This is a genomic window from Spiroplasma endosymbiont of Polydrusus cervinus, from assembly GCF_964019755.1.
In the GTDB taxonomy this organism is placed as follows: domain Bacteria; phylum Bacillota_I; class Bacilli_A; order Mycoplasmatales; family Mycoplasmataceae; genus Spiroplasma.
Window position 1 is genome coordinate 922,744 of record NZ_OZ026469.1, and the last position, 57,671, is coordinate 980,414.

Consider the following 57,671-nt stretch of genomic DNA (forward strand, 5'->3'; position numbering starts at 1 on the left):
CCCTATTGTTTTTTTCGGTTTAACAGCAATCTTATTATGAAAACAAGCAAAAAACACGCACTCTGACATTTCATAAGGGATTAATCTTGCCGAGAATTAAAGAAATAAATAGGAGTAAAATCCAATCGCTTTCATACTTTCTTTAAGGCTTCGCGCCATAGATGAGTTATTCATCTTTAAGCATCAAAATATCAAAATATTAAGTTTTAAAGATTGAATTTTGAATTAATCGTTAGATAGTATCTTTATTATTTTTTATCTCATCATCTTTTTTTAATTATTTGTTTATTAAATGTATTTTTTAGTAATATATTTAACAATTAACTAATAACTAAGTAAAACAACTACTTAAAAATTTTTAAGAAAAGAAAGGATGGAATTTTTCAGAAAAAACCTATTTTATTAAGTGTGAAAGATACTATCTAACGATTAATTAATTTTATCTCTAATTATGTTATTTATAATTTTTATAAAAACTTAACTTTTTTCTTACTATCACTTTTTATTTAGTTTTACAGTATACAACATCAGGATAAATTGTTCCTTGCCCTAACCATTTAACATTTTGTATTTTCCCTACTTCTTCATTAAAAATTTCAATAAATAAACTACCAATAATTTTACGCTTTTGTTCAGGATTAGTAGCCCCTTTTACAGTATACAGTTGTTTTCATTTACTCACCTCTCCATATATATACATCTGGTAATTGTCGAAACTGATCATCATAATCAAATCCATATCCAACAAGAAACTCATTCGGAACTGAAAATAATGCATCATAAGAATGCTTAAATTCTGTATGCATTGCACCCTTATCTGCTAAACAAACTACACGTAAACTATTTGGTTTTTTTGCTTGAATTTGGTCAATTACAACCGATAAGGTGTTACCAGTATCAATTAAATCTTCAATTAATAACACATCTTGGCAAGTAATATCTTTTGAGATATCTTTATGAACCGTAACCTTATTTTTCGACTGTGTTTTTAAATAACTTGAAACACTCATTGTATCAATCACAATTTTCATTTTAAGTTGTTTTAATAAATCACTCATAAAAAATAAGGCGCCGTTTAATAAACCAATACAATATAATTTTTTCCCTGCGTATAACTTATTTATTTTTTCTGCATAAATGCTAATTTCTTGTTGAATCTTATCCTCTGATAGATATAATTCTAATTTGTCCATTTGCACAATTGTTAATCTCCTTTACAAATAAAAAGGCATCGTGTAGATACAAGCTCCAAATTTGTATCTCTTATTAAATTGATAATAGCATGATTTAAAATAAATACAACGATTTTGTATACTGTAAAACTAAATCATAAAAAGTTAATAAAATTATAACAAATTAAAAATAAAAAACAATAATCACAAAAAATATTGCCCAATATTTTTTGTGATTATTGTTTTTTATTTTTAATTTGTTATAATTTTATTAACTTTTTATGATTTAGTTTTACAGTATACAAAATCCCAATTGGTGGTTCCTTAGATTACATTGACGAGGTAACTTTAAAACAAGCACTAGAAGGACGTAAAGATGTTTAAGAATAGGGAGTGTAGTGATGCTATTTATAACATTGGAAGGAGTTGATGGTTCTGGAAAAACAACAATTTCAAAATTATTAAAAGAAAAATTACGGTCAGAAGGATACCAAGTTGTTTTAACACGCGAGCCGGGAGGCAATGAAATTGCTGAACAAATTAGAAGTGTTATTTTAAGTAAACATAACTTAGGAATGGATCTTTGGACAGAAGCTTTACTATATATAGCTGCGCGAAGACAACATGTTGTAGAAGATATTTTACCAGCTTTAAAAGAAGGAGCAATTGTCATTTGTGATCGCTTTATGGATTCAATTTCAGCCTATCAAGGATATGCGCGGGGATTAGGAATTCGCACATTAGATGAAGTTCAATCAATTGTTTTAGGGGCAATAAAACCCGATTTAACACTTTTTTTTGATATTGAACCAACAATGGCAAATGAAAGAATGAAGGTTAGAAATGAAGGTGAAATGAATCGCCTTGATTTAGAAAAGAATTCGTTTCATGAGAAAGTATATGAAGGGTACCAAGTTTTAATTAGTGAAAATGCTGACCGAATTAAAGTTGTTGATGCTCATAAAACGGTAAGTGAAGTATTAGAACAAGTATATTATTATGTTGAGGAGATTATTCAAAAAATAAAGGACAAAGCAAATGGATAATTTATTTACAAAAAATGATGATGAAAAAGTTACCTTATTTAAAAATTTAATTTTAAAAAACAATTTATCAAATCAACTTTTAATTTCTTGCAATAATAAGGTTAAATTAGCAACATTTGCAACAGAAATTATTAAATTTTTATTATGTTCAGAAAAAAAAGTTCAGAATTATCAATGCGATATTTGTCAACGCGTTAATAATCAAACTTATTATGATTTAAAAATTAAAGGTGATTTTGAAACAACAATCAAAAAAGAAGCAATTCAAGAAATTATTCAAACCTTTAATTATTCAGCTTTAGAAGAAACGGGTATTAAAGTATATGTTATTAAGGGGGTTGATTTATTAACTTTAGAAGCAGCGAATTCCTTATTAAAATTCTTAGAAGAACCTAGTCAAAATACTTATGCTTTTTTGTTAACAACTAATAAGACAAAAGTAATTGAGACGATTAAATCCCGCTGTTTAAATATAATTTTAGAGAATAGTACTAATTCCGAAGAAGTTGATGATTTTAAAAATAATTTTATTCAAACTTTTTTTAAAAATTTTGAAAATAATGCAGCAAATAACTTTATTCATCTTCGCCAGTTAAATAGTTATGATAATGCTGAATGTCGCAAATATTTTTTAGCAATTGCTAATGTTCTCAAAAAGAAAGAATGAAATAAATATCAAATTACTGATCAAACTTTAATTGAAAAATTAAATCGTAAAAATAGTAAGTTAATTGAGATTTGCTATGCTACGGCTAATTTATTATTGGAGAATTTAAATAAGGAATTAATTTTGGAAAAAGGATTGATTGATTGATATAATGAGGTGTAAAATGGAAATTTTAAATGATTTATTAGATTATGATGGGATTAAAATTAAACAACGAACTGATATGTTTAATTTTTCCTTGGATACTGTTTTATTAGCTCGTTTTGCAACCTTAAATACGCGAGTAAAAATATTTTAGATATTGATACTAAATCTAAATAATGCTACAATTCCATTAATTTTATCAACTTTAACATCAGCAAAAATTATGTGGGTTGAATTGCAAAACGAGGCGGTACAATTAGCGGAAGAAAATGTTTTATTAAATTGTAAATTGAATCACTATCAGTGAAGGGACCTTCTGCAACAATTAAATCGCATCAGAATGCTGGAGGATTACCAAAATATTTACCATTTCAATTAATTGAACCATTACGTGAATTATTTAAAGACGAAGTACGACGAACTGGTGAAGCCTTAGGAATTAATCATAAATTTGTTTATAAACATCCTTTCCCAGGACCAGGTTTAGCAGTTCGCATTATTGATTGGCAAAATTACGGCTGAAAAAGTAGCTTTATTACAAAGTGCTAATCAAATTTTTTCAGTTGGGGTGATGGGGGATGTTCGGACATATGGTTATATGGTGGCTGTTGGTAGTAGTGTTGATAAAACTGATTTTATGACAGTCAATTGAAGTCGATTACCATTCAAATTATTAGAAAAAGTATCATCGCGAATTGTCAGTGAGGTGCATGGAATTAATCGGGTTACTTATGATATTACATCAAAACCCCCTGGCACAATTGAATGAGAATAGAAATAAAAAAAGATTATTCATTCCTTTACATTAATGTAAAGGAATATTATTATTAATGGCAGGAATGTTGAGGTATAAAATGAAAATTATTGATTTGATGAAAGAATTTAAAATTTGTTTACAAAGAAATAAGATTCTTTTTGATATCTTTAATATTCTACAAAATAAAACAATAATTAATATTAATAATGCAATTTACTAGTTTGTAATATTACCAACTAGTTTTTTTATGCAATTTTAAGAAAAGAGGGAGGAACAAAATTATGGAAAAAGAACAAACTGGTTTAGTTGACAATAATATTAAATTATTATTAGGGCCACATGATCGGCCAAAAATTTTTTTACAATGATCAATCTTATCATTACAGCATGTTTTTGCAATGTTTGGTTCAACAGTATTAGTGCCATTAATTATTAATCAAACGGCTGGCGTTGAAGTTATGAACATTGCAATGGCATTATTTTGTTCAGGGGTTGGAACTTTAATTTATATCGCAATTACTGCCGCAAAAGTTCCAATGTATTTAGGGAGTTCTTTTGCATATATGGGAGCAATGGGTGTATGCTATCCATTATATGGAGATGCTGTTTTTATTGCCGTAACGATGGTTGGAGTTATTTATATTGCCTTTGGTGTATTAGTGTATTTTATTGGTAATAAATTTTTAGAACGAATTCTTCCAGCAGTAATTGTGGGCCCGTTAATCATTATTATTGGAATGTCTGTTGCCCCAAGTGCAATTAATAATGCCGGTTTTAATCCAACGGCTTGAAAACAGCCTTATTTTCATTGAATTGGCATTGGTATTGCTGTCTTTACCTTTTTAGTAACAGCAATTATTGCATTAAAATGTAAAGGTTTTGTAAAAGTCGTACCAGTTATTATTGGTGTTGTCGCGGGATACTTACTGTGTGTAATTCTGCATTTTTCAATTGGATCGGAATATTAAATTTTAGATACATCAAAAATTACTGATTCAAGTCAATGACAATGATATCCATCTTTTAAAAAGATTTGAGATTTAAAAGGAAGTAATATTGGACCAGCTATTTTAGCAATTAGTCCCTTAGCAATTATTACAATTGCCGAACATATTGGTGATCATATTAGTATGAGGCAAATGACCAGCAAAAATTTTGTAAAAGATCCAGGGATGGATAGAACATTAATTGCGGATGGAGTGTCAATTATTTTCGATGGGTTCGTTGGGGGGCTACAACATATGGGGAGAATGCTTCTGTTGTTGGAATGACCCGAATTGCTTCGGTCTGAGTAACCGGATTAGCTGCTTTGTTTGCAATTGGCTTATCATTTATTGCTCCAGTTAATCAATTAGTTCAAATGTTGCCTTCTCCAGTAATGGGTGGCATTAGTATGATTATGTTTGGTTTAATTGCGACAAACGGGATTCGGGTGTTAATTAATAATCAAATTGATTATACTAATATGAAAAATGTTTTTGTCACAGCGATTATGTTAGTGTTAGGATTAGGAGGCGCAATTTTTAATTTTAATGTCGGCAGTGGTAATTTACAATTTACGGGCGTAGCCTTAGCGGCTTTTGCCGGGATTTTCTTAAATTTACTATTACCAGATCATCAAAATAATGGTTTTCAATGATGAGAGAAATTAAAATTATTAATTAAAACGCGAAAAGAAGAAAAACAAAAACGGAAATCAACAAACAATAAAAAAATTAAAAATAATCCTAAAAAGGAAATTAAAAAAAGAAGAAATTCGTAAGAAATTTCTTCTTTTTAATGATTTTGTTGATTTTAGTTGCAAATAATGGACTTTTATAGAATAATTAATAAAGAATAATTTGATTTGTTAATTTGGAAATTTAAGGAAGTGAAGATTAGTGTTATTTTTGAAAAAATTGGAAGCATTTGGATTTAAGTCATTTGCTTATCCACTGATAGTTAATTTTGATCATGAAATGATTGGAATTGTTGGACCAAATGGAAGTGGAAAATCAAATATTAATGATGCTCTTCGTTGATGTTTAGGTGAACAATCAATTAAATCGCTTCGCGGAAGTAACAGCGAAGATGTTATTTTTAATGGTTCGGAAACAAAACCACCATTAAATATGGCGGAGGTTAAATTGATTTTTGATAATACCCAACGAATTTTTGCCATGGATTATGATGAAATTGAAATTATACGTCGTGTTTTTCGAGGAACTGGTGAAAATGAATATTTTATTAATAAGCAACGTGTTCGTTTAAAAGATATTCAGGATTTTGCCATGGATAGTGGCTTAACAAAATCATCGCTTGCAATTATTTCCCAAGGAAATATTAATGCTTTTGCGGAGGCAAAGCCATTAGATCGTCGTGCCTTATTTGAAGAAGCAGCGGGCGTAGCAAAGTATAAACTCCGTAAATTAGAAACTTTGAAAAAGTTAGAGCGTTCAAATGAAAATTTAGCACGTTTAAAAGATATTTTAAATGAAATTGAACGAAAATTACCAAGTTTAAAACGACAAAGTGAGAAAGCATTAAAATATACCACCTTAAAAGATAAATTAAATCAAATTGAATTAGCTGTCTTAGTGAAAGATATTACTTTTTTTAATGACAAATTATTAGAATTACGTTCACAACAGAAAAAAATTGTTAGTACAAAACAAGAAGCTGATCGAAAATTAAAGAATCAAGAAATTGAGTATAATGAATTAAACAAAGAAAACTTCAATTTGGATACTAAAATTAATGTTTTGAGTAAAGAGTTTCAAACTTTAATTTCAGCAATTAGTGATTTAAAAGTTCACAAAATTGAATTAGATAATAAAGAGGCCGCGTTAAAAATGTTGCATAATGATATTACCATTACTAATATGGTTAATGACTATAATGAATTGACAGTTAATTTGCAAAATGAACAAGAGAAATTAACAAGTTTAGAAACCCAACAACAAGAGTATCGTATGCAACGCGAAGCTTTTAATACCAAACAGGCCGGATTGAATGAACAATTAGGGGCAATTAATAAAATAGTTATTCGCTTAGAAAGTGAATTAGAACGTGCCCAACATAATTTTGAGAACCAAGATAATTTACATGAAGGGGTTAAAAATATTGTTAATAATAAAAACGTTTTACCTGGAATTATGGTATTAGTTCAAGATATTATTAATGTTGATGAAAAATATGAACAAGCAATTGTAACTGCTTTAAGTGGTCGTTTACAAGATATTTTAGTTAAAAATGTTGATAGTGCGAAACGAGCAATTTCATATTTAAAACAAAACCGGGCTGGCCGGGCAACTTTTATTCCCTTAGATGTAATTACTCCTCGTTATCTTAGCAGTGATGAAGAATTTGTTATTAAATCAGTGCGGGGATATTTAGGATTAGGAAATAATTTAGTTAAAGCGAAGAAAGAGTTCCAGGTTGCCATTGATTATCTTTTAAGTCGTTATTTGATTTGTGTTGATTTTGATAGTGCCCAAGAAATTGGAAAATTAACAAAGTATCGTTATAATATTGTAACGTTAGATGGTGAAATAGTGCGTCCGCAAGGAGCTGTTACGGGGGGGTCACGGCGAACAAGAATGACAATTATTAATCCAGAAAAAGAACTTAACATTCTTAATGAAAAAATAGCAATGAGAACAGAAGAACAACATCATGTTATAAAACAATCAAGCCTTCTTTGCCGTCAATTAGATGAGATTAACGAAGTTATTGCCGAAAATCAAGCTTCAATTGGGGCTGGTAAACGCCAAATTGAAATTATCATGCATGATCAAATGAAATTACAGAATGAATACCAATTGTTAACATCAAAAAATATTGATGAAACAAAAATTGAAGAAAATGAAGCAGTCCTTAATATTGTGGATCAAATCAAACAAAAAGAGCTTCTAAAAACTAAAATTGAACAACAATTAAATGTTGCTCGCAGTTTAAAAGATAAACAATCGTTGATGATTAATGATCTTAATAATCAGATTGGAGAGAAACATTATTATATCTCTGCTTTACAAGACCAAATTAGTAAAATTAATACTGATTTATCAATTATTAATGTTAAAATTCAACAAAATTTAACAAGGTTAACAGAAGAATATCAAATGACATATGACCATGCTAAAACATTAGAGCTGAAGGTTATTGATAATGAAGATTTAATTCGGGATGAAATTAAACAGTTACGCAGTGACTTAGCACAAATTGGGAATGTTAATTTAGAGGCAATTGCCGAATATAAAGAAGAAAATGATCGTTTTCAATTTATGAGTAATGAATATAATGATGCCAATGATGCCGTTAAAAATTTATTAAAATCAATTGATGAAATGGACCGCATTATGGAAGAGAAATTTGATAAGACAATTAAAGAGGTTAATGAAAACTTGCCATCAACTTTTGAAGTATTATTTGGTGGTGGAACAGCAAAAATCATTTATACTGAACCAGATAATTTATTAGAAACCGGCGTTGATATTAAAGTATCTCCACCCGGGAAGAACATTACTAATTTAAATTTATTATCTGGAGGGGAAAAATCATTAGTTGCCTTATCAGTTTTATTTGCAATTTTAAAAGTTCGACCAATTCCATTAGTAATTTTAGATGAAGCTGAAGCACCCTTAGATCCAGCGAATGTTGAACGTTTTGCTAAATATATTCAAACTTTTGTTGAAACAACGCAATTTATTGTTATTACGCATCGAGTGGGAATAATGGAACATTGTGATGTATTATATGGAGCAACAATGCAACAGAAAGGTGTTACAAAAATTGTTGGAATTAAATTACAACAGGCAGCGGAAATGATTCAAGAGTTTGAAAATAAACTTGAAGATAAAAAAGCATAAGGACTAGACTGCACCCAAAAAAGTTTAGCAAAGACTTTTTTTCTTTACTTACTTTTTTGGGTGCAGTCTAAGAATTTATGATTTTTTATCTTTTTTGATACAATTAATGTAAACAAGTTGAATAGGGTAAAAACATATATTACAATAGGAGGAAACTTAACGAATGAAGCCAAGCGAATCTACTAAAGTTGTTGATGAAAAAAAGAATTTTTTTAAGCGTTTAGTAGGAGAGATTAGTCACCATAAAATGATTACTTTAATTTGTTTAGTTTTAGTCTTAGTAATATCAATTATTATTTGAACAATTGCGGCTGCGAGTAATGTAATTGTTGCTGGTGGAAGTACATCAATAGCCCAAGTAATGGCAAGTGTTACGGAACAATATAAACGTGATCATAAAGAAGATATCTTATATAATTCATTAGGGAGTGCTGCTGCGCGGGTTAGTGTTACAAATCGTAGTTATGCTTTTGGTTTTTTATCAAAAGATATTCCTTCAAGCCCACAACGAGGCGATAATCGGGGTAATGCTCGACAATTATGAGAAGATGAACGGATTGGACGGTTCGTTATTGCTCGTGATTATATTATTTTGATTTATCATTTACCAGTTGATTGTGAAATTAAACCAGAACAAGAATCACTACAGTTTAAAAGTTTTGATGGTGGAGAAGGAACAAAATTGATTCATCAAATTTATACTAACCACAATTTTACTTGACAAGATGTTTTTGGCGAGCAATTAGTTTGTTCTACTGGTAAGAAAAATAAATTCTATACTTTAACTCGTGAATCTGGTAGTGGAACAAGAGATTTCTTTGAATCAAAAGTAATTCAAAGCAAAAACTACGAGACAAACCAAGTTGTATCATCAAATGGTTCAATGTACCAAGCAATTGCAACAGTTCCAGGTTCAATTGGTTATATTTCTTTTTCATATATTCGTGAAATCATTAATAATAAAAATTTAGGAAAAAAAGCAATTGCTAGTATTATTGGTAATAAAACAACAAAACCAGAACTACCGTATCAAATTATTGATAATAATTATGAATTTAATCCTGCTTATTCGTTAACAAGACCTTTTACTGGAATTATTAATTATCAAGGCAATCAATTTGGTAGAGTCTTAGCTTTTATTGCTTGAATGTTAGATCCATTGCCGTATTCAAAAACAAAACCAAAATTACGGAATGGTGATAATAATCCATACTATGTTCCAACATTTAAATTAACGGAACATGATACCGCATATTGATATATAAAAGAAGGGGAAGAACCATTAACATTTGATGATATTTTATTCCGAAAGTACAATAATAATAAAAATTTTGCTAAAAGTGGGCAAAAAATTGATGATGAAAAAGTACCTTGAAATTTTAATCCAGATTATAAAAGTCTTTGAGATATTATTGTCGAAAGATTTCCTGAAAAATATCAGTTATATTGTGGATATGAATATAATGGAATGGAGAATTAATAATGGAGAAGAAAGAAGCCGCAAAAAAGGACAAACAATCTCTTTCAAAAAAATTACAAATGTGTAAAGTTCGTTTTACCAATAATTTTGGGGGACGAAAACAAATTATTGATTTTATTTCAAAAATTATGATTTATTGTTTTGCCCTTTTAACAATCTTAATTTTATTAATGTTAGTTGGCTTTATTATTTATAAATCAGTTTATTTTTTTCAAAACTATCCAGGGGGGTTTTGAGGATTTTTATCTGGACAAACTTGAAATTCTAATAATAGTCAATTTGGGATTTGACGGATTGTTATTGCAACATTTTTTGTGATGTTAATTGCCTTATTATTTGCAATTCCCTTAACAATTTTTTCTTCATTATATATTTCAGAATATTTAAGACCAAACATTAAACTTAAGGTTATTGGGATTATTCAATTATTAACGGGGATTCCTTCGATTGTTTTTGGGTTATTTGCCTTAGCAATTTTAGGGCCATTATTTATGTGAATGGGAGCACCAGCGACCTCAAACTTATTGGTAACCTCAATTACGTTAGTTTTTATGGCATTACCAATTATGATTTCATTATCAATTAATGCGCTAGAAAATGTCCCGGATTCTTATCGCTTTGGTTCATTAGCCTTAGGATTAAGTAAAACGCACACTACTTATCGAATTGTTTTACGCTCAGCTTGATTTAAAATTATTACTGCGATTATGATGGGAGTCGCTCGTATTATAGGGGAAACAATGGCTGTTATGATGATTGCCGGAAATGCGCCAGATGGGTTAAAACTTGGTAATGGTTTTATTAATTTTATTTTTTCTTCAATTGCAACATTAGCCTCAACAATTGGATTAGAAATGTTAGAAAATTCTGGACCAATGCATGAATCAGCTTTATATGCGATTGGGTTAGTATTATTTATTATTGTTTGTGTCATTAATATTTTTATTATTTCTTCCCAAGCATTTCATAATCGAAAACGAAATTATCATACTCATAAGGCAACAAAAGGTTTACGATTAAGTAAATCATATAATGCCAATAAAATTAATAAATTATTTTATCAACGAATTGAAAAAACAAGAGGAATTAAAAAGTTTAAGGATGGAATTGGAATGTTCTTTTTAATTTCTTCAACGGTAATTGTGGTATCCTTTACATTAGTTATTTTGGCCACAATTATTTGAAAAGGATTATTTGGCATGGTATGAAGTGATTTAATTTCCACTTCAACATTTGATGGCGGGGCTGGAATTCTTGCTACTTTTCTAGTTACCTTATTGTTAGTAATTTGTGCGATGATCTTTGCAATTCCATTATCCTTAATGGTTTCAATTTATTTAAATGAATATGCGCGACCACGTAGTGTTTTTGCTAGAATAGTACGTTTTGCAATTGATGTTTTATCATCAACACCAAGTATTATTTATGGAACATTTGGCTTAGCCTTCTTTATTGGTGTTTGTCATTTACCCTTATCCATCCTAAGTTCTGGTTTAACATTAACGATTGTTATTTTACCAATTATGATTCGTAGTATTGAAGATACTTTAACCGGCGTGGAAGATTCGCTTCGGAATGCTTCATTAGCCCTAGGAGCTAATAAAACATCAACAACAATTAAAGTTGTGTTACCAAATGCAATGCCAGGAATTATTACCGCTATTATTTTAGCACTTGGTCGGGTTATTGGTGAATCAGCCCCAGTTTATTTAACCTTAGGAACAGCGGTTCGTTTACCAATTGCTGGCTTTATGTCACCAGGAGCAAGTTTGACAACACAAATCTTAATGTTGTCAAAAGAAGGATCGACAGCCGGGGCAATACGAATTATGTTTGAATTAGCATTTGCAATTATCGTTTTAATTTGATTATCAAATACGTTAGCTTATATTCTTGGCAAGAAATTTGCGCCAAATTATGTTACAATAGGATTTAAGCAAAAGTGAAAAATTCGAATCAATAATTTAAAATTTTTCTTTTCAAAAGAAAAATTCTTGCAGCAAAAGCAGCATTGACATAATTTTTGAAAGAAATTTGTGCCAAAGAAAAAGAAATGTCATCCGAAAAATAAAGTAGATAAGAAGGGAGAAAAATAATGGATCCAAAAGTAATTATTAAAAATCCGACATTTGACTCATCAGATAATAATCCTGATTTAATTAAAGTAAAACATGTTGACTTTTTTTACAAAGGAAAGAAACAAGCCCTTTTTAATATCTCAATGAAAATTAAAGAACATACGGTGACGGCTTTTATTGGTTCATCAGGATCGGGAAAATCAACATTGTTACGATTATTTAATCGAATGAACGATGTTGAACCAAAGTCTATTATTAGAGGTGAGATTTTAATTAATGAAAAAAATATTTATAGTCCTGAAACAGATGTTGTTAAATTACGAACTGATATTGGGATGGTGTTTCAGAAACCGTCGCCATTTCCAATGTCAATTTATGACAATGTTGCCTATGGTCCTCGTAATCAAGGAATTCGTGACCGTAAATTAGTTAATAGCCTTGTTGTAGAAAGTTTAAAGCGCGCAGCATTATGAGATGAAGTAAAAGATAATTTACGTGATTCAGCGTTTGCCTTGTCCGGGGGACAACAACAACGATTATGTATTGCCCGAGCAATTGCGATGAAACCAAAAATTTTATTAATGGATGAGCCAACCAGTGCTTTAGATCCTATTTCAACATCAAAGATTGAAGAATTAATTACGCATTTAAAAAAAGATTTTACGATTATTTTAGTGACCCACCATATGCAACAAGCAGCACGGGTTGCTGATTATACTGCTTTTTTTGTAAAAGGAAAGTTAATTGAATATAATAAAACTAAGATTATTTTTTCCCGTCCGGCTAATAAAAAAACAGAAGATTATATTACTGGTCGGTTTGAATAATAATGAGCGGAAGGAGGCAAAGTATGAGCGTTAAAATTGAAAATGATTTAGCACAAACAAAGCAAATGATTATTGATATGATTGCAATGACAAAAAATCAATATGATGATATGGTTAAATGTTTAGAAACAAATGACATTGAACTTGGTAAAAGTGTTATTTCAGCTGATGAAACAATTAACAAAATGCAAGAAGCTTTCATTGAGGTTTCATTATGAAAAATTGCAAAGCAGCAAATGGTAGCAAGGGACTTACGTCGAATAGTTGGTTTTATTTTGATTGTTAAGGAAGTTGAACGAATTGCGGATTATGTAAAAAGTATTTGTCGTTATTATATTAAATATAAACCTTCAAACAAATTAATTAGTTTTTTAAAAAAATTAGTTGCCAAAGTGATTGAAATGTTAACCGAAGTATCAAATATTTTTGAAGAGGAACGAATTGAGTCGGCCTATAATATTTTAAAATATGATGCGGAATTAGATAAAATTTATAGAGTTGAGAATGATGCATTAATTGAAAAAATTCGGGAAGCAAAAACAAAAGAAGAGATTAAAGTTATTACTTTAACAATGCAGCAGTTACGCTCAATTGAACGAGCAGGGACGCATATTATTAATATTGCCGAAACATTAATTTATATTATTGAAGGAAAAATCTATGATTTTGAATTACCAATCTAATATGGTCTTCATTAAGAAGATCATATTAGATGCAAGATTATGTAAAATAATTAGGATTTACTCGTAATTTATTAGTAAAATATTATAAAATAAAATTATTAAAAGGTTATTTTAAAGGATGTAAATTGAAATACCAAATCATAAAAAGTTAACTATTAATTTAGTTAACTTTTTTAAGTTAATTTTTAAGTTAATTATAGGGGGTTGAAATTATGCAAATAAAGCAATATTTAATCTTGCGGTTGTTAGTGAAAAAGTATGGTAAAGATATTGTTATTAATACTGTCAATAAGATTGCAAATGATATTGAAATTAAAAAGTAAAGAATAAATTATCCCGCGTAATTTACAATTTTCAATTAACTTTCAATTACTTCCAACTGGTGGTTGTTGTGGTTTGGGTTCTGGTTTATTACTCCCCGTTTTCACTATTATTTGGTTTTTCGCAACTAATTAATGATGTTGTACTTGTTGCTGTTAATCCGATTGCTCCTAAAATATTTAAAATGTTATAATTTATGTACAATAATTATAACATTTTAAATATTTTAGGAGGTAAAGTATGAAAAAATATGAAAGATTAGATTTTAATGAAAGAGTAAATTTGGAAAAATTAAAAAATAATGAATTATTTAAAAAGAAAAATGAAACAATTAATATTCAAAAAATTGCTAAACAAATGAATAGAGACTATAGAACTATTTGGCAAGAGTTAAATATGTTTGATAATATTAATGATTATAATGCTGCAAAAGCACAAAAAATACATAATAAAAATAAAAAACAATGTCGTAAATATTCAACGTTAAATTCACAAGAATTAAGTTATTTTTCTAATGAATATAATAATTTTGGTCGTTCGCCACAAAATATTATTACTTCGTATGAATTACAATATAATGTAAAATTTGGTGTATGTTTTAAAAAAATGTATAAATATATTAAATTAGGTTATTTTAATTTAAAAAAAGAAATGTTATATATTAAAAATAAAAAATGGGAAACAAAATGATAATCGTGGAAAATTACTTAATATTAGAGATTATAAGCAATTTTTAAATGATTATGGAAATGATTTAAGTTTTAGTGGAATTTGAGAAATGGATACTCTTGATTGTGGTAATTTTCATTTGTTAGTTTTAGTAAATCGTAAATCAAAATAGACTGCACCCAAAAGAGTAAGTAAAGAAAAAAAGTCTTTGCTAAACTTTAAAGGAGGTGTATTTTTATATGGCAAGAAAAGGACAAAAATTTAATAAATATACAGCATATTTTCGAAAAATGATAGTATAAGAGGTTAAAAATAATAGTATAAGTTTTATTGCAAAAAAATATCAAATTAATAAAAAAACCGTTGCTTCATGGTATGAAAATTTTAAGAAAGGAATTTTAAACACCAATAAAGGTCCAAAAGAATCATTTGAAAAAAGAGATTTAAACTATTACAAAGTTAGGTATGAATTACTAAAAAAGCTTCATGACTTTTACAATTAAATAAAAGAAAAATTGTATCTTTTATCAAAGAAAACATTAATAAATATCCACTAAATTTATTACTTGATATAACAGATTTAAAGCGTAGTTATTGAGATAAATATAAAAATTATTCAAGTAATGGTAAGGATAGCGAATCATTAAAAAATATTGTAAAAGTCTATGAAGAAAATTTAAAACAATTTGGTTATCGTCGAATTACCAAATATTTAAAAGAAGATTATGGCATTGTTTATAATGCTAAAAAAGTATTGCGAATTATGAAAGAAAATAATATTCAAGCTGAATATGTAAAGCGTATACGTAGAAAAATATTAATAAAACAAAATAGAAATAAAAATATAATTAAATATCCTGATTTAGTAAATCGTAATTTTAATGATATTAAAGAAAGATTTTCAATTTTATTTACTGATGTAACTTATTTAATTTGAAATGGTAAAAAACATTATCAATCAACAATACTTGATGGATATACTAAAGAAATTATTGATGTAAAATGATCAAAATTTAATAATAACAAACTTGTAATTGATAATTTAAATGATGCAATTAATAAAATTAAAAAAATAAAAAAAAAGATTTAAATAAAATAATAATTCATTCAGATCACGGATATCAATATACATCTAAAGATTACAATAGTAAATGTTTAGATAACAAAATTATAATTTCAATGGGTAAAAATTATCATTGTGCAGACAACATTATTATTGAAAGTTTTCATTCATTACTTAAAAAAAGAACAATCCATAATAAAAATTATAAATCTCATAATGAATATATTAATGATGTTAAAAAATGAAATAAATGATATTCAAACCAAAAAGAAAAATATATAATAAATGAAAGTTTGTAAACCTTTTTATTAATACTTACTAAACAGGGTGAAGTCTAGTATTTTAACCTATAGAGAAAAAGAATTTTATAGATAAAAAACAATAGAAAAATATTTTAAAATAAGAGTTTATTTTTGTGATCCTGGTAAACCTCGTCAGAAAGCATTAGTAGACAGAATAAATAAAGATATAAGGCGTTGATTGGGTCAAAATGAGCCATTAATTAATATTCGTAGTAGATTAAAATCTATTTTAGATATATTAAATACCACAATTAGACCTTGCTTGGAAAATTTTACATCAAGACAATAATTTAAAAAAATTTTTTTAAATTAAATTAGTGTTTGTTAAGATTAGTAAAATTTATTTTTTGTTGTGTTTAATTTTATAATTTTAAAAATAAATATTAAAAACAATATTTTTAATTTAATATTTTTTGTAATTATTGTTTTTTATTTTTAATTTGTTATAATCTTATTAAATTTTTATGATTTAGTTTTACAGTATACAGGAGAATAAAAATGTCATATTTAGATAATTTAAATTTATGAAAAAATGCTAAAAATTTAGACCCAATTTTAGCAACTGAATTTCAGAAAATGTCGGAACCAGAATTACTTGCTGCTTTTTCAGATGATTTAGAATTTGGAACAGCAGGTTTACGGGGATTACTTGGACCAGGAACGGGAAAAATTAATTTATATACAATTCGAAGAGCAACATTAGCCTTTATGGCTTATTTAAAAACAATTTATGCTGCAGATGATTTAAAAACAAAAGGAGTTGTAATTGGTCATGATAATCGGCATTTTTCAACTGAATTTGCCCAAGAAGCTGCCGATATTTTTGTAAGTAATAATATTAAAGCAATTTTATTTGCCAATAATGAACTTCGGCCAACTCCTCTTGTTTCATATACAATTCGGAAAATAAAAGCCGTCGCAGGACTTATTATTACAGCAAGCCATAATTCACGAGAATATAATGGTTATAAAATTTATGATCATAATGGGTCGCAATTTTTACCAGTGGCAACAGATGTTATTGGCGAAAATTATTTGAAAATTAAGGAAGAAGCTTTTACTTTGGTTTTACATCCTGATGCAAGTTTAATTACTTATGTTGACAAAGTAATTGAGGAAAATTATGTTACTGATGTTAAAGCGATGCAGTTTTATCCAGAACAAAAACGCAATATTAAAATTGTTTTTTCTAATTTGCATGGGACAAGTAAAGAGTGGACTCCACGAATTTTAGAAGAGTGTGGTTATGAAGTTATTATTGTGGAGGAACAATTTGCTAATGATCCGAATTTTACCTTTGCTCCAAATCCAAATCCAGAATTAACAGAATGCTATGATTTAGCATTAAAATATGCCAAAAAAGTAAAGGCTGATATTATTATTTTGAATGACCCTGATGCTGATCGCTTAGGGATTGGCGTTAAGATTAAGGATGATAAATATTATTTAATGACTGGAAATGAAACAGCCCCAGTTTTAAATGAATATTTGTTTTCGCATTATCAAAAGCAAAAAACATTACCTCCAAATGGTGTTATGTATAATACTTTTGTTACTGGTAATTTATCAGATAAAGTTGCGGAAAGTTATGGCGTGCAAGTAGTTAAAACATTAACTGGTTTTAAATGAATTGGTGATCAAATGAGCAAAGCGCCAGCGAAAGGGTTACAATTTTTATTTGGCTTTGAAGAAGCATATGGTTATGTTTTAAAAGACATTACCCGTGATAAAGATGGGATTCAATCATCATTAGTATTAGTAGAGGCTTGCTGATATTATCATCAACAAGGAAAAACATTATATGATGTCTTAGTTGAACAATATAATAAGTTTGGTTATTTTTATTGTAAAACAGTTAACTTAGTTCGTGATGGAATTGATGGTAAAAAAATCATTAATAATATGTTAAAGAAACTACGCCAAGAAACAATTACTAGTTTATCTCAAATTAAATGTACAAAGAAAGAAGATTATTTGACAGGATTATATGAAATGCCAGGACAAGATTTACTGAAATTTTATTTTGAAGATGGTAGTTGATTTGCCGTTCGTGCCAGTGGAACAGAGCCGAAAATAAAATTTTATTTTGTTTGTGTCGATAAAACAAGTGACCAAGCAGCAGCAAAGATGACGGCAATGTACCAAGAATTGGAAACTAATTATTTAAATGTGTAAATTGTAAATACTAAATCATAAAAAGTTAACTAAATTAATAGTTAACTTTTTATGATTTAGTATTTACAATTTACACTCTGCTACGCAAACAAAAGAAACTTGCAACAAAGTATTAAGAACAATTAAAACTGATAAATTACTAATAAAAGTAAAAATAAAACCGATAATCTCAAATTTATTAAAACTGTTATTGATATTTTTAATAGCTTTTGTTTTTAAAAACTAACACGAGTAAGAATACTAATAATAAAGAAAATAAAAATTCAAAGAAAATCGATGAAAAAATATTCTCTATAAAGTTAATAAATTCATTAAATTTACTATCAGACAAAAAATTTTTAATAGACTGCACCCTGTTTAGTAAGTATTAATAAAAAGGTTTACAAACTTTCATTTATTATATATTTTTCTTTTTGGTTTGAATATCATTTATTTCATTTTTTAACATCATTAATATATTCATTATGAGATTTATAATTTTTATTATGGATTGTTCCTTTTTTAAGTAATGAATGAAAACTTTCAATAATAATGTTGTCTGCACAATGATAATTTTTACCCATTGAAATTATAATTTTGTTATCTAAACATTTACTATTGTAATCTTTAGATGTATATTGATATCCGTGATCTGAATGAATTATTATTTTATTTAAATCTTTTTTTATTTTTTTAATTTTATTAATTGCATAATTTAAATTATCAATTACAAGTTTGTTATTATTAAATTTTGATCATTTTACATCAATAATTTCTTTAGTATATCCATCAAGTATTGTTGATTGATAATGTTTTTTACCATTTCAAATTAAATAAGTTACATCAGTAAATAAAATTGAAAATCTTTCTTTAATATCATTAAAATTACGATTTACTAAATCAGGATATTTAATTATATTTTTATTTCTATTTTGTTTTATTAATATTTTTCTATGCATACGCTTTACATATTCAGCTTGAATATTATTTTCTTTCATAATTCGCAATACTTTCTTAGCATTATAAACAATGCCATAATCTTCTTTTAAATATTTGGTAATTCGACGATAACCAAATTGTTTTAAATTTTCTTCATAGACTTTTACAATATTTTTTAATGATTCGCTATCCTTACCATTACTTGAATAATTTTTATATTTATCTCAATAACTACGCTTTAAATCTGTTATATCAAGTAATAAATTTAGTGGATATTTATTAATGTTTTCTTTGATAAAAGATACAATTTTTCTTTTATTTAATTGTAAAAGTCATGAAGCTTTTTTAGTAATTCATACCTAACTTTGTAATAGTTTAAATCTCTTTTTTCAAATGATTCTTTTGGACCTTTATTGGTGTTTAAAATTCCTTTATTAAAATTTTCATACCATGAAGCAACAGTTTTTTTATTAATTTGATATTTTTTTGCAATAAAACTTATACTATTATTTTTAACCTCTTGTACTATCATTTTTCGAAAATATGCTGTATATTTATTAAATTTTTGTCCTTTTCTTGCCATATAAAAATGCACCTCCTTTAAAGTTTAGCAAAGACTTTTTTTCTTTACTTACTTTTTTGGGTGCAGTCTAAAAATAGCAAAGACTTTTTTCTTTACTTACTTTTTTGGGTGCAGTCTATCATTTTTCCTCCCCCGCTCCTATTTTTTACATAAAATTATTTTACAAAAAAAAGAAAAGGGGTATCCTTGCTTTATTTTAAAAAAATTAAATTATTTAAGCTCAACTGTAGCACCTGCTGCTACTAATTGTCCTTTAATTTCTTCTGCTTCTTCAACTTTTACTTTTACTTTAATTACTGCTGGTAATTTATCAACAATAGCTTTTGCTGCCATTAATTCTTTTCCAGTAATTTCTTTAACTAATTTAATAATTGCAACTTTACTTGGCCCTGAATCTGTTAATACAATATTAACTTCTGAAGGTCCTGCATCTGTTACACCATCTGCTGGTGCTACTGCAACTGCTGCCGCAGTAATAATTCCAAAATGATCTTCAATTGCTTTTACTAATTCATTTAGTTCTGCTAATTTCATTCCTTCTAATGCTTTAATAATATCATCTTTTGATAATGCCATAATATTTTCCTCCTCAATAAGAATTATTTTCTTATAAAATATTTGAATAAATTAATTATTCACTTCTTGTTTTAGCAATTTCTTTAACTGCTATTGCAAACATATATAATGGGTATAATAAACTTGATGCAAAGATTGAAAGTAACTCGTCTTTTGTTGGTAACGCCGCAATTTCAATAATTGCTTTGGTATCCAAGACTTTACCCTCATAAATTCCAGCTTTTAATTTTATTGCTGGATGTGTTTTTGCAAATTTTGCTAAATTTTTTGCGGCAGCCATCTGTTCGCCCATACCAAACGCAAAAGCATTAGGACCTGTTAAAAATTGATCTAACTCAACAAATCCGGCCTCTTTAGCAGCCAAGTTCACTAAGTTATTTTTATATACTTTAATTTTTATTTCTTTTTTTGTAAGCATTCTTCTTAGTTCTGTAAATTCAGCAACCGTTAATTTTTGATATTCAACAACAACTGATGAATTAGAAGTTTTAAAGTTATTAATAATTTCATTAACAACTGCCGTTTTAATTTTCATTGCTGGCTTCATTCTTCGCCTCCCTAATATTTTAAAAAGCAAAGGCAATTAACCAAATTGATTAATTGCCTGAAACATTATTTAAAAAATATAAAAACATGTCATTGTTCTATATCACAATAATGCCTCGGCAACATAATTAAGATTTAATAAAATCCGTTGCTATCTATGGTATTTTGATGACTATGGTACAATACCAAAGATTATATTATTATAATTTTCCCTAAAAGTCAAATAAATAAGATTAAAAAATAATAAAAACGACTATGTATACTGTAAAACTAAATCATAAAAAGTTAACAAAATTATAACAAATTAAAAATAAAAAACAATAATCACAAAAAATATTAAATTAAAAATATTGTTTTTAATATTTATTTTTAAAATTATAAAATTAAAATTTGCAAACTCGCTCCGCTCCACTTAAAAAACATTGTTGAATAAATTATCCGCTAATAAATTACGCGGGATAATTTATTAGCGGATAATTTATTCTTTACTTTTTAATTTCAATATCATTTACAATCTTATTGACAGTATTAATAACAATATCTTTACCATACTTTTTCACTAACGACCGAAAAATTAAATATTGCTTTATTTGCATAATTTCAACCTCCTATAATTAACTTAAAAAAGTTAACTATTAATTTAGTTAACTTTTTATGATTTAGTTTTACAGTATACATATTATAAATATTAAGTAATTTTTGTTATAATGGTATCAACTAGAAAATAGGGGCGAACTTGATGCAAAAAAAAGCAAAGTTTTTAGAATTAAATAGTATTGTTAGTAAGCAACTTAATTTAGCAACTAATATTCGAAAAAAATGCAAGAAGTTTTTAATATTTATCAAAAGAGTTTTCAAAAATTAGGTTATCAAACAGTTTCCTTAGGTGAATATGGTTTTAAAACATTAACAAAATATGATAAGTTAGAGCTAGAAATAGCGGTCATTAAATATCACCCTAAAAATAAAACTGGGTTACGAGAATGAATGTTTCAAACAATTTTAAATGAAATCCAAAAGAATATTAAAAAAGGAACAGCAATTAAAGATAGTCAAAATGAGGGTTATTTGGAATATCAAGTTAATGATGAAATTAATTTTATTGTCCGGATTATTCCTTTTTATTATAATAAAAATTCTGAAGGTGAAGTAGCATGTATTTTTTGACGAAATGGCATTGAAAAAAATGATAATGTTATTCAAGTTATGCAAGCTTTTAATAAAGCAAATAAAATTTCGAATAATTTATTACGGACATTAATCAAGATGATTAAGTATGTTCTTAAAGTTTATTTTACATATTATTATATTTTATATACTTTAACTTTACGGTGGTTTTATGAATATTTTACGAAAAAATATGATAATTATTTGCAAAAAATTTATGCAAGTAAACGAATTGAAAAGCAGGATTTAATTAAATATCGTGATATTAATTTTCAAAAAAATTGGTTTTTAAATAATATTGTTGGGGAAGAATTAATTTTTTATATTTTAGAATGGTTCTGAAAAACAGAAACATATTATTTCCGTGAATTTGAATTTATTGAAGAAGAAATTTTTGAATCAATTTCTCGTTATAGTTGGTATACCAATAATTTTTTTAACACCGTATGATTATTATATTGATTTTAAAATTTATAATATTAAGGAATTTAATGATTTAAATTATGTTCAATCAGAGTTTAAAAATGCTAATTTTTCGTGAATTCAATATGATTATTGTCGTAATCATGACTTAGGAATTTATGTAACACCATTTAAAATTTCAGGGGTAGTTAGTTTTATTGATTATGCGATTAATTTTAAACAAAAAGCAACAAATTTATTTAAAAAATTAGATCCAGAGAAGCAAAAAGATGCGATAAGTGTTAATCAACGTGAAATTATAGAAGAGTTAAATTTAATTGCCCATAAATGATTAACAACTTATCGTGAAAAATTAACCTATATTAAGGTTTATTTTGATAAAAAATATCCAATTATTTCATCGTCAAACTACTATATGCGCTTGCAAGCAATTATGACTTCTGTTGATAATTTAAAAAATGATGATTATATTATTGGAAATGATTGTAAATTGTAAATACCAAATATAAATCAAACTGAAAGTTAAAATAAAAAAGAGGGTAATAGACTGCACCCTGTTTAGTAAGTATTAATAAAAGGTTTACAAACTTTCATTTATTATATATTTTTCTTTTTGGTTTGAATATCATTTATTTCATTTTTTAACATCATTAATATATTCATTATGAGATTTATAATTTTTATTATGGATTGTTCCTTTTTTAAGTAATGAATGAAAACTTTCAATAATAATGTTGTCTGCACAATGATAATTTTTACCCATTGAAATTATAATTTTGTTATCTAAACATTTACTATTGTAATCTTTAGATGTATATTGATATCCGTGATCTGAATGAATTATTGTTTTATTTAAATCTTGGCATCGTGTACGATGAACCTCCAAAAAACAACTCTTGTTAAATAAAAAGGGTTGTTTTTTTATTTGTAAACCCATAATTATTAATTAATTCAGAGAAAGGGCAGCATCTTAAATTCTTAAAATAGAAACTTTTTATCACAACTTTAAGTTAACGAAAAAAGTTGTATTACACATTTATTAAATATCTTAGAAATCTTTACAAAGTGTACCTGTTTTTTTCTCCTAATTTAAGGTGTTGTCCTTTCTCTGTTTTAGTTAATTAATTTGGCTAATAAATAAAAAAACTTAATATCAAAGAAAGGAGTAAGTAATGGAAATTAATACGCAACAAACAATATGTGATGTTGATAATTGCTATAAATCAATATCATTCATTACCGAAGAATTTTTATCAAATAAAGTTTTATGAACTTGTGATAAACACAAAGATTTATTAAATCGTACAAAAGATAAGAAACAAAAGCGATTTTATCAAAAAATAGAAAATTCAAAAATTATCTTTGATTGAGAAACTGGTTATTTTAAACTTTGATTTTATAAAACAACTTAATGCAGTGTGGGACGGTTATTTTAAATAACTAAGTGCTTCCATAAGAACATGAGTTTAAGCTCATTTCCACAACCAGCCGAGGCAAGTGCTGAAATAGTGTATGAGGAAATATGTAAATCGGCGCTGGTTTATTAGAACTAAGCGATAGTCGTGATAAGTGCAAGGTCAACATCGAACGACAATAAAGATAGAGATGGCCACTTTATAAATAAATTTGCGATAGATATTGTCCCATAGAGGATGGCAGCGGTTTAAAAACCACAAAGCCAGCATTAGGCTCTTCAAGGTGCAAGTGAATTTATTTTAAAAACTGAACGTTTTGACCTGAAATGGTGCGGATGAAGAGAGAGAATTCTCTGGCGTAAACAATAAAAAACAACTGTCTATTATCTAATAATAAATAAATATTAAATATATTATCGCCACCGCTCATCCCCAGTGAAGCGGATGGCGTAGTAAATAAATAGATAAATACTTATATAACTAATTATCGCTTTGACACTTTCACTTGGGAGTGAGTGCCAGCGAATTAAAAATAGGAGGAAATATAATGGAATATAAAAGTTTGTATATTAATAAAACTTGAAATGAAATAACAACATTATTTGATTGAGTGAATTGTCAACCTGTTAATTGTCGTATTTCACATCATAAAAATCATTATGATTTACAATGTTTAGAATGAGCAAAAATGTATTTAAATTTATTTGAAAATAAATGAGATGTTATTGCTTCTTATATGCAATATTACAAAATTAACGATATTTTAGATTTAGCATCAGATGGTTGAAAAATATTACAAATTGAGAAAAAAATCAATCAAATAATTTAGAAGGTTTATATGAAAAAGTTAAATAAAATTTGTCTTAAACAAAGATATTGAGGTTATTGTTTTCATAAAGAATGCAATAAAGAAAATAAATTGAATGAATTAATGCTTAAAAGTTATTCAGTATCGCAAGAAGATATTACGGATGAACATTGAGCATTAAACAATAAAAAGAATTAGGAGGAATAAGAAAATGTCATATTGTATTAGTGATTACTTAAATGAAAAATGAATTAATAATAACGCATTAAAAATTAGTAATAAAGATATTATTTATGCACAAATTGATAGTGACTATGCTATGAGTTGAGAATTAAATTTATATCTTAAATTTGGTAATGCAGAGCGACATGTAGGTAATATTTCATTGCCAAAAGATTTTGATTTAAATTTAAAATGATATGAAATTGATGAGGTTAAAGGTTTAATAGATGATTATTTAGAAGATGAAGAAGCAGACTACGAAGTGATAAATTATGAATAATATGTGAAAAGATGAAAGTGGTTATGTTTATAGCGAAGAAGATTTATTTAATATCGCATTAGAAGAATGTTATTCAGAAGAGACTGCTTACGAATATATTGATAATTTAATAAGTGAAGTGGATTTGGAGGAAATTTAATTCTGGCAGATTTAAAGTTAAATAATCAAATTAAAAATATTACCTATCCATTTTATTTAAAAGGTAATGATTTTAAAGAATTAAGTTTAAAAGCATTACCGATTAAAAATTGAATTGATAATCACGGTAAAGAATTAGCAGAGTTTATCTATCGTCATCTTAATCATTATGCATTAAATGGTTATCAAGATATACATTTAAAAGATATACCCAGTGCTATTAGTAAAATTGATTTTGTTTTTAGAGAACCATTAGAATTAATAAAAGATTTTAAAGATGAATTAAATCGAATTAGAGTTAATATTATTAATTTAGAAAAAGTACTTCAAAATAATAAAATTGAAATTAAAAATAGCCTAATACAAGTTCAATACTTAAAACAACAACAGTTTATTCAAACTAAAAAACAAGAACAAGAAAATAGGGTTGAATATGCTAATAACTTAACGCCTGATATGGGGTTAGACATGGACCAAATTGAAGATGAACAAGTTCGTGTTATGGAAGATGTAGCAAAAATAGAACAAGATTTAGAAAAAACTACTAGTAAATTTCGGAAAGAAAAAATATTAATTAAAGATATTGATATTTTGGGTGTTAATGATGATTTTTTACAAAATGCTGATAAATTAGAACTTATTAATTTAATTAAAAATTATTTAATTGTTGATGAACAAATTATTAAAAACGAAATTAAAAAACAATGATATAGTAATAAAAACATTAATACTATTGGTGTTAATGGAATTAAATTCAAAATAAATAAAGGAGAGAAATAATTATGAATAATCAAATGGGAATAAAAGAATTAGTAGCAACAGCAGTTAAAGCATATGAATTAAATGTTAATTCTAAATATTTACAAGAAAATTTAATTGCTTTACAATAACTAAAATTAAAAAATAATCAAAGTTATATGAATTTAGTGAGTGGGTAATGCTGATAATGGAAAAATTACAGCCTTAGGAATTATTAATTTAAGTAATAAAGGTTTAATATTCGGAAAAGATTTTAATATTATTCCATTTAAAAATAAATTAATAACTATTATTGATAGTAGTGTGTTTCAAAAAAGAATGGAACAAGAAAATTGAATGTTAAAACGAGGAATTATTTATAAAAGTGAAAAATTTGTATGAGATACCGATTTACAAAAACCAAAATTACATGAAATAGATTTTATGACAAATACCAGTCAATATGAAAATATTATTGGTGCTTATGCTTTTGGAATTAATCGTTTAACTGGTGAAACAAAAGGAATTTTATTAAGAAAAGCTGATATTGACCGTTTAAAAAATAGTAGTCCAAGTGGAAATAGTGAATATTCGCCTTGAAATAAATGACCAAAAGAAATGGTTAAAGCAAAATTATATCGTAAATTAGCCCAAGAATTAGGTGTAGATATTACTGACATTGATTTAGATGAAAAAGAAATAAAAGAATATAGTAATTTTGATTATATACCTTTTAATGATATTACTGTCGCCAAAAATAAGGGGCATATGAGCGATGAACCATTATCAAATAATATAAATAAATACCCTATCTTATGAAGAAATAGCGGACACTAATGATAATGTAGTTAAAGAAGAAGATATATCAAATGTAGTACCAACAGTTAATAATAATGATGAAGAATGATCAAGATGGGAATAAAAATGGGTATTGACCCATCAGGAACTGGCACTACGGCTATTGTTGCTTTTAAAGATAATATGTTATTAGATAAACAAGAATTTATAAACAAAGATTGAAAAGAACACTCTAAATTTATTATAAATTATTTGAAAAATGAAAAACCACTTGAGGAAATATTATCAAATAATAATAAACTAAAATATTTAATTTTTATAGAAAATTGTTTATATACAAATGCCAATGGCTCAAAAGATAGAGATAATTTATTAAGACTATTAGGTTCATTAGAAATACAAGGATATATTGCTACTGTTTCACCAAAACACACTAAATCAGTTGTTAAAAATATGGAAAATTTAAGTAAATATAATGATAGTTGTATATGAGAATTTGATAAAGATAGTAATTTAATTTATCAATATGGTAAAGGTTGAAAATATAATAATGAGAAAATAAGTAATCATTTACGAGATGCCATTATTATTGCTAATTATGAGGTTTAATATTATGAAAAAATCATATAATCAAAAAACAGGAAAATATTATTCTTGTAAAATTCGAAATGTTAATATTTACTTAAATAAAAATGAAGAAAAAGTTTGAAATCAATTATCTAACTTTGATACTTATTCGCAACGAATAGAACATCTTATTAATTTTTATATAAGTCACAACAAAGAAAAATAAAAAATAACCTTAATTGGTTATTTTTTTAAATACTATTTGTTAGTTTTCTAATAGCATATTTTTGTGCTTGTTTTTTGTCGTTTACTTTAACTTGTTTTTTAACATTTTTAATTTGTCCTGTTTTAAGGACTAATTCTGTTGCATAATCAGGCCCTCGTAAATATTTTTCGTGGGCAATAACAGCCGTTCTTAATTCTCTAATTTCTGCTTTATATTTTTTAACTTTTTTAGCAGATAATCCAAGAATGCCAAGACTACCCACCCCCCCTGCGCCAGCTAACACAAGTAAAGCAATCATTAATGTTTCATTCATTTTTTTGCTTCCTTTCTTATCCTTACTCAAACAGTGGCCATCCATTCTTTCAGAACAAAATAATTTATAAATTAAGCTATATAACCACCCAAAAATATCTACCACCCCTATATATAGTCTATTTTAATAAAATTTAATTATTAGTTTCATAATTATTATTTATATTTATTTTTATCGTTATTTTCTTCTTGTTTTTGTTTTTTAATATTTTCATCTTGTATATTTTTAAATATTTCTTCTGTTATACCATCTAAATTATTTCATTGTTTTGCTATTCTTGGTTGAATAACGCGCGGATTAATCCGACAATCTAAGCAATATCTTAAATGGTCTTTTTTTCATTTTGATTTATCAATTAAAATAATAATTAAAGAAATTATTAAAGTAATTAAAGGTAAAATTGTAAATAATAATCCCATTTTAGATAATTTTAATCGTGGAATATCAATTTTCATATCTACTTTCGGTTTACTACTAGCAACAAATATACCCTGAATTCCATGGATAAATAAAGGTGTTAATAAAATAGCGATGCCATTACCTCAATATTGACCATAATTGTATCAATCAATTTTTCCTTTAATTGCATCAATCATTCCATATTCTAACCAACAATTTAATGCTAAAAATATTAATGTATAAAAACTAACTACTCAACTACGAATTTTATATTTTCTTTCTCATTCTCTAATATCTTTATGAGTTCAATTATAAGTTGGAATAGGATCTTTTTTAAATCAATTTCAAGGTAATACACCCTTTAATCAAGTTTTTTTATCTTGTTTCACTAATTAAATTCCTTTCTAACTTACTTTTTTTCTTTGAATATATAATGCTTGCATTTTTGCAGGTGTTCCGTATTGATTTTTATATGATATAACTCTTCCTTGCGAAAATGATACATAAAAATATAATCCATCATTTGTTTCAATTGGAGCTTTAACCGAAAATGGAAATTTAGGATGTGTTGTAACCATACCACCATATCCACCAGTTGGATTATTTTCATTATTTTGAACAAAAACTTGATAACTATAATTATCTTTATCATAGTTTTTAATGTCATAATAATGACTACTATCTGATATAAAATCACTAGTATTCACAACTTCTCAATCATTATCAGTATTAATAGATATATCACCATTATCTAATAATGAATTCCCATTAATAGTTTTAATATTTGTTCCACTTATTAATTTATCTTATTTAACATCTGATACCATTAATTGTTGTTGGTCATTTTTAATAATAGTTTTATTATCAATTGATGTTTCTACACTTGAACATTGTTTTGCTTTTCATACATTATTTTCATAATAAATCGTATCATTATCAAACGGAACAACAAGTTTAATATATTCATTATAATCAATTTTACTATAATCAATAATTGTTGGATGAGTAATATTAATAGTGTTATCAGTTTGCACTCTTTCTTTTAAATAAAATAATAAACTGTCATAAAATGTTTTTTTAGTAATATATTTATATTCTTCTTCTCAAGAATGAGCATAATTCCCTAAATGATAATTATATGGTCTATCAACCGTTTTACTAGATATAATATCAATTATTTCACCAGCTAATTTTAAAGCATTTTTAACATCTCTAGTAATATTTTCATTTGCTTCGGGGTCATTAGTTTGTGAATAAGCAACTCCACCTTGTGAAAAAGATGCACTACCAGTTAAATCATTAACACCTTTTGGTAAATATCAATTCATAACTGCTAATAAACAAGCAGATTGAATATAACTTAATCATTTATCATATTCAATTAAACCAGTATTATCTTTTTTCACTCAGGGAAATAAATCTTTTTTATTAATCTTATCTGAAATTGTGCCACCTGATAATCTATCCATTCATAAACTAGTTTTTAAAATAGCATTATAAATTAAATTATCATTATAAGCAGATTGCTTACGGTCATTAATAGGTTGTCAAAGGTTACTTTCTTTAACATCTTCAACTGTTATAAATAACAAATTACTTAAATTATTTTCCATATAAAACACCCCTTAATTGATTTCGATATTTATTTCTTAAATTAGATAGTTTATAACTATTAACTTTTCTTTGTACTTTTTTAATTTTTTTAATAGTTTGATTAGTTTTATAAAACATACTTGACCGCATAAAGAAATCGTTTGGTGAGAATTTTAAAAAAACTACTAAGAAAAAGACTGAGATAAAATAAGTCTTTTTTAATTAGGTTAAAATTGTCGTTAACCTTGCTTAGTTTAAAAAAATAATAGCAAAACCAACCGAATAAAACTCTCCTACTTGGAATGTCGTTAAACCAAGCAAGCGAGGATAAACAATATAGGGGTGGCCGTACCGCTACGACATAATGGAGGCAATTCTTTTAGGCAATATAAAAGAGTTATCGTGGTTTGGGGATAAATCTTTAACCTGCAATGGTCAAATGGTAAGTGTTCCACAATAAAAAAATTTAGAAATCTTACTATTTATAAGGAGGTTTTGAAAGTGTCTTTAAAAGAACTCTGTTGAAAAGAGTTAAAAATTAAATTAGCAAATAAGACAATATCAATTAATAAATGTCAGTGTTATATCAATGAGTACTTTACAAAATTAACCAAAAATAGAAAAGGTGGTTGATATTGTAAAAAATATGCTCGGCATTGTTTAGCAAGGTTAGAATTTATTAATAAACAAAAAATAAATGCTAAACTTTGATTTTTAACTTTGCAATGCCAAAATAATCATCAAATTATTAAAAAATTAATTTTTGAACAAAATAAATGGAAAATTATTAATATCAAAAATTAGGAAATATATATAGATGTAAGAAATTTCACAAAGTGGTCAAGCTGGAACACTAAAAAATAAACGAAGTGGGAGGATATCTGATAAGGTTAATCAACTAATTAAATTATTACTACACGGGGCAGAAGAGTAGTCGCAAGTGATTAACCAAACCAATGCCTAAGGGAAACTCTACCTAAATGAGAAAAAGCAATAAAGTTATTTAACAAATAACTAATGATAAACAAAAAGAAAAGAGAGAGAGTAAGACAATTGTTTACTCTCTATTTTTATATAACAAAAAAATAAATGAGGAAAGGAAAATATATATGCTCGAAAATAATATCAAAAATACAATTAGTGATTTAATTAACGAAATTAAAACAACAACAGAAAACAATTTAAGCAATTTAGAACAAATTATGGAAGCTTTAATTGACAAAGTTAACAATATTGAAAATATCTTAAATCAAATAAGATAAAAAAATTAAACCAACTATTTATTAAAATTAGTTGGTTTTTTATTTTTGATAAATAAAAAATAAAGGAGATGAAAAAGTATGTCTGAAAATACTTTTATTAAATGCAAAAAATGTGGAACACCAAATCAGTTTCACAAAGTTAACCATCGTGAAAAAACAGAATGATTTGAAGATGTTTATTATACTGAATATTAAAATTTTATTTTTTTAAACTTAATATTTTATAAAATAGACGACGATTGTAAAGATTTATGATACAGTAATAATTATTTTTTTTCAAAAAATAATTATATTGGAAATGAGGGTTTCAAATAATGAATATAACAGAATCAATTAAATTTGATAAAATTAAAGAAGAAAATGAAAAACTTAAAAAAGAACTTGTTGAAAAAGATAAACAAATTAAAAATTTAGAAAAAGAATGAGAAATTCTTGTATGTGATAAATATGAATTACAACAAACACAATTATATAAAGAAAATTTTACAGTATATAAATATTGTATTAATTGTAGAGGTGAAGAATTTCCTTTTGACAATAAGTGTCGAACTTGTGGATGAGAAAGAATAATTAATTTAAAAGATAATTCATTATATGACAGATTACCTAGTAAGAAGGATAAAACATGTATTTAGTTATAAAAGATTCAGATAATATAAAAGATCATTATAAAATAACGGATTTAATTTCAAAAAATACCGATCATTAAGAAAAAGAAAACTTTTGATATAAATTTAGTTTAGAACAATATTGAACGGAATATTGTTGATCAAGCGGAATGATAGATAATATAAAAGATATTGATGAATATTTAATAAAAAAGTTTAAAGAATTACAAGAAAAATCGTGAAATGAAATTATAGAAAATTATGTTGAAGATAAATTTGGTTATATAGTGGTAAATCATTTATCTGATATTAATTGAAAAAAGATCCAGACAAAAATATAGAACCAGTTCGTTATGAAGCGGTTCTATGGTTTAATTAATTATTTATTTTTAAACTACTATTGGATATTAATTTTAGGAAAAATAAAATTAAAAGCAAAAAAGCGAGGTGATTATCATAAAAAAGATTATTCAAAACCAAAAGCAAAATTAAATGGAAATATAATTATTGACTGTATTAGATGTGAACAAGAGTTCGCTATTTTAAATTCAGAATGATTAACGCTTAATAAATTCTATAAATGCCAAAAATGTAAAAAATAAAGTGAGGTATTAAATATGATAAAAAAAATTTATTTAAACCAAAATATAATTTCACAAGAAATAAATAATAAAACACACATTTTAATAAACAAACAAAAAGATTGCGTTGTTTTAGATAAAAATTGTTTAGGTTTATCAAGTTATCAAAATTATTTTAGTTTAGAAATTGATGAAAATAAAAATTATATGGTTCATAGTAGGGTTAATAATAAAAATGGTAATATTGTGGGAAAAAATTTAATTTTATATTTTGAAAAATTAAAACAAGAAAATGAAAAACAGTTTAATTTACAAAGCAAAAATTATGCTAATAATGATTTACTAAATGAATATAACAATCATTATGATAACAAAACAACACAACAAAAATTAACATCAGAACAATTAAAACAATTACTAGAAGATTTAGAAAATATTGATAACCCCAATTATTGAGATAATGGTTTTTATTTAGGATACAACAAATATGAAAAAAATAATTAGTTTGTTATCAATATTTTTGTTATCGTGTACAAACACGGTGAATTTGATTAGTTGTGGTAATATTGCAAATAACAACAAACCATACTTACCACCAACAAAACCGAATAAACCAATAATAAAAGATGTTTTTTACTATGAAAAATTAAAACAAGAAATTACAGCAGAAACCAAAGAATATGATGAAATAATTAAAGAATTTGAAAATAGTAAAAATGATTATGAAAACGAAACAGATTATCAAACAGAACTAAAACAAACACAAGCATAAAAATTTATTAAAATGTCTGAACTAAATAATTGTGAATATCAAATTTTACTATGTCAAAAAGAAAACAAATTTACTGAGGAACAAAAACAACAAGCAATTAAGTTGTTAGAAAACCAAATTAACAACTTAAATAGTGCTTTAAATTTACTAAACGAAATTAAAAATAGTGATTTTGATCAGAAAGATTTAGAAAAAATTCAAACAAAGTTTAAAAATACAAAAATTATTTTAGATGAAATTAAAAACAATTAAGAAAGGAATGATTTAATGTGAAAAAATATAAAATTAATAAATTAAGATTATTTTTTAGTTGCATATCAATTATAATGTGTGTTTTAATGACCACAGTTTTAATTTTATGTAGAGAATGATATTCAAGTGAAAACTTATTAATTTTTTCAATATATATTTGTTTCTGTTGTTATAATTCTGCTTTTGTTGGTTTGTTTATAGTATTTACTTTGAGTGAAATTTCAGAATTTATAGACAACAAAAAAATAAAACAAGATAAGTAATTACTTTATTTCAAAAAATTTAAATAGTTAGTTATAATTTTATCTATTTTATTTAAAAAATAATGATTTTCAATATTAATTTCATATTCTATACATTGATTTTTTATTTTATTTTTTAATTCTATATACATATCTAAATGTTTAATAGTTAATATTTTATGATTATTTAATATTCAAAATTTATTAGCAATTATTATTCCAAAATTACTCTTTACTATAAACCAACAATATATTGAAAAAAAATGGAATTCCTATTGAAATAGTATATAATAATCAATTTTGATTTTCTAATTTAATTAAAAAATTTGAAATTAATAATAATAAAGAAAATAAGATAGAAAACAAAGGCACAGCAATAATAATAAAACTCGAAAATATGAAAATACAATATAAAATTCAAACAAACAAATGCTTAGTACTTTTTTTCATTTTTACCCCATTAATTTGATTTTAATAAAATACTAAAATATAAATCTAAATAAATTATATATAAATTTTAAAAGAAAGGAATAAATTTAATGTGAAAAAATTTTTTAAAAAAGGAGGAAAAAATGATATTTTTAAAATTTGTTTAACGAGTTTATTGATAACAATAACAACAACATTTTTGTTTTTTATTTTAAAATATGGCCATCATCTAGTTTTAAGTATAACGAATGAGGAATACAGATTGCTTTTTTCCGTTTAATTATATACATTATCCTTGTTGTTGTGGATATTCTTTTTATTGGAAAAATAATATTTGATTTGTTATTTTGTATTTGAGAACTAATTGAAAATAAAAAACAAAACAAAAATAATAAAAATAACACAAAAACAAGATAACTAATATCTTGTTTTTTTAGAAAGAGGTGCAGAAATGATAAATTGTCCGTTGTGTAAATATGTCCATCATATTTATAATGAAAACAATACCCAAATATTATTTTTTTGTTCTTATAGGCATCCCAATCCATGAATCATTTTAGATAAAAGAAAAATTAGAAGAACGATGGTTTGTTATGCTTAAAATAATTGAATTATTTGCTGGGATTGGAAGTCAAAGAAAAGCTTTAGAAAAGATTGGAATTAACCACAAAGTAATTGCATTTTGTGATAACGATAAATACGCTGAAAAATCATATCGAGCAATATTTAATGATTATGACACACAAAATTTAGGAGATATTACTAAACTAGAAACTTTACCGTATGCTGATTTAATAACTTGATCATTTCCATGCCAAGACATATCAAATGCCAATAATAATGGGCGAGGATTAAATGGCAAGCGAAGTGGTTTAGCTTACAAGGTTGTTGATTTAATAAAAACAATGCCAACTAAACCAAAATATCTTTTAATGGAAAATGTACCAAATTTATTAAATAAAAAGTTTTTTGTCGGATTTCAAAATCTTCAAAATCAACTTGGTGAATTAGGATATTATAACCAATATTTTACAATGAATGCCAAAGATTATGGAGTTCCCCAAAATCGGAAAAGATTGTTTATGATTTCAACATTAAAGCAAGATTTTACATTTCAATATCCCCAACCTTGTAATTTAAAATTTTTGGTAAAAGATATTTTAGAAAATAATGTAAATGAAAAATATTTTATTAGACAAGAATCAATGAAAAAAGCAATTGAAAACAATAAACTTAAAATTATTGAACAATGTGCTTATACAATTACAACAAAACAAATGCGATGAGGAAACGCTGGAATTATTGCAATTCCCAATGATATAAAATTTAATGCTCGTGGCAAAATGGAAATAGACTTTAATTCTTATCAACAAGAAAGTAGAGTATATGATGCTAGTAATGAAAATACATATCTAGATACATTAACTACAAATTCAAAATCAGCAAAAATTGCAACTCCAATTAAAAATTATAGAAATTTTATTGTTTTACCACGAGCAAAAGATGGTTTACTAGTTAATGGTTCATATAATCGGTTTTGAAAAACAGAAAATAACTATATGGGAACAATCGCAGCAAGTAATATCAATAAAATCATCGTTGATAAACATAAATTACAACAACAAGATAGTAGTAAAATACTATCTTTTTTAATTAATGAAAAAGAATATTTTTTGCGAGTATTAACTCCAAAAGAATGTTGATTATTAATGGGATTTAGTAATAAAGACTTTGATAAAGCAAGCAAAGTTGTTTCAGAAACCCAACTTTATAAACAAGCTGGCAATAGTATTGTTGTGGATGTGCTAGAAAGAATTTTTACAGCAATGTTTCAAATAGAAAGGAAAAATTAAAGATGCAAAATAAGAGAAAAGTTTGATGAAAATGGATTTTATATCCTTTGACAATTATAATCGGAATTTTGTTGCTAGTAATTTCCCCTATTTTGTTTTTAATTTCCCTTGGAATTGATTGTGATCTGATATTAGGTGATTTATTATTGCGTTTATTTTTTCTACCTTTCGAAAGGAAAGACAAAAATGGCTAAGAAAAACAATATTAAAAATTACTTTAATAATCAACAACAATATTATCAAAAGAAGAAAAATAATTTTTATAAAAAAATTAATAAATTTAACAAAAGAAAATTTTTAAAATAACAAAGGAGGACGAAAATGTGAAAGCAAACAACACAGCAGATTTTAGCGGAATAATTGATGTTGCCATAATGTGAACTAATATTGTTTTGGGAGTTATTCTAACATTGCAAGTTATATTTGCAGGTTGAAAATTAATTATTATTTTAATTTCAATAATGCGAAATGCCGATAATCCAGAGGCGCGAGCAAATGATCTAGGTGCTTTAAAATGACCAATTGTCGGAATTATTGCTTCTTTGGTAGTAATTGCCATAATTAATGTTTTTCTGCAAGCTTATAAAGGATATAATCCCGCGATTGGCGGATAGTTTATATAAAAATGAAAGGAAGTGATAAAAAATGATAGTTAATGCACTGTATAAATTAATATGATCAATTTTTGTACAAGGGCCATTGCAATTAATCGCATCATTTAACACCGTCCTAAATTATTTAACGGGCGGTGTGGTTGGTGATTTAATGTTTGGATCAAAACAAGAATTTAGTTTTCAAAATATCCCAATGGCATTCTGATATTTTGTAATTAGTGCTGTTTGTTTATTTGCTTTAATTTTTACAATTACCATGATTAAAATTTTGTTTCAAGATGCTACCGAAACAAAAACAAAATTTATTGTTGCTTTACAAAATGGTAGTAAAGCGTTTGTTTTTATTTTTTTCATTCCAATATTTTTCTTTTTGGCAAATTTTGCAATGGCCAACATTGCCAAAATGATTACATCGGGGTTTGGGGGTGAAAACGGAAATATTGCCAATTACCTATACAATATTGGAAATTCCAATTGAGATGGTGGTGGCGATAATATACCAAGCAATTATTCCTATCCTGATAATATTGGTGATTTTAATATGATTGCCGAAGTTTTTGGAGTATGATTTATGTTATTTGCAATGTTTATGATTGGAATTGTTTTGGTACAAAAAATAATCGAATTTTTTTTCTTATTTATTATTTCACCATGAGTAATGGTTGCCATGACTATTGACAATGGTAAAGGAGCATTTATTTGAAAAGATATGGTAATTGCAAAATTTCTAGCATCAACTGCCACTTTAACAGGATATTTTATTTTTATGACAACAATTCAAACAATTTTAAGCACTAATTTAGCAGGATTAGGCATTGAGGGAATTGGAAAATCATTGTTTGTTATTCTGATGATGTGTGGTGGCGGATTGGCAGTAATGGCGTTTTCGGATGTTGTTGCCAACTTAATTGGTGAAGCAGCTGGTGTTCGGGAAGGTATGAGTTCAATGAAATCAACTGTTGCTGGTGGAATGATGGCAATGGGGGCTGCTAAAATGGCAGGAAAAGCATTCGGATTTGCCAAAAGTAAAAGAGCCAAACGAGCAATGGCAATGGGTGGTACTAGTATGGCAGATAAAACCATGAATGCGATGGGTTATGGCGATGGTGATTGAGGGGATAATGAAACATCAAACAGTCAATCTCGCCAAGAAAAACCACTTGACTTTCGCCATTTCTGACACGCTACCGAGGGAATGAGTTCGCGTGCTGGGATTGTCGGGTTAGCAGGCTTCGGACTTGGAGTCACAACACTTGCCACAAGTAAACTAGTGGGGGCTGCTCGCGGCGGTGGAACAAAAGGATTCTTCCGCCAAATTGGAATTGGAGTTGCAACACCATTCAAAGCAATTGGTAAAAGATTTAATCCACAATTGACTAGCAAAGGAAATCAAGAAAACAAAAGAAATACAAAAGATTTAAGTGATTGAAAAACTGAGTCTTTAAATAAAAAACTAGGTAAAGTAAGTAAAGTCAAAAATAAATTAAACATTCCAAATAATAGTTTTGTTTTTGTTAATCCACAAAATAAGCAACAAGCAAAACATAATAAACCAGTTAAAAAAGTTTATAAAAAAGAAGATAAATTTAATAAAAATATTGGTAGTCATATTACAAAACAAAATACTAGAAACAAAAAATGAACAGAACAAGCAACCAAAAAAGCAGAAAAGAAAAAGTCATAATTTAAAAAACACCTGACAAAAACAATAAATATGTGTATAATCTAATTAAAAGGATTGATAAATCATGGGATTATGACGATTATTAGGTGGCGAAGTCAACTGAGAATGCGTTGCCAGAATGCAAAATAAAGAACATTTGCGAGAAATTCATGCTGCAATTATTGATGCACTCGGGGGGGTTCATCCATCAATATTCCGCTAAGCATTGATAGATTAAATGATGATGACAAAAATAATGTCATGTGAGTGTTAGAAAAGTTTGGTCGTAGTGTCCCAACAACCGCTAAATATCGATGATTAAAACCAGTTGATGGTATTGGAAATTTACATTCCAGAAGATTTGAATATAATCAAATAAGATGAGATCAAGCGTGAGAATGATACGACGAATATAAAAGCGGAGCAATTCCATTTCTCAAATATCGCATTCAAATCCGCGAAAAAGAATTAGAAGAAGATGAAAGTAAATTTGTTCTTTATAAACAAGAAATAGAATATTATGAAATATGAAGAAAAAGTGAAAATAAAACAAAATGAAATAAAATAGATAAACCATCTAAAACAACACATAAATTAATAAAATACTACGAAGAAAATATTACTAAACAAAAATCAGAAATTGCAAAATTAAAAAGAGAATTAGAATCATTGAAAGCAAAAGAAATACAAACACAACAAGAAAAGAAACCTGACTTAACCCTTGAAAATGAAAATTTACGCTTAAAAAAAGAAATTTTAGAAATAGAACTAAAATTAAAAGAAGGAAACAAATAAAAATGAAAAAACTTTTAAGTATATTAAGTATATTAACAATTAGTGGAACTACTATACCAACAACAATTGCTGCCAGTCCTTATCAAAAAGAAACAAAATCAAAAATAAATAAAAGACAAAAAAGAAGCAATAATGAAAATATAATTAAAAAAAAAGTTGTAATTAAAGCAAATTGAATAATTAGATCTGCTGGAATAATATTAAATAATAAAGTTTATTTTGGTTCGAGTGATCATAATGTTTATGAGTATGATCCAGTAACGGTACAACAAAAAATCGTTATTAGAACAGAGGGGGAAATTTGATCTTCTGGTGTGGTTTTCAATAATAAGTTATATTTTGGTTCAGATGATCATAATGTTTATGAGTATGATCCAGTAACAGAACAACAAAAAATTGTCATGACAGCAAGTAATTGGATAAGATCTCTTGGCATTGGTGTAAGCTTAAACAATAAGTTATATTTTGGTTCAGGAGATAAAAATGTTTATGAGTATGATCCAGTAACGGGACAACAAAAAATCGTTATTAGAACAGAGGGGGAAATTTGATTTTCTGGTGTAGTTTTCAATAATAAGTTATATTTTGGTGCAACAGATAAAAATGTTTATGAATATGATCCAGTAACAAGAAAACAAAAAATCGTTATTATAGCAGAGGGGGCTGTCCAAACTTCTGGTGTAGTTTTCAATAATAAAGTTTATTTTGGTGCAACAGATAAAAATGTTTATGAATATGATCCAGTAACAGGACAACAAAAAGTTGTTATTAGAACAGACGGTGAAATTCATGGGGGCGGAATTGCTTTCAAAAATAAATTGTATTTTGGTTCAGATGATTATAATATTTATGAATATGATCCAGTAACAGGACAATAAAAAGTTGTCATGACAGCAAATGAAAAAATTCGAACTTTTGGGGTAATATTTAATAATAAATTATATTTTTGTTCAGGAGATAAAAATTTTTATGAGTATGATCCAGTAACAGGACAAAAAAGAATTATATTTACAACAGATTCATGAAATGAATCTTCTGGTGTAGTTTTCAATAATAAGTTATATTTTGGATCCGCAGATGGTAATGTTTATGAATATAGTGAGTACCGTTTAGATTCAAATTTAGGACAAATTAATGATAATTCTGATAATGCAATTTTAAATGAATTAAATTATTTAAACCCCGATATAGACATATCACAATTAGAAGTTATTAACAAAACAAACACATCAGTTACAATTAAATCAAAAAACAAGAAATATTTTGATGAATTTATTTTTAATTTTATAATTAAAAATAAAGATGAGGTTAATGTTATTAACTTAAATGAATTAATTAAAAAGGCAATATTTTTTAAATTTCGAGATGAAAATCCTAATTTAAAATTTAAAGAAATAAAAGATATTAATACTAATAATTTAATTTTTTCAAATGTTGAAGTAACAAAAAAAATAAATTCATTATCAAAATCTATTAATAAAAAAAGTATATGTTCTAATAAAGAATTTATTAATAAGACTACAAATGTAAGATCATTTAATATACCCGTTTGTGTATATAATTCAAAATATAAATTAACATTTCAAATTGTAATAGGACTAATTAACAAAAACAATGAAAACAAATTAAATGGTTGAAGTATAAATTATGATGATGAAATGAAGTTGGTGGAATTTGTAAATCCAAATGTTAGTGAAAATAATGAGATTATTAATGAATTATCAAATAATTTTGATTTATCAAATATAAATAAACAAGAACAAGAAACAGTTATACATTATTTAAATGAGTCTAGTGATAAATTTGAACTTAACTCAAATGAAAAATTACAAATTAATTATTCTCCATTAATAATTAATAAATATAAAAATATATTAAATTTAAAACAAAAAGTTATGGGGACAGTTACTGCTAAAATAGTTAGTTCTTCTAATGAAGAACAAATGGTTACATTTTCAATTAAAGAAGCAATACAAATATTGCAAAATTATAGTTTATTACCAGATGAAATTATTATTAATGAAGATAATAGTATAACTTTTAATGGAAAAGCACTTATTTCATCAGAAATAGAAAGCAAAATAAGAACAGATGTAACTATCTCTGTAGTATAAAATAAGAAAACTTATGAAAAAAATATTAAGTATTTTAGGTACAATTAGTTTATTTGGAACAAGTATAACCAGTTTGGCTGATTGTTGTGATATATTAGAAAAATATTTTTAATAAATAAATATTTAAAATGGCAATTTAATTAAATTGCCATTTTTTATTTTGGCAAAATAGAAAGGATGATAAAAAATGGATGAAAAAATTACTTAGTTTGTTGGTAATATTTTCGTTGTCATGTGCAAACACAATGACGTTGATTGGTTGTGGTAATATTGATACCAACAAACCACATTTACAGCCAAATAATTTTAAAAATAATTTAAAAATTAATTTAGAAACAAATATTGATTTAGAAAAAAGATACTTATCCCACCCTATTTTAATGCAAAAACGAGGTTATAAAGGAACTTTCTTTAATCAATATAAGACAGATACTATCAAACGGTTAACAAATGTTTTTTTAAGCAAAGCAGATAATAATTTAGCAATTAAATTTAAAACAGAATTTAGTACTTATGAACAACTACAAAGTTATCTAAAAATAGAACAACAAAATTACTGACAAAATTTACTTAATAATATTTGTCAAAAATACCAAGATAATTTAAAACAACTTATCTTATTATTTTATAATTTTATTTCAAATATTTGAAATAAAACAATGATTAATTCAATTTTAAGGAAAATAGAAATTGAAAATGTGATTGATGGGGATGATAATGTTTGGGGACAAACAAATAATCACCAAACTATTTTGCTAAACAAAAAGGTTTTATCTTGTGCGTTTGAAAAAACAATAAATAGTGAATGACACAAAGGACAATTTACAACCAATAATTTTCTGCATATTTTAATCCGTGAATTAGGACATATCTTTTATTTTTATGATTGAGAAGCATTTAAAATCAATCATATTTTTTATTTAAAGCAATTTTTAGGACAGAAAATTAATAACTTAAATAAGTTTGCAGAACTAGACAAAGAAAAAGTGTTAAGGATATTTGCTAACAGTAATTATGGATTGAGTGATGATGAGGAGTTATTGGCAGAGGGATTTGCATATTGGTTATTAGCAAAACAAAGTATGCAAACAAAAATATGAGCATTTTGAAACGAATACTTTACAAGTTATTTACCACAAATAAGAGATAAAAAAAGAAAGGAAGTGTAAATGATGTTAAATACAATAATTGGAATGATGGGAACAATCGCCGTAATCGGCTTGTTTGTTTGTTTATGGAAGTTTCTTGGTATTAAATTGCAAAAAATGAAAAAACAAATTGAGTTAACGAAATACAAAAAAACTTGTCGAATAATATTATATTTTAGTATAAGTTGTTTTGTGTTATTTTTGTTAGTAATTGGATTGTGAATTGGATTAATATATCCAACTTTGAAATAAAATAAAAAAAAAATTCATATTTTTAATATGTGTTTTTCTAGTTGGCAATTTTTTAATTGGAATATACTTTTTCGCAACAAATTCAATATATTTAATTAAAAATTACAATACGAGTGAATGGTTAATATGATTTGTTATTATGCCAATTCGGCTGATGTTTTTTTATCTTATAGATCATATATTTTATAAAATAAAAAGCTATATATAATTTTTAAAAATAGAAAGGAGGAATAAAATATGTGTGATAATTGCAATAAAAATAAAATATTTCAAATAATTAGATTAGGATGTACCGGACATCATTTAAAAAAATGATAAGATAGTTAGTGGAAAAGTAATTAAAATAAAACTTTGCTTTAATTTTGTAGAAAACTCTTGATGAAATAAAAAAAATCATCAATATGACAATTTAAAAACTAATTTTGTGTAAGAATATGATTTTGCTTTAAATTTTTAAACGTTGAAATATAATACCGTTGATTGTTGTTTTGGTGTTAAACCTTTATGCTGGTATTTTCATTTTCATAGATTTAAATAATTTTGAATATTAGTGAAACCTAAACCATGATAATGAATTAAGGCTTCTTTAAGACTAGATTGTAATTTACTAATCTTACTTAACTTTCGATAACTAGTATCAGGATTTATACTAGTTTTGGTAGAATATAGAGTAGAATTTGTTTGTTTTGCTACTAATAAATATAATGGTTGCATGTCAGAAAAAATCAATGATTTTTCTTTAATTAATTGCTTATTCATATTTTTAATAATTCATTGTTTTTGTAATCGTTTGGTATTGGTGGATTGAACAAAAATATTATTATTGATATCAACTGCCATTTGAATACAACATTTGGTATTAGTTGAAAATGGATCAAGATGAGTTTTTCGTTTATCAAATTTATCTTTAAAATTACCTTTATGGATTTCTTTAATAAAAGTTTCATCCATTTGGATTTGACCACTTAATTTTTTAAATTTTAATTGAGTATTTTCTAATTGTTTTGATTGGATTAGTTTTTGTCGATTATACCAAGCGGTTTTTGGTGTTGTTTTAATAAAACAAGAAATTATTTTGCTAGATTGTCCTAACAATGAAAAGATTTGCAATTAGGACATATAATGCCTTTATCTCTAAATTTCTGATCAATTTCATTTAAACGTTTTTGTTTTTTGATTAGCTCTTCTTCTTTTTTTATTTTTTCAGCAAATTCTAAAAATTGATCATCTGTAAAACTGTTTTTTAATTCTTTAATTATTTTTTCCATCAATTTTTTACCTCTATATATTAAAAATATACCTAAAATTAGGTATATTCTATAAATATCAAGAGTTTTCTACAAAATTAAAGAAACTTTGTTAAAGCTGTTGAATAATTTTTACAAAGTTTGTCAATGAATTTAAATTATCATTAATAGTTAGCCAGCTTAACCATTATGGTCCGTTATTTCAAAATTACTAATTTTTGTTATTCCAGATTTAATAAATTCAGAAAATGAATTTGCATAATATCTACCGCGGGGTCATTTATCTGCGTGGTTTTATATTTCAGTAATACACAAACATATATTTTTTTAAAACAGAAAGGAGGTTATATGATATGAAAAAAACTATATTGGTACCATTGTTATTAACAGCCACAATTGGTATAAGTGAACCACTTATTTTTAAATCATCCCTCAATGATAATTTTTCGATTGCAAAACAAGAACAAATTATAAATAAAAATGCAAAGAAAAGTTTTAACCCAACAGCCCCAAGTTTTACGAAAAATATTAATTGAGATAATAATATTGATGTCGAAACTGGCGGTACTTGGAGTGGTGATTATACAGAAAAAGTAGAATCAGGATACTATTATGTTAATATTTTAGATTATGCAAGTAGTTGAAATGATTTTAAAAATAAGTATAAACAAATTCAAATAGATTTTGAGGGTTATGTTGATCATAACCAAGCAGATAGGGTTGATTATAATGCTTACTATTATATCAATCTAAGTCAAATAAGTGGCATGGCCAAAACATCCCAAATTTTTCATCACTATCAAGGTTATACCCAAAATGCAGAATGAGGATGAGCAGATGTAAGATACCAATTAGAAAATAATGATGAGCGCATTAAAATTGATTTTTTGGTTTATGCAAGAGCCACAAACGGATGAAATTCTCATAATACATGAGCTAAAACCTGATTAAAAGTTAATAAATTGATTTTTAATACGAGTTTTAGTTTTAATGAGATGAAAAGTAGTTTAATAAGCGAATTAAATAAAGAGCTTAGTTATTATTCTAATATTGATAATAACCCGCAAAGTGCTAATAATTGAAATCAAATTAAAGAGCAAATGGATAGCAAAATCAGAAAAGCACTAAATGATAATAATAATACACAGGAATGAATTGAATTTTTAAACCCAAATTATCAATTAGAAAAAAGGAACAATAATTATTATCTTAAAACAAGTTTTAATATTGAAAATTATCAAAATGGCAGTTCTGAAATATGAGAATTTAAAACACCTTTAAATTTTAATAGCGATTATAATATTGCTAATGCCAAAAATAGAATAGAAAACGAGTTAAAACAAACAATTATTTATCAAAGTGATACATCAACCAATATTTTAGATGAAAGTAATTGAAATGCAATTAAAACTATCTTAGATAATAAAATATTTAATGTTTTAAGCAAAAAAGGAAGCATAATTGAATGAAAAAAACTTATTAAACCAAATTATGCTTTAATAACAGAAAATAATAATTATTATCTTAAAACAAGTTTTAATATTTTTAATCATTTAACAGAACAATGAGAAAATTGAGTTTTTAAAACAAAACTCAATTTTTCATTAAGTGCAAAATATTGAAAAAGTAAATTACAAGAACGAATTTTAATAACACCAGGAAAAATTAGTGATAAAAATGGGGTTACAATGATTAATGATATCGAAGAAGTTATTAATAACGGTGAGGGAAGGGAAAATAAATACAATAAAGGAATAATAAAATATCATACAACAACATTTTTTCAATATATCGAACCAAAGGAAAATAATAATGATCCTGATTATGATATTGTTAAAATAAATGGGGTTAATTTAAACGCTGTTAATGGTTTATACACACATACTTTTGATGATAAAGAAAAAGTTAATAAATATGAAATTGAAATTATTCACCGACCAAACCCTAAAATTGGGGGAGATGTTGGTGGTAATTTTAAGTTAACAATTTTAATTGAAACAATTACCCCATCATTGCAATTAAAATTAATGGGATGAGGGCCAAAGAATATTGACTATGAAAAACTAACAAATGAATTTATCAAAGACCCTAGCAATGAAAATAAATCAATCAAAAACCCTAATTATGATAAAGAAATTAATAAAGAAACAGGGACGAAAAAGCAATTAATCTGAGTTCAACATCAATCTAACACCCCTTTTCCATTAGATCCAATTGACAAAGATGGAAATTTAATAAAAACTAGTAATATTAATGATTATGATATCGGTTATTTAGCAGAAGCAAGTGCAGTCGGAGCTGGTTTTGAAAACTTTTACAATAATGACAACATTGAAAAAGTTACTCGTTATTTATCAAATGAAAAGTTAAATACTAAATTCGAAAATGGCTATCAATTAGAAAAAAACAAAACTGGTGATGTTAACACTAGTGCTGGGTGATTTCATTTTATTATTCAACAAAAACGCTTTAATGATTTAAATGGTAATACCCAACCGCCATTTTATCAACACAAATTTATCTATGTTGATAAAAATAAAAGTTCAAATTATCAGTATTTTTTAAATTCAGTTGATAGTAAAGATGCGAGTGATTTTTGAAATACAACACAAGGAAGACATCTAAAAGATTATATGATTAACTATAAAAAGTGAAACACAGACAATGATTTAGCAAAATTAAATTATGAAGCAGTGTTATCATATTGGCGAGATTATGTTTCAGATATTCGCAATCATTTAGCAATCAATGAAAGTATCAATAATTTTAAGGCATTAAATGATTTAAATATTAGTGCTTTAAAAATGAATGCCAAAGATATTAAAACTATTAGAGATAAAATTAACAAATATGTTTGACAAGAAATAAATAAACTTAGTTTATTAGCAACAATAAACAAAGATTATATTATTCAAATATATAAAAATCAGCAATGACAAAAATTAATTGATGATGATTTAAATGAACTAATAACTAATCAACAAGAACAAACAAAAGAAATAATGATAAAAATAAAAGCACTAAATACATCAATGATACTAATTGGGGAAACAAACCAATTTAAAGTTATTAACAACTTAAATTATGATGAAAATAAAGTAATTGATTTAAGTAAAATTAAATATCAAAATCAAGAATATAATTTTAAAGATAAAACAAAAGATAATATTTTTAATAATTATATTATGGAATATATTAAACAAGGTTTTAAAATTAATAAATTAGATGAAATCTTAAAACAAGATATTGATTATCAAATATCATTGCAAGGAGTAAACGGAAAAAAGATTAATATTAATGATAATGAATTACAGGAATTTATGAAAAAGATTCAAGAAAATAAAGGTGCTGAGTTAAAAATTACTATTTATGCTTTGGATAATAGTTTAAAAGTTATTGGGAATGCTTCATATAAATTAATAAACAACCCAATAACAGAAAATGCCCCCAACAAACCAAATGAAATTCCCCCAACAGAGGGTATTATACTTAACATTATCAATAAACCAATTGATCCCAATAATCCAAATGGAAATAACGGAAATAACGGGAATGGAGAAAATAATAATCCAAATAAACCAGAAAAACCAAATAAACAACCAGATCCTAACAAACCTAATGAAAATAATGAAAGTGGTTGAAAAAAGTTTTTAAAAAAACCAGTTAATTTATTTTTTATGACTTTGATTAGTTGTGGGATAGTTGGTGGGTTTATAACTTGAATTATCATTAAAAATCAATTAAATAAAAAAATTGGGGGCAAAATAGAAAATAAAAAAAGTAAAAACAAAAAGGAAATAAAAAAACAATAAATAATATCTGTTTATTCCCCTTTTATTTAATACCCTTATTACGCATTTTAAGGGGTAAATTAGGCGCTGAAAGTTATTTTATTAAAATATAAAAATATTATAAATATGAAAATAGTTTTTAAAACGGCATTTTAAATGTCGTTTTTAATTTAAAAGAAAGAGGCGCAAAATATGAAAAATGTAATACCAAAAAAACTAAAAGACGCCAAATACCGATTTTGACGCAATATAACAATAACAGATGTTTTAATAATTGCCGTTTGAGTTGGATTAACAATTATGTTTATATTTGGTTTTCAATGAAAACTATGAATAAAATTATTATCATCATCAATAATGATTTTAATTAGTTTACCACTAATTATTACAAATAAAAAAACTAATTTAAAGGGGTGACAATGCTTATATTATAAAATTAATTACTTATTTAGTTGTAAGAAATATAGTAAAAACAAAACCAGCTTACTGGTACCATATAATAAAGTTATTACCAATAACTTTATTACAACTCACGGAATTTTAAAAGGTACTTTAAAAAAGACTCTAATTGGAGGAATTCAAATAAAAGGATTTGACATTACTTTATTAAGCGGTGAAGAGCAAATAATAAGATTAAGAGATTTACAAGATATTTTTAAATTTGCTAATTTTCCAATAACTTTATTAAAGTTATAATTACCATTAAATTTTGATGATAACATTAAATATTTACAAAAACAAATTAATAAAACGCAAATCCGTTATAAAGACAAAGAAATTAGTTTTAATCAATTTGTAAAAATTACAAAACAAATTAAAAATAATATTAATTTTTTAAAAAAAGAATTAATTAAAATAAACGATGAAATTAAAACTGAAAAATGTTTTTTTCTTTTTGTGTACGGAAATAGTGAACAAGATTTAAACGAAAAAATATTATTTTTAGAAGATAAATTATATAAAGGAAAAATTAATTGTAATATTTTATCTAATTATGAAATAACAAAAATCTTAAAATTAATGTGAAATCCACATGAAAAACCATTAAATAAAACAGATTTTAATAAAAATAAAGATAATTTAGCAAAATTATTGCAATTTAACTACCTAAATATTAAAAAAAATTATTTTATAGCAAATGATTTATATTATTCAATTAATACCATTCAGGACTATCCTTTATTTATTAATGATTTATGAGGGGCATGTTTATTTTCAAACGAACAAACTATCATTTGAAATATAAATCCTCTAAATTATGATGAAACAAAAAAAGCAATAAACAGTGCTATTCAAACAACCCAAACAAGACAAGTAATGACAAAATCATATGTTAATACAAATGAAAATAACTATGAACTAGAAACATACTATCATTTAATTGATGAGGTTAATGGTGGCGGTGAATTATTGAAAAATGTTAATATTTTATTTTTAAATTATGGAACAAATAAAAAAACATTATCACAAGCACAAGTACGATTAACAAAAGCATTAAAAGAAATGGATATTAAAGTTAATCCATTGTGATATCAACAATTTAATGGTTTAAAAGGATTTATACCATATAACAATAAAATCATAATAAAAAAATATGGCCGAGAAATGCCAACAAGTACCCTAGCAGCATCATTTCCATTTATTGATAGTGGTTTATATGATAAAAAAGGTGCGTGATTAGGAACGAATAATATGGGTAATGTTGTGTTGTGAGATCAATTTAAAATTACGAGCAAAAGAACAAACCATAATATGTTTATTCTCGGTACAGCCGGAATGGGAAAATCATTTACAATGAAAAAAATGATAAATCATCATATCAAGATGGGTCGTAAAGTTATTGTTATTGACCCTGAACGAGAATACCAAGAATTATGCAAATATTATGATGGAAATTGAATTGATGCAGGAGATGCTTCGATCGGAAAAATAAACCCCTTACAAATTTTAGATAATAATTTTATTGATGATGTGGAAAATGCTAATTCATCGCCATTATCAAATCATTTACGATTTTTAGAGCAGTGATTTAAAACGCTTTATCCCGATTTTAACGGGCGAGAAATTAATTTATTAACAAAATATTTAAAATTATTATATCACCAATTTAACATTACAAATAATAGCGAAATTAACAAAATTAATAACATTGATTTTCCAATTATGAGTGATTTTTATGACTTATTAGAAAAAGAATATAAAAATAATAAAAATCAACTTTTAAAAGAGTTTATGGATTTAATTACCACAGATTTTTTAAATGATGGAAAATATCAAGCACTTTGAAATGGACATACAACGATAAAATTTAAAAATAATTTTGTTGTTTATGATGTTTATAATTTGTTTGACTTAGATGACAAAAAAACAAACGCAGCACAATTAATTTTAATGCTAAATATTATCAAAAAAGAAGTAAAAGAAAATCGTTTCAAAGATGATAATGAAATAGTGATAATTGTTGATGAAGCTCATTTAGCAATTGATAAAGATAATCAAGTGGCTTTAAATTTTATGTACCAAATGACAAAAAGGATTCGGAAATATAATGGTGCTTTGGTTGTGGCAACGCAAAATATCGCTGATTTTGTAGAAAATGAAACCGTTTTAAAGAAAACAACAGCAATTATAAATAATAGTCAATATTCATTTATTATGGGGTTAAAACCCAATGACTTAGAAAAAGTAATTAATTTATATAAAAGTTATGGGGGATTAACATCGGCAGAAAAAGACTATATTGCTCGTAGTGTAAAAGGACAAGGACTATTTTTTGTTTCAGGATTTGAAAGATATCGGATTGAAATACAAGCAAACAAAAAAGAAAAAGCCGGATTTGGAAAAAAAGATAATTAAAATAAAAAACTAAAAAGAAAGGAACTATCAAAATGAAAGAAACAGAAAAATATATAAGTTATCAACTTATGACAAGTAATTTAATTTTAACAAAACCTTATTATGATAATAAAGGTAGTAAATGAATTGAGTTAAGGATAAAAGATTTATTGTATCCTTATGCAAGTATTAATATAAATAATAAATATTTTAAATTACAATATAACAAAGATTATTGTTTTATTACAATTTTTAGAAATCAAAACTTTTATATTAAAAATAAAGATTGAAAAATTGAGGGTGAGGTTAATTGAGAAAAACTGCACCCTTTTTTGTTGGCGTTGAATAAACAATGTTTAATTAAAAAAGCCGAGAAAAAACAAATATACCAAGAAAATTTAAAATATTTTAATGGTAATAAATTTCCAAAAAAAGACAATTAATTAGACAAAATAAAAATGAAATTTTTGAAATATTTTGGCAAAGCCAAAAGATATAATGAGTGGACTTTTGGCTTTTTAAATTTAACAAATTTTAAAGGGTAAAAATTTCCAAAATAAGGAGGAATAAAATATGGAAAAAGAATATAAATTTAAGTCATCACCACCGATTGGAAAATATCAAAAATATATCAATGGTGCCGTTGATAAATTAATACGGCATAATTTTAGAATTAAAATACCCGAAAATGTTAACCCTGAATTTACAAAATATAATTTTTACTATGTTAATGGCATAAAAGAAATAACAAACAATGGCAAAGGTTTTGAAATAGTAAAACAAAAAAGATTTGAAAAAATGAAGTTATTAGAAGATAATTGAAATAAACAACAAACTAAATATAGTGAAGCACAAAAAACAAGTTTTAAAAATAATTGTGAAAAGAAAAATATTTATATAGACATTATTTTGCCGGGAACAAGGCAGGAATGATTTGAAAAAATGGGAATATGTCAATTTACAGATATTCAAGTATGAGATAAATTTACTGGAACACGTAAAATGGGAAAATTAATTCTTGAAAGTATCAATTGGAATAAATTAAATGAATGAGTTAACATTGAAATTAATTTTATGAAACAATGAATGAAAAATAATCTTGGTACAGATATGGGTTATCTATATTCAGCAATCCATTTGGACGAAACAACGCCCCATATTCATTTTGATTTAATTCCAATTAATAAAGGTTTTTCAAAAAAACTTAATGAAGAAAGATATACAATTAGTCAGAATAAACTTTTTGGTGGTAGTAATCGTTTTTTTACAATTAGACAAAAAGATGATTTACTAAACAAATTTCATCGCTATCATGCTAATTATTTAACAAAAGCAGGTTATGAAATCGAACCTGGTGAAATCGGCGGTAAAGGTAGCTATAATGCGATGAATTTTCGGCAAGTTAAAGAATTTGAACGAAATAAGTTAGAAAATGAAATTAATACTCTATTTGATGAATATAGGTCTACCAAAGATAATATAGAAGAATTTAGCAAAATTAAAGGTATCAGTGATGATTATGATGGTTTAATTTATGAAATTAAACAATATTTAAGATATGAAAATAATTTTACAGATTATGAAATAAATCAATTAACTAAATATTTAGATTTAGCAGAAAAAATGAAATACTACAAGATTATCACTACTATCACTAACCCAAAAGAATCAGATTTTAAAAATATGAGTTTAATTGAACAAGAATTTAATGAAATGGTTTTTAAAATCAATCCAATTATGCAAAAAGGTTATGATTTGGTGAGCAGTCTAGAAAGAGAGTTATAAAAATATGTGAAATAAAATTAAAAAGAAAAAAATAAGTTTATTAATTGGTTTATGTTTTGTTCCAATAATTTTTATTTTTTGTTTAACATTATTTGGAATAGGTTATTCAATTTTTAATAATTGAAAACAAATGGTAATATTTATCAACGAAATTAAGCAATTTCAAATATTATCATGATGAAATTATATAATTAAAAGTGAATACGGATTATTAATAACAGTTGGATTAAGTTTATCTTTTTATTGCTGGTTTTTTTATTTTGTTTTATTTAGTAAAGTGAAGAGTAAAGAAACTGCAATTAAAACAACCGATAAAATAGATTTTGGGGATAGTAAGTGATTAAGTATAAAAGAAATTGATGATATTGGTGATAAAGTTAATATCAAAGATAATTATAAAAATACTGGTTTTGTTTTTAGCTGTAATAAAAATAAAAAAGATTTATTGTTTAACTTAAAAAATAATATTCATAGTGTTATTGTTGGCTCAACAGCAAGCGGAAAAACACAAGGAATAGTAGTACCAACAATTTATTTAAACGGAAAATCAACCACCAAACCAACTATGATCATAACCGACCCTAAGGGTGAATTATATAATTTAACCAGTGGGTTTTTAGCAGAAAATGGTTATAAAATAAAAGTTATTGATTTTCGTAATTTAGAGAAAGGAAATACTTGAAATCCATTAAAATTAATTTACGATGATTTTATTAAAATGATGATAACAGGATGGAATAAAATATTCGTTTGGTGATGTCTTATTTTAATAAATATTTTATCTATTAAAATAAAACTAACTAAGAAAAAGAAAAATTTATCTTTTTTAACCATCTTGATAATAACATAAAATCACAAAATTACAAAACAAAAATAATAATTTATAAAATTATTTAATAAATATTTATTGAATTGTTTTATATTTTAAATAAACACGCTTGCTTGTTGAGAAACATTTTTATTTATTAAAAATTGGTAATTATCATTATTTTTAAAATAATAACTATGTTCTTTTTGCAGGTGATTAGCATCATTTTTGAAATAATAATTATGTTCTCTTTGCAATTTTTTATTTAACTTATTAAGATAAAACTCAATTAAATTAACCACGTTTTCTTTCGCCATTTTCATTGCAATCATATTTTTGAAAACTTTTTCACTATATGATTTAGAGCCATATCCTTTTAATCATTTGACATTATGTGAAATTTGTGATTCAGTGCAAGACCCCCAATATCAATCTTCTTTATAAACCTTAATCCCATCTTTTCTTTTATTAATATAATTAATAAATTTTTTTATATCTTCTTTTTTATCTTTCAAAAATGGATGTTCTTTAATGTTCTTGATTTTTATTAAATTTTTTAAATATTTTATCGCTTCATCAGGATCGCCACTTTTCAATAATTTATTAATATCTAAATAAATTTGTTTTCTTATTTTTTCGTTATCAGTTAAATTTTTGGTAAGTTTTCTTCTTCGATAAGGAACTATTGTTTTTAATTCTTTCATTAAGTGAAATTCATCTAAAATATAAATTGCACCAATTTCATTAGCGAATTTTTGAATTCATGTTGCTCCATCACCTGCCAGCGTTAACTTACAATTTTCAATATTAAAATTTTGATTTAAAAAATGTAAAAATTCTTTTTTATATTTTTTAATAAGATAATATTTATTTTTTACTGATTTCATAACAATAAAAATCTTTTTATCTCTTAAAACATTTTTGTTTTTAGTACTTTTTACTTCATCATATCCAGTATGGAAATATGCTACTCTAAACATGTTTTTTTCTATTTTTTTATATTTTGTTAAATTACTAAAAGAATCGTCAACTCCAGCATATAAATATGGTGTTTGAACATTTATTTTTTCTGTCTTTGTTTTTAATTGTTCTTTAAATAATTTATCAAAATTAACCTCTTTATTAATATTTGTGATTGTCATATTGGATATGTTTAATTTTGGATACGTATCCTTAATATCTCTTTGTCTTTTGGCACTATCCATTTCTTTTCAAATTGCTATTTTAATAAAAATGCTAATTCTACTTCATTTTTTTCTCCCAATTTTTTTATCAAATAAAAAAACAAATTCATATTTATTAGTATCTTTATTGTAAAAACGAAATAATGTTCTATAAAAAGTAATATCGCCATACTCTGTTTTTTCTGTAAAAGGTCTTTTCCCTCACATAATATAACCATTTTGACCGTTGCAATTTTGTTTTCTTAATTCTTGATCAGTGCTTTCTCATTCTTCTAATATTAATCTTTTTCCTACTTCATTAACATCAATATTTACTTTTTCTCTAAAATTAATAGTATTGAAAATATTTAACATATACTTATATTCCTTTTAAATCATCATTGCATGATAGTAAGATTTTATACTGCTTAAAATAATTTGTCAGCAGTTTTATTACATTATTTTTATCGATAGAAAGATAGAAATTAATTAACCTTCTTATCCTTTTTCTTTTTATTTTTCACTAGTTATTTGTTAAATAACTTTATTGCTTTTCCTCATTTAGGCAGAGTTTCCCTTAGGCATTGGTTTGGTTAATCACTTGCGACTACTCTTCTGCCCCGTGTAGTACTAATTTAATTAGTTGATTAACCTTATCAGATATCCTCCCCCACTTCGTTTATTTTTTAGTGTTCCAGCTTGACCACTTTGTGAAATCTTACTATTTATAAAAAATAATTATTCCTTTTCAGAATAATTATTGGTTTTCTTGTCTTTTGATTAACTCTGTTTCAAGATTTTTAATTTTTTGTAAAAGTAAATTTATCATTGTTTTATTTTGAATAGATTTATAGTTTGTTTTTTCATATTCTGTTAATTGGATTTTTAAATTATTAATATTTGTTGTAATTTCTTCTGTTGTTAAATTGGCAAATTCATTAGTTTCATTTTCTTTCATTTCTTTTTTATTATTTTTAATATCATAAAAATATTCTTTATTAAAATTGATATATTCAATTTCTTTTAATTGAAATGGGTTTGTTTTTTCTGATAACTTTAAATCTTTCCATAGTTTTAAAGTTATTTTCATTGGGTTATAGCGTGATATTTTAACAATTCCTTGTCCTTGTTTTAAATTTGCTAACTCACTAGTTAACATTAGCGGATGGCTTTTTAAATTTTTTGAAACACTAATATTGCTTTTATTTTCATTGATACTAATTTGTTCGATTGTTTTTGTACCAAATAATTCGCTATAATATTTAATTGTTTCTAAATCGTTGGTATGTAAGAAAATATGCATTCCACAATTATTTAAAATAATTTTTGCTATTGTATCACCATAATTTAATTTTAATTGGTTGATATCTTGTAATATTAATTGAAAAAAGATGTTTCTACTGCGTGAAATACTAACTCATCTTTCAAAATTATTTATTTTTGTTAAATTAGCAAATTCATCTAAAATAAAATATATTGATTTTTCTAGTTTTTGCTTGATTGTTTTACTTGCGTGATTTGTTAAAAATTGATAAATTTGACTAATTAATATTGCTATTAATTTATAGTAATTATCATTTTCATCACTAAATATGATGTATAGAACTGTTGGATATTCGATAAAATCATTGTAATTAATATCATTTTGGGATGTTAAATTACGAATAAAATCATTGTTAAATATTTCTAAACTTTTTGCAACAGTCATTAAAATACTATCTAGTGTCCGATTTTCTTTACTATCAACTAAAGCCTGGCTTGCGGTGATTTTGGCAATGCTGGTATTTTTTCGATTATTTAGTCATTCAACTAAATCTTTTTTAAAACTAGCGATTGCTGCCACTGATGCCATATTAAATTTGTTAAAAAATAATTCTTGGTTTAAATTTTCTTCGATTTCTGATTTTTTACTAAATTTATTTATTTTATCTTCATAATCTTCTAATATTGCCAAAATAATTCCTTGAACAATCATGCTTGTTGATTCGTTTCAAAATTCATTTTCAATATTTATATTTTTGTTAATTAACATACGACTAAGTGATCTAATTTTATCTTGATATTTTATTTTTCACTTTATTTTTTCTTTTTCGTTATCTGTTATCATCATTTTAATAAAATCATCGTAAATTAATTTTAATGGATTTCAAGTATTTCCTTTCTCTAAATTACGAAAATCAATAACTTTTATTTTATAACCATTTTCTGCTAAAAACCCACTGGTTAAATTATATAATTCACCCTTAGGGTCGGTTATGATCATAGTTGGTTTGGTGGTTGATTTTCCGTTTAAATAAATTGTTGGTACTACTATTCCTTGTGTTTTTCCGCTTGCTGTTGAGCCAACAATAACACTATGAATATTATTTTTTAAGTTAAACAATAAATCTTTTTTATTTTTATTACAGCTAAAAACAAAACCAGTATTTTTATAATTATCTTTGATATTAACTTTATCACCAATATCATCAATTTCTTTTATACTTAATCACTTACTATCCCCAAAATCTATTTTATCGGTTGTTTTAATTGCAGTTTCTTTACTCTTCACTTTACTAAATAAAACAAAATAAAAAAACCAGCAATAAAAAGATAAACTTAATCCAACTGTTATTAATAATCCGTATTCACTTTTAATTATATAATTTCATCATGATAATATTTGAAATTGCTTAATTTCGTTGATAAATATTACCATTTGTTTTCAATTATTAAAAATTGAATAACCTATTCCAAATAATGTTAAACAAAAAATAAAAATTATTGGAACAAAACATAAACCAATTAATAAACTTATTTTTTTCTTTTTAATTTTATTTCACATATTTTTATAACTCTCTTTCTAGACTGCTCACCAAATCATAACCTTTTTGCATAATTGGATTGATTTTAAAAACCATTTCATTAAATTCTTGTTCAATTAAACTCATATTTTTAAAATCTGATTCTTTTGGGTTAGTGATAGTAGTGATAATCTTGTAGTATTTCATTTTTTCTGCTAAATCTAAATATTTAGTTAATTGATTTATTTCATAATCTGTAAAATTATTTTCATATCTTAAATATTGTTTAATTTCATAAATTAAACCATCATAATCATCACTGATACCTTTAATTTTGCTAAATTCTTCTATATTATCTTTGGTAGACCTATATTCATCAAATAGAGTATTAATTTCATTTTCTAACTTATTTCGTTCAAATTCTTTAACTTGCCGAAAATTCATCGCATTATAGCTACCTTTACCGCCGATTTCACCAGGTTCGATTTCATAACCTGCTTTTGTTAAATAATTAGCATGATAGCGATGAAATTTGTTTAGTAAATCATCTTTTTGTCTAATTGTAAAAAAACGATTACTACCACCAAAAAGTTTATTCTGACTAATTGTATATCTTTCTTCATTAAGTTTTTTTGAAAAACCTTTATTAATTGGAATTAAATCAAAATGAATATGGGGCGTTGTTTCGTCCAAATGGATTGCTGAATATAGATAACCCATATCTGTACCAAGA

64 protein-coding genes, 5 pseudogenes and 1 other annotated feature (1 of these 70 running past the window's edge) are annotated in these 57,671 nt (G+C 25.4%); of the genes and pseudogenes, 51 read left to right on the forward strand and 18 right to left on the reverse strand.

Features of this window, described 5'->3' with window-relative positions; genetic code table 4:
• Nucleotides 1–502 precede the first annotated feature (502 nt).
• Together AACK78_RS05925 and hpt are read right to left on the reverse strand one after the other, a co-directional pair.
• Nucleotides 503–682 carry a hypothetical protein gene (locus AACK78_RS05925; protein WP_338955050.1) on the reverse strand — a complete coding sequence of 60 codons (180 nt, stop codon included), beginning with the start codon at nucleotides 680–682 and terminating at the stop codon, nucleotides 503–505.
• Entirely contained in the window at nucleotides 675–1,193 is a 519-nt protein-coding gene (hpt, locus tag AACK78_RS05930) for a hypoxanthine phosphoribosyltransferase (RefSeq protein ID WP_338956508.1), read from the reverse strand. The genes AACK78_RS05925 and hpt overlap by 8 nt, the downstream gene beginning before the upstream one ends.
• Before the next feature lie 195 nt (nucleotides 1,194–1,388).
• On the opposite strand from hpt, the gene AACK78_RS05935 reads away from it, so the two are divergent.
• The 12 genes and pseudogenes from AACK78_RS05935 (at nucleotide 1,389) to phoU (ending at nucleotide 13,701) form a co-directional block, all read left to right on the forward strand.
• Nucleotides 1,389–1,556: a hypothetical protein gene (locus AACK78_RS05935; RefSeq protein WP_338955051.1), complete on the forward strand. Its 168-nt coding sequence runs from the start codon at nucleotides 1,389–1,391 to the stop codon at nucleotides 1,554–1,556.
• A gap of 17 nt (nucleotides 1,557–1,573) precedes the next feature.
• Nucleotides 1,574–2,218, forward strand: coding sequence for a dTMP kinase (gene tmk, locus AACK78_RS05940; protein ID WP_338955052.1), 645 nt, complete (start codon nucleotides 1,574–1,576; stop codon nucleotides 2,216–2,218).
• On the forward strand, nucleotides 2,211–3,047 hold the full coding sequence (locus AACK78_RS05945) for a DNA polymerase III subunit delta' (RefSeq protein ID WP_338955054.1): 837 nt from the start codon (nucleotides 2,211–2,213) through the stop codon (nucleotides 3,045–3,047). The genes tmk and AACK78_RS05945 overlap by 8 nt, the downstream gene beginning before the upstream one ends.
• Nucleotide 3,048: 1 nt before the next feature.
• Nucleotides 3,049–3,183, forward strand: a complete 135-nt coding sequence (locus AACK78_RS05950; RefSeq protein ID WP_338955055.1) for a hypothetical protein — start codon at nucleotides 3,049–3,051, stop codon at nucleotides 3,181–3,183.
• A gap of 134 nt (nucleotides 3,184–3,317) precedes the next feature.
• Nucleotides 3,318–3,804 (forward strand): annotated as a pseudogene (locus tag AACK78_RS07735) (GMP synthase (glutamine-hydrolyzing)); the annotation flags it as partial.
• Between the two features lie 55 nt (nucleotides 3,805–3,859).
• Entirely contained in the window at nucleotides 3,860–4,006 is a 147-nt protein-coding gene (locus AACK78_RS05965) for a hypothetical protein (RefSeq protein ID WP_338955058.1), read from the forward strand.
• A 178-nt stretch (nucleotides 4,007–4,184) separates the two neighbouring features.
• Nucleotides 4,185–5,548, forward strand: a pseudogene (locus tag AACK78_RS05970) (uracil-xanthine permease family protein).
• Between the two features lie 118 nt (nucleotides 5,549–5,666).
• Nucleotides 5,667–8,633 (forward strand): chromosome segregation protein SMC, encoded by a 2,967-nt coding sequence (locus AACK78_RS05975; protein ID WP_338955059.1) that lies wholly within the window; start codon nucleotides 5,667–5,669, stop codon nucleotides 8,631–8,633.
• Nucleotides 8,634–8,796: 163 nt separating this feature from the next.
• Nucleotides 8,797–10,113: a phosphate ABC transporter substrate-binding protein gene (gene ptsS / locus AACK78_RS05980; protein WP_338955060.1), complete on the forward strand. Its 1,317-nt coding sequence runs from the start codon at nucleotides 8,797–8,799 to the stop codon at nucleotides 10,111–10,113.
• Nucleotides 10,114–10,115: 2 nt separating this feature from the next.
• Nucleotides 10,116–12,209 (forward strand): phosphate ABC transporter permease PstA, encoded by a 2,094-nt coding sequence (gene pstA / locus AACK78_RS05985; protein WP_338955062.1) that lies wholly within the window; start codon nucleotides 10,116–10,118, stop codon nucleotides 12,207–12,209.
• Entirely contained in the window at nucleotides 12,209–13,018 is an 810-nt protein-coding gene (pstB, locus tag AACK78_RS05990; protein WP_338955064.1) for a phosphate ABC transporter ATP-binding protein PstB, read from the forward strand. The genes pstA and pstB overlap by 1 nt, the downstream gene beginning before the upstream one ends.
• A 23-nt stretch (nucleotides 13,019–13,041) precedes the next feature.
• Nucleotides 13,042–13,701: a phosphate signaling complex protein PhoU gene (gene phoU / locus AACK78_RS05995; RefSeq protein ID WP_338955066.1), complete on the forward strand. Its 660-nt coding sequence runs from the start codon at nucleotides 13,042–13,044 to the stop codon at nucleotides 13,699–13,701.
• 411 nt (nucleotides 13,702–14,112) lie between these two features.
• On the opposite strand, the gene AACK78_RS06000 is transcribed toward phoU, so the two are convergent.
• Nucleotides 14,113–14,226, reverse strand: coding sequence for a lipoprotein (locus tag AACK78_RS06000; protein WP_338955067.1), 114 nt, complete (start codon nucleotides 14,224–14,226; stop codon nucleotides 14,113–14,115).
• A gap of 36 nt (nucleotides 14,227–14,262) precedes the next feature.
• Between AACK78_RS06000 and AACK78_RS06005 the strand changes: the two are divergent.
• From AACK78_RS06005 to AACK78_RS06020, 5 genes and pseudogenes are all read left to right on the forward strand, one after another.
• Nucleotides 14,263–14,860, forward strand: a pseudogene (locus AACK78_RS06005) (helix-turn-helix domain-containing protein); the annotation flags it as partial.
• 507 nt (nucleotides 14,861–15,367) lie between these two features.
• A pseudogene (locus AACK78_RS07740) lies at nucleotides 15,368–15,433 on the forward strand (hypothetical protein); the annotation flags it as partial.
• Between the two features lie 21 nt (nucleotides 15,434–15,454).
• Nucleotides 15,455–15,781 carry a hypothetical protein gene (locus tag AACK78_RS06010; RefSeq protein WP_338955071.1) on the forward strand — a complete coding sequence of 109 codons (327 nt, stop codon included), beginning with the start codon at nucleotides 15,455–15,457 and terminating at the stop codon, nucleotides 15,779–15,781.
• 89 nt (nucleotides 15,782–15,870) lie between these two features.
• A complete protein-coding gene (locus AACK78_RS06015) occupies nucleotides 15,871–16,053 on the forward strand; it encodes a hypothetical protein (RefSeq protein ID WP_338955073.1) in 183 nt (60 codons plus the stop codon).
• Between the two features lie 501 nt (nucleotides 16,054–16,554).
• On the forward strand, nucleotides 16,555–18,231 hold the full coding sequence (locus AACK78_RS06020) for a phospho-sugar mutase (protein WP_338955075.1): 1,677 nt from the start codon (nucleotides 16,555–16,557) through the stop codon (nucleotides 18,229–18,231).
• Between the two features lie 380 nt (nucleotides 18,232–18,611).
• Here AACK78_RS06020 and AACK78_RS06025 read toward each other — a convergent pair whose 3' ends face one another.
• The 5 genes and pseudogenes from AACK78_RS06025 to rplJ form a co-directional block, all read right to left on the reverse strand.
• The gene (locus AACK78_RS06025) at nucleotides 18,612–19,208 is read right to left on the reverse strand and encodes a DDE-type integrase/transposase/recombinase (RefSeq protein WP_338955077.1); all 597 of its coding nucleotides are present in this window, start codon (nucleotides 19,206–19,208) and stop codon (nucleotides 18,612–18,614) included.
• 21 nt (nucleotides 19,209–19,229) lie between these two features.
• Nucleotides 19,230–19,502 (reverse strand): annotated as a pseudogene (locus AACK78_RS07745) (hypothetical protein); the annotation flags it as partial.
• Complete coding sequence (locus AACK78_RS06030) at nucleotides 19,469–19,732, reverse strand: transposase family protein (protein ID WP_338955079.1); 264 nt, start codon at nucleotides 19,730–19,732, stop codon at nucleotides 19,469–19,471. The pseudogene AACK78_RS07745 and the gene AACK78_RS06030, both read right to left, overlap by 34 nt.
• Nucleotides 19,733–19,942: 210 nt before the next feature.
• On the reverse strand, nucleotides 19,943–20,308 hold the full coding sequence (gene rplL, locus AACK78_RS06035; protein WP_338955081.1) for a 50S ribosomal protein L7/L12: 366 nt from the start codon (nucleotides 20,306–20,308) through the stop codon (nucleotides 19,943–19,945).
• Between the two features lie 55 nt (nucleotides 20,309–20,363).
• The gene (gene rplJ, locus AACK78_RS06040; RefSeq protein ID WP_338955084.1) at nucleotides 20,364–20,855 is read right to left on the reverse strand and encodes a 50S ribosomal protein L10; all 492 of its coding nucleotides are present in this window, start codon (nucleotides 20,853–20,855) and stop codon (nucleotides 20,364–20,366) included.
• A gap of 70 nt (nucleotides 20,856–20,925) precedes the next feature.
• Nucleotides 20,926–21,033, reverse strand: a sequence feature (ribosomal protein L10 leader region).
• Nucleotides 21,034–21,673: 640 nt separating this feature from the next.
• On the opposite strand from rplJ, the gene AACK78_RS06045 reads away from it, so the two are divergent.
• Together AACK78_RS06045 and AACK78_RS06050 are read left to right on the forward strand one after the other, a co-directional pair.
• Nucleotides 21,674–22,489, forward strand: coding sequence for a hypothetical protein (locus AACK78_RS06045; RefSeq protein WP_338955085.1), 816 nt, complete (start codon nucleotides 21,674–21,676; stop codon nucleotides 22,487–22,489).
• The gene (locus tag AACK78_RS06050; protein ID WP_338955086.1) at nucleotides 22,416–22,940 is read left to right on the forward strand and encodes a hypothetical protein; all 525 of its coding nucleotides are present in this window, start codon (nucleotides 22,416–22,418) and stop codon (nucleotides 22,938–22,940) included. The genes AACK78_RS06045 and AACK78_RS06050 overlap by 74 nt, the downstream gene beginning before the upstream one ends.
• A gap of 84 nt (nucleotides 22,941–23,024) precedes the next feature.
• Here the strand turns inward: AACK78_RS06050 and AACK78_RS06055 are convergent, their stop codons facing one another.
• Nucleotides 23,025–23,381 (reverse strand): hypothetical protein, encoded by a 357-nt coding sequence (locus tag AACK78_RS06055; protein ID WP_338955087.1) that lies wholly within the window; start codon nucleotides 23,379–23,381, stop codon nucleotides 23,025–23,027.
• A 235-nt stretch (nucleotides 23,382–23,616) separates the two neighbouring features.
• Here AACK78_RS06055 and AACK78_RS06060 point away from each other — a divergent pair, with 235 nt between their 5' ends.
• From AACK78_RS06060 to AACK78_RS06100, 9 genes are all read left to right on the forward strand, one after another.
• Nucleotides 23,617–23,856: a hypothetical protein gene (locus tag AACK78_RS06060; protein WP_338955090.1), complete on the forward strand. Its 240-nt coding sequence runs from the start codon at nucleotides 23,617–23,619 to the stop codon at nucleotides 23,854–23,856.
• A 514-nt stretch (nucleotides 23,857–24,370) separates the two neighbouring features.
• On the forward strand, nucleotides 24,371–24,688 hold the full coding sequence (locus tag AACK78_RS06065; RefSeq protein WP_338955091.1) for a hypothetical protein: 318 nt from the start codon (nucleotides 24,371–24,373) through the stop codon (nucleotides 24,686–24,688).
• A gap of 9 nt (nucleotides 24,689–24,697) precedes the next feature.
• The gene (locus tag AACK78_RS06070; protein WP_338955093.1) at nucleotides 24,698–24,865 is read left to right on the forward strand and encodes a hypothetical protein; all 168 of its coding nucleotides are present in this window, start codon (nucleotides 24,698–24,700) and stop codon (nucleotides 24,863–24,865) included.
• 13 nt (nucleotides 24,866–24,878) lie between these two features.
• Entirely contained in the window at nucleotides 24,879–25,169 is a 291-nt protein-coding gene (locus AACK78_RS06075) for a hypothetical protein (RefSeq protein ID WP_338955094.1), read from the forward strand.
• A complete protein-coding gene (locus AACK78_RS06080) occupies nucleotides 25,162–25,308 on the forward strand; it encodes a hypothetical protein (RefSeq protein WP_338955095.1) in 147 nt (48 codons plus the stop codon). The genes AACK78_RS06075 and AACK78_RS06080 overlap by 8 nt, the downstream gene beginning before the upstream one ends.
• A gap of 455 nt (nucleotides 25,309–25,763) precedes the next feature.
• Entirely contained in the window at nucleotides 25,764–26,087 is a 324-nt protein-coding gene (locus tag AACK78_RS06085) for a hypothetical protein (RefSeq protein WP_338955096.1), read from the forward strand.
• A 150-nt stretch (nucleotides 26,088–26,237) separates the two neighbouring features.
• Nucleotides 26,238–26,882 (forward strand): recombinase RecT, encoded by a 645-nt coding sequence (locus AACK78_RS06090; RefSeq protein ID WP_338955097.1) that lies wholly within the window; start codon nucleotides 26,238–26,240, stop codon nucleotides 26,880–26,882.
• 75 nt (nucleotides 26,883–26,957) lie between these two features.
• Nucleotides 26,958–27,452: a hypothetical protein gene (locus tag AACK78_RS06095; RefSeq protein ID WP_338955099.1), complete on the forward strand. Its 495-nt coding sequence runs from the start codon at nucleotides 26,958–26,960 to the stop codon at nucleotides 27,450–27,452.
• A gap of 4 nt (nucleotides 27,453–27,456) precedes the next feature.
• Nucleotides 27,457–27,636 (forward strand): hypothetical protein, encoded by a 180-nt coding sequence (locus AACK78_RS06100; RefSeq protein WP_338955100.1) that lies wholly within the window; start codon nucleotides 27,457–27,459, stop codon nucleotides 27,634–27,636.
• Nucleotides 27,637–27,661: 25 nt separating this feature from the next.
• Here the strand turns inward: AACK78_RS06100 and AACK78_RS06105 are convergent, their stop codons facing one another.
• The 4 genes from AACK78_RS06105 to AACK78_RS06120 form a co-directional block, all read right to left on the reverse strand.
• Nucleotides 27,662–27,949: a hypothetical protein gene (locus tag AACK78_RS06105; RefSeq protein WP_338955101.1), complete on the reverse strand. Its 288-nt coding sequence runs from the start codon at nucleotides 27,947–27,949 to the stop codon at nucleotides 27,662–27,664.
• A 155-nt stretch (nucleotides 27,950–28,104) separates the two neighbouring features.
• Nucleotides 28,105–28,737 (reverse strand): hypothetical protein, encoded by a 633-nt coding sequence (locus tag AACK78_RS06110; RefSeq protein ID WP_338955104.1) that lies wholly within the window; start codon nucleotides 28,735–28,737, stop codon nucleotides 28,105–28,107.
• A 15-nt stretch (nucleotides 28,738–28,752) separates the two neighbouring features.
• Nucleotides 28,753–29,055, reverse strand: a complete 303-nt coding sequence (locus AACK78_RS06115) for a hypothetical protein (RefSeq protein ID WP_338955106.1) — start codon at nucleotides 29,053–29,055, stop codon at nucleotides 28,753–28,755.
• Nucleotides 29,056–29,154: 99 nt separating this feature from the next.
• Complete coding sequence (locus AACK78_RS06120; RefSeq protein ID WP_338955108.1) at nucleotides 29,155–29,961, reverse strand: hypothetical protein; 807 nt, start codon at nucleotides 29,959–29,961, stop codon at nucleotides 29,155–29,157.
• 481 nt (nucleotides 29,962–30,442) lie between these two features.
• On the opposite strand from AACK78_RS06120, the gene AACK78_RS06125 reads away from it, so the two are divergent.
• The 17 genes from AACK78_RS06125 (at nucleotide 30,443) to AACK78_RS06205 (ending at nucleotide 42,526) form a co-directional block, all read left to right on the forward strand.
• Entirely contained in the window at nucleotides 30,443–30,745 is a 303-nt protein-coding gene (locus AACK78_RS06125; protein WP_338955110.1) for a hypothetical protein, read from the forward strand.
• 305 nt (nucleotides 30,746–31,050) lie between these two features.
• Nucleotides 31,051–31,203 (forward strand): hypothetical protein, encoded by a 153-nt coding sequence (locus tag AACK78_RS06130; RefSeq protein ID WP_215825551.1) that lies wholly within the window; start codon nucleotides 31,051–31,053, stop codon nucleotides 31,201–31,203.
• Between the two features lie 314 nt (nucleotides 31,204–31,517).
• Nucleotides 31,518–31,838 (forward strand): hypothetical protein, encoded by a 321-nt coding sequence (locus tag AACK78_RS06135; RefSeq protein WP_338955114.1) that lies wholly within the window; start codon nucleotides 31,518–31,520, stop codon nucleotides 31,836–31,838.
• Between the two features lie 143 nt (nucleotides 31,839–31,981).
• Complete coding sequence (locus tag AACK78_RS06140) at nucleotides 31,982–32,152, forward strand: hypothetical protein (RefSeq protein WP_338955115.1); 171 nt, start codon at nucleotides 31,982–31,984, stop codon at nucleotides 32,150–32,152.
• A 12-nt stretch (nucleotides 32,153–32,164) separates the two neighbouring features.
• Entirely contained in the window at nucleotides 32,165–32,413 is a 249-nt protein-coding gene (locus tag AACK78_RS06145; protein WP_338955117.1) for a hypothetical protein, read from the forward strand.
• Between the two features lie 15 nt (nucleotides 32,414–32,428).
• Nucleotides 32,429–32,896, forward strand: coding sequence for a hypothetical protein (locus tag AACK78_RS06150; RefSeq protein WP_338955119.1), 468 nt, complete (start codon nucleotides 32,429–32,431; stop codon nucleotides 32,894–32,896).
• A gap of 37 nt (nucleotides 32,897–32,933) precedes the next feature.
• On the forward strand, nucleotides 32,934–33,164 hold the full coding sequence (locus tag AACK78_RS06155; protein WP_338955121.1) for a hypothetical protein: 231 nt from the start codon (nucleotides 32,934–32,936) through the stop codon (nucleotides 33,162–33,164).
• A gap of 12 nt (nucleotides 33,165–33,176) precedes the next feature.
• Complete coding sequence (locus AACK78_RS06160; protein WP_338955123.1) at nucleotides 33,177–33,416, forward strand: hypothetical protein; 240 nt, start codon at nucleotides 33,177–33,179, stop codon at nucleotides 33,414–33,416.
• A 1,264-nt stretch (nucleotides 33,417–34,680) separates the two neighbouring features.
• Entirely contained in the window at nucleotides 34,681–35,940 is a 1,260-nt protein-coding gene (gene dcm, locus AACK78_RS06165; RefSeq protein ID WP_338955125.1) for a DNA (cytosine-5-)-methyltransferase, read from the forward strand.
• A gap of 323 nt (nucleotides 35,941–36,263) precedes the next feature.
• Nucleotides 36,264–36,554 carry an Mbov_0395 family pilin-like conjugal transfer protein gene (locus tag AACK78_RS06170; protein ID WP_338955126.1) on the forward strand — a complete coding sequence of 97 codons (291 nt, stop codon included), beginning with the start codon at nucleotides 36,264–36,266 and terminating at the stop codon, nucleotides 36,552–36,554.
• Between the two features lie 31 nt (nucleotides 36,555–36,585).
• The gene (locus tag AACK78_RS06175; RefSeq protein ID WP_338955127.1) at nucleotides 36,586–38,238 is read left to right on the forward strand and encodes an Mbov_0396 family ICE element transmembrane protein; all 1,653 of its coding nucleotides are present in this window, start codon (nucleotides 36,586–36,588) and stop codon (nucleotides 38,236–38,238) included.
• A gap of 64 nt (nucleotides 38,239–38,302) precedes the next feature.
• Complete coding sequence (locus tag AACK78_RS06180; RefSeq protein ID WP_338955129.1) at nucleotides 38,303–38,440, forward strand: hypothetical protein; 138 nt, start codon at nucleotides 38,303–38,305, stop codon at nucleotides 38,438–38,440.
• Nucleotides 38,441–38,484: 44 nt separating this feature from the next.
• Nucleotides 38,485–39,012 carry a hypothetical protein gene (locus AACK78_RS06185; RefSeq protein WP_338955130.1) on the forward strand — a complete coding sequence of 176 codons (528 nt, stop codon included), beginning with the start codon at nucleotides 38,485–38,487 and terminating at the stop codon, nucleotides 39,010–39,012.
• Nucleotides 39,013–39,014: 2 nt separating this feature from the next.
• The gene (locus AACK78_RS06190) at nucleotides 39,015–39,890 is read left to right on the forward strand and encodes a PQQ-binding-like beta-propeller repeat protein (protein WP_338955132.1); all 876 of its coding nucleotides are present in this window, start codon (nucleotides 39,015–39,017) and stop codon (nucleotides 39,888–39,890) included.
• 9 nt (nucleotides 39,891–39,899) lie between these two features.
• Complete coding sequence (locus tag AACK78_RS06195) at nucleotides 39,900–41,126, forward strand: hypothetical protein (protein WP_338955133.1); 1,227 nt, start codon at nucleotides 39,900–39,902, stop codon at nucleotides 41,124–41,126.
• A 191-nt stretch (nucleotides 41,127–41,317) separates the two neighbouring features.
• Nucleotides 41,318–42,295 (forward strand): hypothetical protein, encoded by a 978-nt coding sequence (locus tag AACK78_RS06200; protein ID WP_338955134.1) that lies wholly within the window; start codon nucleotides 41,318–41,320, stop codon nucleotides 42,293–42,295.
• A 3-nt stretch (nucleotides 42,296–42,298) separates the two neighbouring features.
• Entirely contained in the window at nucleotides 42,299–42,526 is a 228-nt protein-coding gene (locus AACK78_RS06205; RefSeq protein WP_338955137.1) for a hypothetical protein, read from the forward strand.
• A 453-nt stretch (nucleotides 42,527–42,979) separates the two neighbouring features.
• Here AACK78_RS06205 and AACK78_RS06210 read toward each other — a convergent pair whose 3' ends face one another.
• Both AACK78_RS06210 and AACK78_RS06215 read right to left on the reverse strand, forming a co-directional pair.
• A complete protein-coding gene (locus AACK78_RS06210) occupies nucleotides 42,980–43,621 on the reverse strand; it encodes a transposase (RefSeq protein ID WP_338955139.1) in 642 nt (213 codons plus the stop codon).
• Complete coding sequence (locus AACK78_RS06215; RefSeq protein WP_338955141.1) at nucleotides 43,615–43,794, reverse strand: hypothetical protein; 180 nt, start codon at nucleotides 43,792–43,794, stop codon at nucleotides 43,615–43,617. The genes AACK78_RS06210 and AACK78_RS06215 overlap by 7 nt, the downstream gene beginning before the upstream one ends.
• A 332-nt stretch (nucleotides 43,795–44,126) precedes the next feature.
• On the opposite strand from AACK78_RS06215, the gene AACK78_RS06220 reads away from it, so the two are divergent.
• The 6 genes from AACK78_RS06220 to AACK78_RS06245 all read left to right on the forward strand — a co-directional run bounded on the left by AACK78_RS06220 (nucleotide 44,127) and on the right by AACK78_RS06245 (nucleotide 53,034).
• Entirely contained in the window at nucleotides 44,127–47,585 is a 3,459-nt protein-coding gene (locus AACK78_RS06220; RefSeq protein ID WP_338955143.1) for an Mbov_0399 family ICE element protein, read from the forward strand.
• Between the two features lie 171 nt (nucleotides 47,586–47,756).
• Nucleotides 47,757–48,260, forward strand: coding sequence for a hypothetical protein (locus AACK78_RS06225; RefSeq protein WP_338955144.1), 504 nt, complete (start codon nucleotides 47,757–47,759; stop codon nucleotides 48,258–48,260).
• Nucleotides 48,261–48,320: 60 nt separating this feature from the next.
• Nucleotides 48,321–50,420: an Mbov_0397 family ICE element conjugal transfer ATPase gene (locus tag AACK78_RS06230; RefSeq protein WP_422396891.1), complete on the forward strand. Its 2,100-nt coding sequence runs from the start codon at nucleotides 48,321–48,323 to the stop codon at nucleotides 50,418–50,420.
• 32 nt (nucleotides 50,421–50,452) lie between these two features.
• Nucleotides 50,453–50,842, forward strand: coding sequence for a hypothetical protein (locus AACK78_RS06235; protein ID WP_338955147.1), 390 nt, complete (start codon nucleotides 50,453–50,455; stop codon nucleotides 50,840–50,842).
• Nucleotides 50,843–50,972: 130 nt separating this feature from the next.
• Nucleotides 50,973–52,184 carry a plasmid recombination protein gene (locus AACK78_RS06240; protein ID WP_338955149.1) on the forward strand — a complete coding sequence of 404 codons (1,212 nt, stop codon included), beginning with the start codon at nucleotides 50,973–50,975 and terminating at the stop codon, nucleotides 52,182–52,184.
• 4 nt (nucleotides 52,185–52,188) lie between these two features.
• Complete coding sequence (locus AACK78_RS06245; RefSeq protein WP_338955151.1) at nucleotides 52,189–53,034, forward strand: type IV secretory system conjugative DNA transfer family protein; 846 nt, start codon at nucleotides 52,189–52,191, stop codon at nucleotides 53,032–53,034.
• Nucleotides 53,035–53,108: 74 nt separating this feature from the next.
• On the opposite strand, the gene AACK78_RS06250 is transcribed toward AACK78_RS06245, so the two are convergent.
• From AACK78_RS06250 to AACK78_RS06260, 3 genes are all read right to left on the reverse strand, one after another.
• Nucleotides 53,109–54,530, reverse strand: a complete 1,422-nt coding sequence (locus tag AACK78_RS06250) for an Mbov_0401 family ICE element transposase-like protein (RefSeq protein ID WP_338955153.1) — start codon at nucleotides 54,528–54,530, stop codon at nucleotides 53,109–53,111.
• Between the two features lie 382 nt (nucleotides 54,531–54,912).
• On the reverse strand, nucleotides 54,913–56,979 hold the full coding sequence (locus tag AACK78_RS06255; RefSeq protein ID WP_338955155.1) for a VirD4-like conjugal transfer protein, CD1115 family: 2,067 nt from the start codon (nucleotides 56,977–56,979) through the stop codon (nucleotides 54,913–54,915).
• A gap of 4 nt (nucleotides 56,980–56,983) precedes the next feature.
• A protein-coding gene (locus tag AACK78_RS06260; RefSeq protein ID WP_338955149.1) for a plasmid recombination protein crosses the window boundary here: on the reverse strand, nucleotides 56,984–57,671 show its 3' portion. Its footprint extends 524 nt past the window's final position; only the last 688 of its 1,212 coding nucleotides appear in the window; its start codon lies off the right edge, out of view — the gene reads right to left on this strand; it ends in the stop codon at nucleotides 56,984–56,986.